The following is a 53,476-nucleotide window of genomic DNA, read 5'->3' as shown; positions in this document are numbered from 1 at the left end:
GGTCGGGCAGGGCGAGGCGCAGTTGGTCGTCGGCGCCAGATCCGCGCTGTATCTGCCGTTCCGCGATCTGGGGCTGATCATCGTGGACGAGGAACACGACAGTTCCTACAAGCAGGAAGATGGTGTGCTGTATTCCGCGCGGGATATGGCGGTGATGCGGGCGTCTATCTGTGACGCGCAGGTGGTGCTGGCCTCGGCCACGCCGTCCTTGGAAACATGGGCCAATTGCGAGGCGGGCAAGTATAAGCGGATTGAACTGACCAGCCGCTATGGCCCCGCCGTCATGCCGGAAATGCGCGCGATTGATATGCGGCAGGAAGACCTGCCCGCGCAAAGCTGGATCTCGCCCACGCTGAAGGCCGCCGTGCGGTTGCGCATCGCGCGCGGCGAGCAATCGCTTCTGTTCATCAACCGCCGTGGCTATGCGCCCGTCACCATTTGCCGCGCCTGCGGGCACCAAATCGGCTGCGATCATTGCGACGCGCGGATGGTCGAACACCGGTTCCAGAAACGTCTCGTCTGCCACCAATGCGGCGAGACGAAACCCATGCCAGACGCCTGCCCGGAATGCGAGGTCGAGGGCAAGCTGGCCCCGGTCGGCCCCGGTGTCGAACGGCTGGCTGAAGAGGTCACCGCCGCCTTCCCCGACGCCCGTATCGCAGTGCTATCCTCGGACCTATTCGGGTCCGCGCGGGCGCTGAAAGAACAGATCGAACTGATCGCCGAGGGCGGGGCCGACATCATCATCGGTACGCAACTGGTCGCCAAGGGGCATAACTTCCCGAAGCTGACGCTGGTGGGCGTGATCGACGCCGACCTTGGTTTGCAAGGCTCCGACCTGCGCGCCGCCGAGCGCACCTTCCAACTGATCCGACAAGTGGCGGGCCGGGCAGGGCGGGCGGAAACGCCGGGGGTCGCTTTGCTGCAAACCTTCCAGCCCGAACACCCGGTGATCCGCGCCATCTTGGCGGGCAAGGAAGAACAGTTCTGGAAAGCCGAGGCCAGCGAACGGCAAGCCGCTGGCGTGCCGCCTTATGGGCGTCTCGCCGGGATCGTCCTGTCCTCGCCCGATATCCAAGCGGTGTTTGATCTGGGTGCGGAAATGGCCCGACGTTCCGAACCGCTTCACCAAATTGGCGCGCAACTTTTTGGTCCCGCCCCCGCCCCCATCGCCCGCGTCCGAGGCCGCCACCGCGTGCGCCTGCTGGTCAAAGCCGAGAAAACCGCCCCCATCCAAGCCGCCCTAAAACGCTGGCTGGCGCAGTTTCAGATCAAGGGGGACATGCGGGTGTCGGTGGATATTGATCCGCAGAGTTTTTATTGAGGGCTCAAGCGTAAAGCTCGCCGGTAGGCGACAGTGTAATGGCGTGCCGAAGATCGTCGGTATCCAGAAAAACTCTTTCTCTTTTTGTGCCCTCAAATAAGGGGCGTCGACTTGCATCCGGGTGTATCAGTATCGAGGATCCGGTATCCAGTTGGATCGCCATCGAATGCTTCTGGACGTCGAAATCGACAATCGTTGACCCGGCAAGTTTTCCGGATATTTCATCCGCATCGTCCGTAACCCAAGGTTTTCCTCGGTCGTAGTCTTCATAGAAATAGTCTTCGATCATGCGGTTTTCGTACTCGACCCAGTTCCCAGCACCATCGAGGCATATGATCAACCATTGATCGTCCAGTTGAAGGCCAAGTATGCCGACGCCCCCCATGCCATAGCTGCCAAGGTGTGACGAAAACCCGTTGATTCTACTACCGACGAGTTCGGCCTTGCTTGGAAGCTCCATTCGGAGGGGCATTAGTTCGTGGTCGGAACCTAGACCTCCCTGCATCTCAGGCGGTAGAGGGCGGGATAGGTCGGGGATACAAATGTCGAGCCGTAAAGAGGAATGCGGGCCGGTTTCATTTAAGAACTTGTTTGATTGCCAGCGAAGGATCAATTTGCCGAACAGTCCGCCCCTTAGTGCATATAGCGTCAACCACCGATCAAATTTCTTACTTAAGTCCATCTTGAGCTACTTCTTTGAACCAATACTTTCTGCGAAGTTCTGGTCAGGTTTTCATGGGAAATCAAGATGTAGGCGGCGCCCGTTACACCCCCGCCAACCCAACTGCCCAGCGCTGATCTGCCAACGCGTCTGTCACCATCGCGCTGATCCACATGCACAGAAGCGTAAGCCATGCGGTGCCGACGAAGATGGAGCCGCCAGTGATGTCATCACCTATTGCGAAGTCGCCAGCCACCATCGCGCTCGAATCTCGGGAACTTAGGCACTAGGTCCAAACTGCGCGCGTCAGTCTAAACAAAGTGCTCGGCATACGTCATACCAAGCAGCGGGTCCGGGTGCGTTGGGGGAAATCAGCATTGAATAACGCGCTATGATCTGAAAATGATAGCGCTATCGCCTGTGGGCGTGCCTGTGCCACGGGCAAGGAAAAGGTCTGAGTATGAAAGCAGATACATCGCGATGGGCCGTTTTCCTGTGTATGGCCGTTTTCTTTTTACAGCCGGTTCAGCTTGGCATTTGGTTCTCGCGTGTGGCCGAGGTCCAATATGTGCTCGGGCTCAGCAAATCTCAGCTGGCCTTGGCGTTGCTTGGCATGCCGGTAGGGCTGCTGCCAACACTCTACTTCGCGGGAAAGCTGGTGGACGAGATGGGACCGCGTCACGCGCTTATGTGGTGCCTTCCGCCAATGCTGCTGGTCGGCGTGACCCCAGGATTGGCGGTTGGGCCGGTCAGTCTGTTTGTATCGCTTGTTGCCCTTGGGGCAGTGGTCGCCTTTGCCGAGGTTGGAATGAACGTGTATGCGGCGCGGGTCGAGAAGGCCCGCCGCAAAGCGATCATGAACCGCGCGCATGGGTTTTGGAGCCTCGGCGTCATGGTTGGCAGTCTGATCGGCGTACAGCTGGCCACGTTCGAGCTTTCGGCTTTCGCAGCGCTTGCGATCGGGGGCGTCATTTTGCTGCCGCTCTTGATTGCCGTTGCTGCTTTGCTGCCGTTTGTCGAGGCCCCAGAACATCACGAACCCGAGGCTCCCATGGGCCGCTCAATTCCCACCGCGCTTTACTTGATTATTGCGATCGTTTTCGGCGCAACACTTGTCGAGGGGGCGATGATCGACTGGGCTGCCGTTTATATGCGCGAGGTCGCGCAGTTCACGCCCGGACGCGAGGGGTTGGCGGTCACGGTCTTCTCGGGTTTTGTGACCATCGGGCGGTTCGTGGGCGACGCGATCAATACTCGTTTTGGGGCGACGGTTTTGGCGCGCGGATGTCTGGGGGCCGCACTTCTGGGGGTCATCGTGTTGGCGTCGAACCTTGGATCATATGCGTCTTTCGTCGGCTTTGCCTTGGTTGGGTTGGGCGTTTCGACGATCTTCCCACTTGGTGTGACGGCCAGCGCGGCCCTGAGCAAACGGGCCGAAGCGCGCAATGTATCGGTCATGACGTTTGGTGCGCTGAGCGGATTTCTGATCGGCCCACCGGCCATTGGATTTTTGGCGCAGGCGACGTCCTTGGACGTGGCTTTCCTGCTCCTTGTGCCGTGCCTCATGCTCAGTATCGCACTCGCGCATCGACTGTCTGTCAGGTAACGCCGCCGGGTTCGGTTTGGGCTAGGCAGTCACCAGAGACGCGCGCTGATCCACCAGCGCGTCTGTCACCATCGCGCCGATCCACATGCACAGAAGCGCAAGCCATGCGGTGCCGACGAAGATCGAGCCACCCGTGACGCCTGCGCCGATCGCGCAGCCGCCGGCCAGCATCGCGCCGAAGCCCATCAGGACCGCTCCGGTCATCGAGCGGCGCATGTTGGCTTCGCCCTCGAACCCTTGGAACTTGAACTCGCCGGTCAGCCAGCTGGCGACGAAAGCCCCGATGACGACGCCGGGGACAAGGCCCACGTCGAATTCCAGCACCGGGTCCGAGACGAGGAAGAACATCAGCGTGTTGGCGGACGGGCCCGAGAAGGTGGCCGAGGTGACCGACACGGGCTCGAACGCGGCAAGCGACAGTTGATAGGTCAGCACCCAGCCAAGGGCCACAGCAAACCCAACGCCCGAGCCGAAAATCAGGCGACGCGGGCCGAGGCCTGCTTTGCGGGCGATCACAATCGCCAGAACGGCGGTCATCAGTCCCAACGCAAGGCCGGACCAATCGGGCAGGCCTGCTAGGTTCAGAAGATTTACGTTCACGCCGCCCTCGGTCATCCACAGGCGGGCGAGGGTGTCGCGGGTTGGGGCGAGCCAGCCATGTAGGCTCATCTGTGCGACCACGGCGAAGATCAGGCCCGAGACGACAGAGCGCAGGTTGCCCGTCGCGGCCAAGACCAGCAAACGCCCGGAACAACCGCGCGCCAGCACCATGCCGACCCCGAACAACAGCCCGCCGATGATTGCGCCAGACCAACTGCCGGTGACGGCCATCATGCGGGCGTCCTCGGTCCGCATCAGGCCCAGAAGGTTTGCGCCCTGCACCCAGACCAGAGCAGTCGAGAAGGTCAGAAGCCACACCGCAACCGAGGCGTCCATCATGCGGCGGGCGAATTCGACCGCGGCGGCGCGCAGGCAAAAGCGCGAGCGCTGGGCCGACACGCCAAAGACGATGCCAGTGATCAGGCCGAACAGGGCGGCGGTCGGGTTCTCTCCGATACGGTCGATCAGGGGGACGATGTCCATAGGGGGCTCCTTCAAGTTGGCGCAGTTTTAACGTCGTGACCGCGCGCCACCTTGATCTGAGTCAGAAACGCATATGCATGCGTGAATGCGTTTAGCGCTCGCCAAACTGGGAATTCAGGCGTAAGGCAGGCGGATGAGACACCAGATCCTGACCCTTGATGACGCCCGCGCGCTGCCCTTCTGGCGCCGCCCCATCTTCCTGTTGATGCTGATGGCAGCCGGGATGCCGATTGCGTTCTTCACGTGGTCGGCGCTTCTAAATAACTTCGTGATCGAGGCCGCGGACTTCACCGGGGTCGAGATCGGCTGGCTGCACACCGTGCGCGAGATCCCGGGCTTTCTGGCCATTGGCGTCATCGCCCTGTTGATGCTGTTTCGCGAGCAGGTGCTGGGAGTCGTGTCGCTGGCGCTGCTGGGCGCAGCCACGGCGATCACCGCGTGGTTTCCCAGCTTTGGTGGGATCCTGACGGTCACCATGCTCAGCTCGATCGGGTTTCACTATTTTGAAACGGTGAACCAGTCGCTTCAGCTGCAGTGGATCGACAAGAAAAAGGCGCCGCAGATGTTGGGCTGGATCATGTCCATCGGGTCGGCGGCGGCGCTGGTCAGTTATGGCCTTTTGGTGCTGACTTGGAAGACCTTCGATCTGAGCTATAACCTTGTCTACATGATCGCGGGCGGCACCACGCTGGCCATCGCGATTTTTGCCTATTTCGCCTATCCGCAGTTCGAAAGCCCCGAGCCGCAGTTGAAGCAATTCGTGCTGCGCCGCCGGTATTGGCTCTATTATGCGCTGCAGTTCATGGCGGGCGCACGCCGTCAGATTTTCGTCGTGTTCGCGGCCTTCATGATGGTCGAGCGCTTCGGCTTCGAGGTGCACGAGGTCACGGCGCTGTTCCTGATCAACTATATCGCCAACATCTTCTTCGCGCCTTTGATGGGCAAAGCCGTGTCCATTTGGGGCGAACGCCGCGCGCTGGCGTTTGAGTATGTCGGCCTGATCGGCGTGTTCCTAGCCTATGGCGGGATCTACTATTTCGGTTGGGGTGTGGTTCTGGCGGCCGCGCTTTATGTGCTGGACCACCTGTTCTTTGCGCTGGCCTTCGCGCTGAAAACTTATTTCCAGAAGATCGCGGATCCGCAGGATATTGCCCCCACTGCAGCTGTCGCCTTTACCATCAACCACATCGCGGCGGTCTTTCTGCCCGCGCTGCTTGGGTATCTGTGGGTGGTGTCGCCGGGTGCCGTGTTCGGACTGGCAGCGGCCATGGCGGGTGTTTCGCTGGGCTTGGCCCTGCTGATTCCGCGCCATCCTGAGAAGGGCAATGAAACGATCCTGACCCATATGCGGGCGCGCGCCCTCGGATAAGCGGGAAGCTGCGTGACCTGACAGGGTCGGAAATTCCTTACTCGCCGGATCAACTACAATCTGACACACTGAGCGCGTTCGCCTTATGGTGGACGCCTGTTCTGTATTCTGTGTTTATTCAAGAGATCCGATTTGAGCACCAATCTAGAGTTCTATTCGCGCTTTGACGCGATCGACATCGACTATGCCCTGCGTGCTCTTTCCGCTGAACGGCGACGGCGCGCAGAGGGGTGGGGCAGGCAGGTCAGAGCAACCATCCTGATCTCCGCCTTCGTATGTGTTTCGGCCATCGTTGCGTTTGCCAGTGATGCCAGCATGTGGACCTTTCTGTCCTTCATGCTGCTGATGGGGGCAGGGCTGCTGGTTATCCGGCAAAGCCGGAACTCCCATATCAAGACACTCAGTCGGTCGCGGATGCGCGAAGGGGTGGCGCGGATCGTGCTGTCTCCGCTGGGGATGCGGATCACACATCCTGGATATGAGGTGTTGATTTCGTGGAGTCATATGGAGGGCGTGCTTGTGACCGAACACGGGTTGCTGTTGCTGATCGACGCCTACGACTATTGCCCGATCGAGAAATCCGCCTTCAGCAGTGATGCCCACATGAAAGAGGTCGCGGCCCAGATCGCAGCATGGCGTAGCGCCACAGACACCGACGCGCCCCTGCCAGACGCTTGACCCGCCCACAGCAGGGCGCTAGGGCACAGGGGCTTGTTGGAAAGGACACACCATGCCCACCTGGACCGCTTTGACCACCGTAAACGGACAAGATGATGCCGAAGCCCTTGGGGCTGCGATGGAAAACCTTGTGCCGGAACCCACGGGCGTCGGCGTGTTCGAGGTCGAAGATGACAGCGGCATCTGGGAAGTGGGTGGTTATTTCGTCGAAGAACCCGATGCGGCTGGGCTTGCGCTGCTGGCCTCGATGCATGGCGCCAAGGATTTTAGCGTATCGGAATTGCCCGAGGTCGACTGGGTCGCCCATGTGAAGCGCGAGCTCGCTCCGGTCGAAGCAGGCCGTTTCTTCGTCTATGGCAGCCATGATGCGGCCTCTCTTCCCGAGGACAAGATCGGGCTGCTGATCGATGCAGCCATGGCTTTTGGCACCGGGCACCATGGCACCACGCTGGGCTGCCTGCGGGCGCTGGACCATCTGGCTCAGGACGGCTTTGTGGGCGAAAATGTGGCAGATATCGGCTGTGGTACGGCTGTTCTGGCCATGGCCGCCGCCAAGATCTGGCCCAACCCCGTGATTGCCAGCGACATCGACGAGGTCGCGGTGGACGTCGCCCGCGCTAACGTCGCCGCCAATGCGCTTGAAAATCGTGTGCTGTGTGTTGAAGCCGCCGGGTTTGGTGCCGAGGAGATTGCCGCGAAGGCGCCGTTCGACCTTGTTTTTGCCAACATTTTGAAGGGTCCGTTGATTGGGTTGGCCCCGGAAATGGGCCGGAATATCGGCAAAGATGGCTATGCGATTCTATCGGGGATTCTTAACCCTCAAGCTGAAGATGTGTTGGAGAGCTACACCCAAAACGGGTTCAAGTTGACCCAACGTGAAGAGATCGGGGATTGGACCACATTGATTTTGCGTAAAAAATGATGAAATTGTGGCAGGAAACAAAGGGTTTCCTAGTAATTGCCACAAATTTGCTTTATTCTGACATCGTTGCCTAAAATTAATCTGGCTCTTCAGCTTGGGGAAGTTAACCATGGCCGATGCACAAATAAGAGATTTTGAAAAACGCGTACGGCAGATTGATCGCCGTCATAACAAATTGGCTCGGGGCTATGTCCACTTGGTGGAACGTGACGGGCTTTTGGTTCCAGAACAAGCAAGCTTCAGAAGTCGCGGTTTTCCGCTGCGAGCAATCCTGCTCGTCCTGATTGGATTTGTCTTGTTCAAAGGGATCATCGTCAGCCAGGTTGGGCTGTCCAGCTATTCCACACGGCTTGAAAGCCTCGCTGAAGGCGGTGTGATCGAACAAGCTGGCGCGTGGCTGATGCAGATTGATCCGCTCACGCTTGCCGTGGCCGAATTCATCGTGAGTCTGTTCTGAACAGCACCCGTTGTTCCGTCTATTTTGACAGAAAACCCATCCGGTTCGCTCTGGGTGGGTTTTCCTGATGTTCGCATCAATTCGCGTTTGTGAAGTCCATGCGACATTTTTCGCCGCTTTTAGGCTCGAAATAGCGCCTTATCGTTGCTATCTGGTCTGTCGAACGAAATGACCGTAGCCCGTGCGCCCCTCAAACCGCACGTGACACGCCAGAGAACGGAGAGGCCATATGGCGAAGATCACCTATATCGAGCACAACGGAACCGAGCATGTCGTGGACGTTGCCCCCGGCCTGACCGTGATGGAAGGCGCGCGCGACAACAACATCCCCGGCATCGAAGCCGATTGCGGTGGTGCCTGTGCGTGCTCGACCTGCCATGTCTATGTGGACAACGCTTGGATCGAAAAGATCCCCGCGAAGGACGCAATGGAAGAGGACATGCTGGACTTCGCGTTCGAACCCGACGCAGCCCGCTCGCGCCTGACCTGCCAGATCAAAGTGACCGAAGACCTGGACGGTCTGGTCGTACACATGCCCGAAAAACAGATCTGATGCGCGGCCTCACAGCCGCACTTCTATCCCTGTGTCTGGCCGCCCCCGCGGCGGCCGACATTTCCGCAGCGCGCTACGTCGAACCGACGGATCGCTATGGGCATGGCGCTGTCCCCGGCGGAGAATACGGCGCGCTTGAGGTCACGCTGCGCGACGGTAGCCGCCTTCTGGCGCGCGTGACCGGGGGTGTCTTCGAAGACACCGCCCCCCGCCTGCATGATTTCGACGGGGACGGCACGCCCGAGGTCGTCGCTGTCTTCAGCGGTGACACGACTGGCGCAATGATCCGCATCTTTGGGCTGCAGGACGGCACGCTGACTGCTCTGGGCAACAACGCCCCTATTGGCACCCGCCACCGCTGGCTGGCCGTGGCCGGGATTGCCGATTTCAACGGCGACGGGCTGGACGAGATCGCCTATGTCGACCGCCCGCACCTTGCCCGCCGTTTGCGGTTGGTGACAGTGGATGCGTCACAATCGTCTCTGACGTTCAAAGAAATCGCTTCGGTCGGCGGAGTGACCAACCACAAATATGGCAGTCCCGACATCGAAGGCGGCGTGCGTATCTGCAAAGACGAAGCGCCCGTGGTCGTCACAGCGAGCGCCAATTGGTCCCGCGTCATGGAAGCACGCCTGATCGATGGCGAGTTTCAGATCGCCCCGATCGGCAAATACACCGGTCCCAGCAGCCTGACCGCAGCCCTGAACTGCAACTGACCTCATTTTCTTGCCTGAAATATCCTGGGGGAATGCGTCCCCACTAGGGGGCGCATGGGGGCAAAGCCCCCGACAGGCTCACGCAGTGAGCTCCCGATGACGAAACTTATAGCGCGCGCCAGCCAATATCCGAGCGGTTGAAGCCCTCAGGCCAATCAATCCCCTCGATCATCGCATAGGCCCTGTCACGGGCTTCCTGCAGGCTCTCGCCACGCGCGGTGACGTTCAGAACCCGCCCGCCGGATGCGGTGATCTTGCCGTCCACTTCAGTCGTTCCTGCGTGGAACACCATGTTCTTCGAATCTTCCGGCAGCGCGTCCAATCCGTTGATGACCGAACCCTTCTGATACGACCCCGGATAGCCATTCGCCGCCATCACCACAGTGATCGCATGGTCATCCGCCCAATTCACCTGCGCCTCGTGCAGACGTTCCTCGGCGCAGGCCAGCATCAGATCCAGCGCCTGCGCGCCCAGACGCATCATCAGAACCTGACATTCCGGATCGCCAAACCGCACATTGTATTCCACCAGCCGTGCCTGACCGTCCTTGATCATGAAGCCCGCATAAAGCACCCCCTGATAGGGCGTGCCGCGCTTGGCCATCTCGTCCACGGTGGGCTGCACAATCTCGCGCATGGCGCGCGCGGCGATCTCGTCGGTCAGAACCGGGGCGGGCGAATAGGCGCCCATGCCACCCGTGTTCAAACCCGTGTCGCCATCGCCCACACGTTTGTGGTCCTGCGCGGTTCCGATGGGCAGGGCGGTCTTGCCGTCGCAGAGGATGAAATAGGACGCTTCCTCGCCTTCCATGAACTCTTCGATGACAACTTCGGCACCGGCGCCCCCAAAGGCGCCGCCGAACATGTCGTCAATCGCGTCCAACGCGGTCTCAACGTCCATCGCAACGATCACGCCCTTACCGGCGGCCAGACCGTCTGCCTTAACCACGATCGGCGCGCCTTGTTCGCGGATATAGGCCTTGGCGGCCTCGGCATCGGTGAAGTGACCGTAAGCTGCGGTCGGTGCGTTCGCGGCGTCGCAGATTTCCTTGGTAAAGCTTTTCGAGGCTTCCAGCTTCGCCGCCTCGGCCGAGGGGCCAAACACCTTGATTCCCGCCTCGCGCAGACGATCAGCAACACCTGCCGCCAACGGCGCTTCAGGGCCGACAATCACGAAGTCGATGGTGTTGTCTTGGGCAAACGTCGCCACCGCGCCGCCGTCCTCGATATCCAGTTTTGCGCACTCTGCGATCTGCGCCATACCGGCGTTGCCCGGTGCCACGATCAGACGATCGCATTTCGGGTTCTGCATCACTGCCCATGCCAGCGCATGTTCACGCCCGCCGCTGCCCAGAATAAGGATGTTCATGGATGCTCTCCCGCTTGGCCTTCCGTTACGGGCGTTCTAAGGTCGCAACACGCAATGCACAAGAACCGAGACCACATGTCCGACCTGATTGACGACCCAACCCCCGGCCAAAACACCCCTGAATTCACCGTTTCGGAAATTTCCGGCGCGGTTAAGAAAACCATCGAGGGCGCTTTTGGCCGCGTGCGCGTACGCGGAGAAGTCGGGCGCGTGATGTTGGCGCGCTCGGGTCACTTGTATTTCGACGTGAAAGACGACCGGTCCGTGATCGCGGCGGTCAGTTGGAAAGGGCAGGTCAGCCGTCTGTCGATCATGCCGGAAGAGGGGATGGAGGTCATCGTCTCGGGCAAGATCACCACTTTTGGCAGCCAGTCGAAATACCAGATCAACGTGGATGACGTCGTGGTCGCTGGCGAAGGCGCGCTGATGGCGATGTTGGAAAAGCGCAAGAAACAGCTGGCGGCCGAGGGGCTGTTCGCGCCTGAGCGGAAGAAAAAGATCCCTTTCCTGCCCGAGGTAATCGGGGTCGTGACCTCGCCCTCCGGCGCGGTGATCCGCGATATTCTGCACCGTCTGCGTGATCGCTTTCCCCGGAAGGTACTGATCTGGCCCGTCGCCGTGCAGGGGGATGCCTGTGCCCCGCAAGTGGCTGCGGCCATCGAGGGTTTCAATCGTCTGACGCCGGGCGGAGCTCTGCCACGTCCCGATTTGCTGATCGTGGCGCGTGGCGGCGGCTCGATCGAGGATTTGTGGGGCTTTAACGAGGAAATCGTCGCGCGGGCCGCTGCGGCCTCGGACATTCCGCTGATCTCGGCGGTGGGGCACGAGACCGATACCACCCTGATCGATTTCGTGTCTGACCTGCGGGCGCCGACACCCACGGCCGCAGCAGAGCACGCCGTGCCGGTACGGTTGGAACTGATGGCGTGGACCGAGGAGCAAGGCACCCGCCTGACCCGCGCGTTGGAGCAAGGCGTCACCCAACGCACCCAACGTCTACGCGACCTTTCGCGTGCGTTGCCGCGCGCCGATGCGCTACTGGATGGACCGCGTCAACGGTTGGATACGGCGTCTCTGAAACTGCCCGTGGCTCTAACGCAAATGACGCAAGCGCGACGCGTGAAGCTAAGCGAGGCTTCTGCAGGCCTGCGCCCACGCGCCTTGACCGCGCGTTTGGTGCCGCTGCGGGATCGGTTGACGATGGCGACCGCGCGCCTTGGTCCGGGCCTGTCGCGGGGCACAGCAGATCGCCGTCGGGAGTTTGACCGCTTGGCGGCGCGTCTGGATACCGGGCGGATCATGCTAGCTAATCAGCAGCGTGCGCAAGCCCTGCAAGATACGGCAGCCCGGCTGGACAATGCCTATCTATCTGCAGTCTCGCGTCAGAAAGATCGGCTGGCCGCACTGGAACGGATGCGCCAGACGCTTGGCTATACCGAGACGCTGAAACGCGGGTATGCGGTGGTGCGGGGCGATGGTGATGTGGTGACGACGCAGGAAGCTGCCAGCAAAGCCGCTGCGCTTGAGATCGAGTTTGCAGATGGGCGTTTGACGCTGGATGGGTCAGCGTCGGCCTCTGTCACTAAGTCTCCGACACCCAAACCTGCCCGAAAAGCGAAGCCTAAGAAAGACACCCCGGATCAAGGGTCACTTTTCTAAGCTCTCAGTCTTATTTCTTGCGTGATCCCGGTCGGCCTTGTGGTTTTCCACCCGCGTTTCGGTTGCGTGACCCGCTGCCACCAAAGCTTTTGCCTGTCGGACGTTGCCCGGGTTTCCCGCCGGATTTTTCCCCACGTTTCGGCGATGGTTTGGCCATCGTGCCGCGATTGCTTTTGACCGGGCCGGAGCGCTTTCGGGCAGGTGCCTTTGCAGGGGCTTCCATACCCAGCTGTTCACGCACCACGCGCTGGCGGATCTCTTCGACCTCGCCCGCTTTCAACTCGCCCAGTTGAAACGGGCCATAGCTGACGCGCAGCAGGCGGTTCACCGACAGGCCAATCGCCTCCATCGCGCGGCGGATTTCGCGGTTTTTGCCTTCGCGCAGGCTGATGGTCAGCCACGCATTCGCGCCCTGCTGCCGATCAAGTGAGATCGACATGGGCTGGAACCGCTCACCGTCGACGGTGATTCCCTTGCGCACAGGCGACAGCATGTCATCCGTCGGCTTGCCCTTCACGCGCACGCGGTATTTGCGGGTCCACCCGGTCGAGGGCAGTTCCAGCTTGCGCTTTACGCCGCCGTCATTGGTCAGCAGCAGCAACCCCTCCGAGTTCAAATCCAAACGCCCGACGCTCATCACGCGCGGCATGTCCTCGGGCAGCTTGTCGAAGACCGTCTCGCGGCCTTTTTCGTCCTTAGCCGTGGTCACCAGCCCAGTGGGCTTGTGATACAGCCAGATGCGCGGCGGCTCTGGCTCGGCCACGGGTTTGTCATCCACAAGGATCTTGTCCTTGGGGGTCACGTTCAGGGCGGGGCTGTCGATTACCGTGCCGTTGACGCTGACGCGCCCGGCTTCGATCATGCGTTCGGCCTCGCGGCGGCTGGCAATGCCTGCACGCGAGAGAACTTTGGCGATCCGGTCGCCAGCCGGTGTTTTGGCGGGGGTGGGTTTATCCGTCATACCCCCGCATAGCCTGCGCTGCGCGAAAGGGGAAGCCTTGGCAATCGCGGGCAGTGCAGGCATGAAGGGGCATGACCCGTTTCAAAAGCCATATGGACGCCGCCATGGCCGAGGCCCGCGCCGCCGCAGATCGCGGCGAGGTGCCGGTGGGCGCCGTGCTGGTCGCGCCGGATGGTAGCGTGGTGGCACAGGCCGGAAATCGGACCCGCGAGTTAAACGACCCCACCGCGCATGCCGAGATCCTTGTGATCCGCGAGGGCTGTGCGCAAGCGGGGTCCGAACGGCTGCCCGGCTATGACCTCTATGTGACGTTGGAACCGTGCCCAATGTGCGCGACCGCTCTTTCGGCTGCGCGGATTCGGCGCATTTATTACGGCGCTGCTGATCCCAAATCGGGCGGTGTGGCCCACGGCCCGCGCATCTTCACGCATCCCCAATGCCACCATGTCCCTGAGGTCTATGACGGCATTGGCGCGGACGAGGCCGAGGCGATCCTGAAAGAGTTCTTTGCTGCCCGGCGATGAGTTCTAGATCGCGATTGGCGACAGCACTTCCGGTTCGATCACGTTTACCTCGGGCAAGGCGTCGATCAATTCCTGCGCGGATTGGGCCAAGATCGGGAACGTCTTGTAGTGGCAGGGGATCACGGTCTTGAAGTCGAAATACCGCTTCGCCGCATAGGCCGCCCGTGCCATGTCCATTGTGTAATGGCCCCCGGCGCACAGAATGCCGATATCGGGTTTGTGCAGGTCGCCCATCCACTCCATATCCGCCATGATATCGGTGTCGCCGGACAGATAGATCACGTGGCCTTCGCCCGCGATCATGAAGCCGACCTCGGCCCCGGCGCAGAGCGGTCGATCCCCGCCCAGATAGTCGAAGCTGGCGGAATGCGAGGCGTTCACCATCGTGACTTTCGCCCCATTCAGATCGACGGTGCCACCCTTGCCGAAACCCAGCGTTTCAACGCCATCTTCCCCGCCCCAGAACGAAGCAAGCTCGTGTATGGCGGCAATCGGAATGCCCAGTTCTTTCGCGATCTCAAGGGTCGAGGACGCGTGATCCCCGTGCCCATGAGTGATCAGGATATGCGTTGCGCCTTCTAGTGCGTCCGCGCGCCGGTCTTCAGGGAACATCGGGTTTCCGTCCAGCCACGGGTCGATCAGCAGCACGGCGTCCTCGATCTCGATTCGAAAGCCGGCATGGCCAAGCCAGGTGATTTGCATGGGAAGCCTCCTATTTGGTCATTCAGGACCAGAGTAGCAGTGATTTCGCCCAAGTCACCCATGGGACAGCGTCGCACAACGTTCAGACGCCTTGCGGGTCGCGGTTCCGCGCGATAAATGACGAGGCAACGCGCCCACGCGCACACACATCCGGAGACACCTTCATGTCGATTGATATCGAAACCGCGCGCAAGGTTGCGCATCTGGCCCGCATCAAGGTCGAAGACGACCGCCTGCCGGAGCTGGCCGAGAATTTCAATGCGATCCTTGGGTTCATCGAACAGCTGAACGAAGTGGATGTGGACGGCGTCGAGCCGATGACCTCGGTCACGCCGATGCGCCTGAAGCGTCGTGAAGATGTGGTGACGGATGGCGGCATGCCGGAAAAAATCCTGTCCAACGCACCGGATGCGCGCGAAGGCTTCTTCGCCGTTCCGAAAGTTGTCGAATAAGGGGGCAGGGATATGACCGAGCTGAACAAACTGACGATTGCCGATGCCCGTGACGCGCTGCGTAAGGGTGATGTGACATCGGCCGAGATTACCGAAGCCTGCCTGACCGAAATCGAAGGCGCCGGTGCGCTGGGGGCTTTCGTGCACAACACCCCGGAACTGGCCCGCGAGCAGGCGAAAGCCGCCGACGCGCGCATTCAGGCGGGCGATGCGCCCGACATGTGCGGCATCCCGCTGGGCATCAAAGATCTGTTCTGCACCAAGGGTGTGCCCTCGCAGGCAGCATCGAAAATTCTCGACGGTTTCAAACCAGAATACGAATCGACCGTCAGCCAGAATCTGCTGGATGCAGGCACCGTGATGCTGGGCAAGCTGAACATGGACGAGTTCGCCATGGGCTCGTCGAACGAGACCTCGGTCTACGGCAACGCGGTGAACCCGTGGAAAGTGGACGACCGCGACCTGACGCCGGGTGGCTCGTCGGGTGGCTCGGCCTCGGCTGTCGCCGCTGACCTGTGTCTGGCCGCAACCGGCACCGACACTGGCGGTTCGATCCGCCAACCTGCCGCCTTCACCGGCATCACCGGCATCAAGCCCACCTACGGGCGTTGCTCGCGCTGGGGCATTGTGGCTTTCGCATCCTCGCTGGATCAAGCCGGCCCGATGACCAAATCTGTGCGCGATGCGGCGATTATGCTGGAAGCTATGTGCGGCCATGACATGAAGGATTCGACCAGCGCGGACATCCCGGTGCCGAATTTCGAAGCCATGCTGACCGGCGACATCAAAGGCAAGAAAATCGGGATCCCGAAGGAATACCACATGGAGGGTATCCCCGCTGAGATTGAAAAGCTCTGGGCCGATGGCGCCGACATGCTGCGCGACGCAGGGGCCGAGATCGTGGACATCTCGCTGCCGCACACCAAATACGCACTGCCAGCATATTATGTGATTGCCCCCGCCGAGGCCTCGTCGAACCTTGCCCGGTATGACGGCGTGAAATATGGCCACCGCGCCAAGCTGGAAGCTGGCGACGGCATTGACGAGATGTACGCCAAAACCCGCGCCGAAGGCTTCGGGGCCGAGGTGCAGCGCCGCGTGATGGTGGGTACCTATGTGCTGTCGGCTGGTTTCTACGACGCTTACTATAACCGCGCCCGTCGTGTGCGCGCGCTGATCAAGAAAGACTTCGACGATGTCTTTGCTGCCGGTGTCGACGCAATCCTGACCCCGGCCACCCCGTCGGCTGCATTTGGACTGGGCGAAATGAAGGACGCCGATCCCGTGAAGATGTACCTGAACGACGTCTTCACCGTGACCGTGAACCTTGCCGGTCTGCCGGGCATTTCGATCCCTGCCGGTCTGGATGCGCAGGGCCTGCCACTGGGTCTGCAACTGATTGGCCGCCCGTGGGAAGAAGGCGACCTGCTGAATATCGCCCACGAAGTTGAAGCCCGCGCAGGTTTTGTGGCTAAGCCTTCGAAATGGTGGTAAAACGCGCCCAATTGGTGTGACTGTACTGTAAGGAGCCCGCGATGCGCATCACCCTCGGACTAGCCTTTCTTGGCCTGATGGCCGGATGTGTTGCGCCGCTGCCTGACAGCCGGGCTCCTGAAAACCTGTCTGGCCAGCCCCTGTCGGCGCTGGGCGCAGACAGTTCGGTCGATGCAGCTCCCACCGCTGCGTCCGAGGCCGCGACCATTTCCGATGAACAGGACTTCGCTGCCGTGTCGTCGCGTGAAAGCATCGAAAGCGATGCGGCGCGCCTAGAAGGCTATCGCGCGAATTACCAGCAGGTGCAGCCCGAGGCCGTGCCAGATCGCCCCTCGGGCAATACGACGTCGATTGTGCAGTATGCCCTGTCCACGACCAACTCGGTTGGGCAGCCCCTGTATCAGCGGTCCTCGCTCTCGGGTGAGGCGCGCGCGCGTCGCAACTGCGCCCGTTATACCTCGGCCGATTTTGCCCAGATCGCGTTCCTTGAAAGCGGTGGCCCGAAGCGTGATCTCTATGGCATCGACCCGGATGGCGACGGCTTTGCCTGCGCCTGGGATCCGGCCCCGTTCCGCGCTGCACGCGGTGTGGAAGTGCCCGCTGCGACAACCGAAGCCGTAAGCTCGGAAGAACTTGAAGCGATCGGCATCGAAACCGAACCAACTGCGCCCGCCACGCCGGCCCCCGCGCAACCGGTTCCTCTGCCCGGTGAAACGCTGAACATCTCGACCGAGTAATGCAGCCCATTTCGCACCCATCCCCGAATTTCGGCCCGCGCCGGAATAGGTCGGTGCCGTCGCTGATCGTTCTGCACTACACGGCCATGCCAGATCCGGATGAAGCGCTCGAGCGTCTGTGCAGCCCCGAATACGAGGTCTCTGCCCACTATCTGATCCACCGCGATGGACGGCTGTTTCAGTTGGTCGACGAAGAGATGCGCGCGTGGCATGCCGGCGCAGGGTCTTGGGCTGGGATGGACGACATCAATTCCTGCTCAATTGGGATCGAGCTGGACAACGATGGCGCCTCACCCTTTTCCGAGCCTCAGATGGCAACACTCGAAGCCCTAATGCCTGAGATCATGCAGCGTTGGAACATCGAACCCGCAGGCGTGATTGGCCATAGTGATATGGCTCCTGGACGCAAATCCGACCCCGGCCCGCGCTTTGATTGGGCACGATTGGGACGGCAGGGACTTGCCGCGCCTTCAGGAACTCTGGGCGAAACAACAGATATTTCGGTCGATGCCTTCCGAGGCTATGCAAGCAGCCTTGGCTACCCAAGCGATGTTGATGATGCCACCCTTCTGGCCGCCGTGCGCTTGCGCCACCGCCCGTGGGCCGAGGGCCCCCTGTCAGAAGATGATGTCGCGGCCCTTCCCGGTGTTTCTCATTTCTTTGCTGGAAGTATCCCGGGGTGAGCCTCGAAGAGGCGAGGGGCAGTGCCCCTTTCGCCCTCGCCCTTGACGCCATGGCCCAGCCTATCTAAGTCCAGCTTTGCGCGGATGGCTGGATGACCGCGGGTGACTGTTGGGGCGTGCCCCTTCGTGACGCGAGGAAAGTCCGGACTCCACAAGGCAACGGTGCCGGGTAACGCCCGGCCGGGGAAACCCGAGGGAAAGCGCCACAGAGAACAGACAGCCTGCGCATGCGCGGGTTATGGTGAAACGGTGGGGTAAGAGCCCACCGCGCTTCTGGCAACAGCGGCGGCACGGCAAGCCCCACCGGGAGCAATGCCTAATAGGGATCGCGCGGGGGCAACCCCAGGGGTGTCTTGCCCCGAGCAGATCCGGGTTGGCAGCTTGAACCTGTTGGCAACAACAGGTCTAGAAGAATGGTCATCCATGGTGGCAACACCGGGACAGAATCCGGCTTACAGGCCATCCGCGCGTATGATTCCCCAAGGTCTTGAAGATTTTAGGCCTCCGGCGGGGGTATTTGTGACAAGAAAAAGCGGTAGGGCGGGGGAATCCTCTGCTTTGCGGTTGACTCGGGTCGGAATGGCGCTAAAAGGCGGGTTCCAGAGATTTACCCCGGGCGGCATGCGCCCGCCCGATGAGGAGCTGACGATATGGCGAAGCCGACCACGATCAAAATCCGCCTGAACTCGACCGCGGATACCGGCCACTTCTATGTGACCAAGAAGAACGCACGCACCATGACCGAGAAAATGGTTGTCAAAAAGTACGACCCGGTTGTGCGCAAGCACGTTGAATACAAAGAAGGCAAGATCAAGTAAGATCGCCGTTCTTTGGGTAAAGAGCCGTCCCTTTGGGGCGGCTTTTTTCGTTTGGGCCTAGCGGTGGAGGATTTGCGATGCCACCTTGCGTCCCAGCAGGTAATAGGCGTTTGGGCCGGGGTGAAATCCATCCTCGGCCATCATCTCGGGCGTCAGGGGGACGTCGAAGGGCATATAGTCCACGCCCATGGACGCGGCTTGCTCGGCCAGCGCGCGATCAAAGCGGCGGGCCTGGACGCCAAGGAACCAGCGCAGTGGATTGGGCAGCAGTGGAAAGCAATCAATCGGGGGAATGCCGGTGGCGATGACGCGCTTTGCCCCCCATTTCTCGAATAAGAGCGTATAGAGCTCGGCCCGGCAGGCCAGCAGGCGATAGAGCGGCATTTGGCTGGTCACGTCGTTCACCCCCAGCACCACCAGCACGATGTCTGTCTGCTCGGGTGCCTGAGATTTCAGCAGGGGCAGGGTGGTGCGGGTGGTCGATCCAGTTCGAGCCAGAAGCCGCCAGTTGACGTGATAGGACGTGCCAAGCGCGCTGACGAGCTGCCCTGACAAGGCCTCGGTCTGGTGCGGTGCACCCACCCCCGAGGCCGAGCTGTCGCCCACGATCATCAAGGATAGGTTGGGACCGGTGCCTTGTGCGCCGAACCGATGGCCGGGGGGCTCGGGCAGCAGTCTAGCGGTCTTGCGCACCTTTAGCGCCTGCGCCGTCAGAAGCGGGCTGAGGATGAGCTTGGCGATGTTTTCGAACAGCCGATTCATAGGTTTACTCTAGCGCAACAAAAAAGGGCCGGTCACGAGGACCGGCCCTGATCACACGTCAACGTGTCATGATCACTCGCGGTTGCCCAGGAACTGCAGCAGGAACATGAACAGGTTGATGAAGTCCAGATACAGGCTCAGCGCGCCCATGATCGCGGATTTCGCCAGCCATTCGCTGTCCATAGCATGGGCATGTGCGATGTAGTCGGTCTTGATTTTCTGGGTGTCATAGGCGGTCAGGCCAGCAAAGATCAGAACACCGATCACCGAGATGGCGAAGTGGATCATCGACGAGCCGATGAAGATGTTCACGATCGATGCGACGATGATGCCGATCAGACCCATGATCAGGAAAGCACCCATCGGCCCAAGGTCGCGCTTGGTCGTGTAGCCGTAGAGGCTGAGACCCGCGAAGGCGATGGCGGTGATCAGGAAGGTCTGCGCGATGGATACGCCGGTGAAGATCACGAAGATATAGGCCAGCGAGACGCCCATCACAGCCGAGAAGGAGTAGAAGAACAGCTGTGCGCCAGCGGCGGACAGGCGGTTGATGGCGGCACCAAAGGCAAAGACCATGATCAGCGGGGCAAACATCACGATGTAACGGGTGAAGCCGGTGAACAGCGTTTCCATCATCGCGGCGTTGTTGCCCACGGCCCAAGCAGCGGCGAAGGTCAGAAGCAGACCCACCGACATGGTGCCGTATACTTTGTTCATGTGGGCGCGCAGCCCTTCGTCGATCGCGGCGCGCGTGCCGGCACCTGCGCGAATCGTGTCAAACTCAGCCATTGAGACCTCCAAGCAAACTTATTGATGCGGGTTCCCAAAAGAAAACCGCCCTTGACCGGTATATTGGCAAGGGCGGCGCAATTTTCAAGAGCTTAACAGCGTGAATTGGTCACTGTTGCCAGTGCGAGGGCACGTCCCAGATCGGGCGGCTGGCTTCGCGCTGTGCTTCATCAGCGGTCAGGCCCAGATCGGTCAACAGGTGGGCGTCCAGTTGGGACAGGGCCACACGCTCGCGGCGGGTTTGGATCACGGTCGCAACCCAAGCCAGCAGCGAGAAGCTGCGTTTCGCGGCGGGGGCATTGGTGCAGGTTACAGCGGTCATCTCGTCTCTCCTTCGTGTTTGCGATGAATGAAGCGTGTTGCATCAAATTTCGTGATTGTTATGCTTGAATGAGTGAAATAAGTAAAATGAATGATTTTGTATTGAGTCATCACGGAGGTTGATATGCCGCGTAATCTTGATCTGACCGCTTTGCGCAGTTTTGCCACCGTCGCGGATGCGGGTGGGGTGACCCGTGCTGCTGGACTTCTGCATCTCACGCAGTCTGCCGTGTCCATGCAGTTGAAACGGCTTGAGGAAAGCCTGGGCCGCCCGTTGTTGGACCGGTCGGGGCGGGGCGTGTCATTGACCGCAGATGGCGAGCAACTGCTGGGCTATGCGCGTCGTATTCTGCGTTTGAACGACGAGGTGTATTCGCGCCTGACCGATCAGGCGTTCGAGGGCGAGGTGGTGTTGGGTGTGCCTGCAGACGTGGTCTATCCGGCGATTCCCAAGGTGCTGCGCCAGTTCCATGCGGCGTATCCGCGGATGCGGGTTCAGTTGATCTCGTCCTATACCAGCCGGTTGAAAGCGATGTTCGCACGCGGCGAGTGCGACGCCATCCTGACCACGGAAGAGGAGATGGACGCCGGCGGCGAGACCTTGACCGCGTTGCCTCTGGTCTGGGTCGGTGCGCCGGGCGGGCAGGCATGGCGGCAACGCCCCCTGCGCTTGGCGTTCGAGCATAACTGCATCTTCCGCAAAGAGGTGCAGCAAGCGTTGGACGAGGCTGGCATCGCGTGGGAAATGGCCGTCGAAAGCGATTCGACCCGCACCATCGAGGCGTCCTTATCTGCGGATCTTGCCGTTCATGCGGTGATCGAAGGCACAGTGCGCAGCGATCTGGACGTGGTGGATCACGGCGGCGCGCTTCCCGACCTCGCCGTGACGCAAGTGAATATGTACGCCGCCAAAAGCAGCAATCAGGCGATGGATGACCTTCTGGACATGATCCGGCGCGCGTTTGGCGAGCTGTAAGGCCGGGATGGGGTCTAGCCGTTCGGCCCCATCGTGACCACGACCTTGCCGGTGGACTTGCGGCTGCGCAGAAGCTCCAGCGCATCCTCGGCTTGGTCCAGCGGCAGGGTGTGGCTGACATGCGGTTGGATCTTGCCGTCCGCATACCAGCCAAGAAGCTGGCGCAGACTGTCGGTCAGAACCTCGGGTTTGAATTTCAGATAGCCACCCCAGTAGAGCCCAATGGCCGTGATGTTCTTCACCAGCATGTGGTTCGGCTTCAGGTTCGGCATGTCACCCGAGGCAAAGCCGATATACAGGAACCGCCCGTCCGGGTTGGTGGCGCGGAAGGCGGCCTCGCCCTGTTCGCCACCTACGGCGTCATAGACCACATCTGCCCCGCCAAGCGCTTTCACGACCTCGCGGATGTCTTCAGAGGTGCTGTCGATCACATGGTCTGCGCCCGCACGTTTGCAGATCTCGAGCTTATCTGCCCCGCGCGCACAGGCGATGACGCGTGCGCCCATCACCTTGCCGATTTCGACAGCCGTCAGGCCAACGCCGCCTGCCGCGCCAAGTACCAAAAGGGTCTCGCCAGGTTGAAGCTGGGCCTTGTAATCCAGCGCGACATGGCTGGTGCCATAGGCAATCTGGAAGGCGGCCGCGTCTTCAAAGCTCATGCTGTCAGGCAGGGGCAGACAGCGATCGGCGGGAAACACGCCCTCATCGGCCAGTCCGTCCTTGCCGGAAAACACCACCACGCGCGTGCCGACGGCGGGGCCATCCGTGTCGGGTCCAAGCTCGGTCACAATGCCCGCAGGCTCCATCCCAAGCGAAAACGGGACCGCTGGCGTGTCCTGATAGCTACCTTTGGTCATCAGAAGATCGGCAAAATTCAAGCCACAGGCGCGGATATCCACGCGGGCTTGACCCGGTGCGATGGGCAAGGGCTGTTGGTCGGTCAATGCTGGGCGTTTGCCAAGTTCTGTCACGCGAAATGTCTTCATGGGGCCTCCTGCCGGTGATGTAGCGCGGTGATAAGAAAAAATCGAGAGCGACGCAGCCCCCTTCTGCGGCTCAGGTTGATTAACAGGTTAAATTGCAATGTTTTCTTGAATATGTTAGACAGCCATTGCGTGCTGGTTGTGCGGGGTTTATCTCGCCATGGTGGTGAAGGGAATCATCCGTTCGCCGGTCCATCGGGCGATGTGAGCTTGATTGTGTTATGTCATGCGCTGGTACAGCGTCTGATGCGTAAGAAGTAGGTAAGGCTGCCAAGCAGCTTGGTAACGAGGAGTGATTGGATGAAGCATCCTGTGGATATCCATGTAGGCAAACGCGTACGCCATCGGCGTTGGATGGTGGGAATGACCCAGCATCAACTGGCCGAGAAAGTCGGCATCAAGTTCCAGCAAATTCAGAAATACGAGACCGGCATGAACCGCGTGTCTGCGTCTCGGCTTTGGGATATGGCGTCAGCGTTGAACGTCCCTGTCAGCTTTTTCTTTGAAGGATTGGAAAACCACGCAGATGACGTGAATGGCAATGCGATGCCCGGTGATATCCTTGCAGACAAGGAAGCGCTGGAGCTGGTGCGCAGCTATTACGCCATTCCGGAAAACCAACGCCGCCGCTTGTTCGAACTGGCGCGTGTTCTGTCGGACGTCGCCTGACGCTTGACGTGACTTGGGCATCGCTGCTACCGCGCTTGGTAAGCACAAGGGGATCGGCGATGCAGACGTTGGACGCAAACACTCAGACTGACCTTATTCGTGTCGCGAACGCGTTGGCGGACGCGGCGCGCGAAGCTGTGCTTCCGTATTTTCGATCCACGGACCTGACCGCGGACAATAAGCTGTCCGAGGGGTTTGACCCCGTGACGGAAGGAGATCGCGCGGCCGAGAAAGCCATGCGTGCCCTTCTTGCGGAGTTGCGCCCCGAGGACGGGATCTTCGGTGAAGAATTCGGTGCGAAAGACGGCACCAGCGGACTGACATGGGTGCTGGATCCCATCGACGGGACACGCGGGTTCCTGTCTGGCACACCCACTTGGGGTGTGTTGATTGCCGTTGGACCCGAAGCTGGCCCGGTTCTAGGTGTAATCGACCAGCCCTATATCAAAGAACGTTTTCTGGGTGGATTTGGTGAAGCATGGGTCGACGGACCAATGGGGCGACGTGATTTGAAGACGCGGGCGACCCGTGACCTATCAGATGCAATCCTGTTCACCACGTTCCCCGAGGTCGGCACCACTGAAGAAGCCGAGGCGTTTCACGCTGTGGCGCGTCAGGCCAAGCTGACGCGGTATGGCACGGATTGTTACGCCTACGGATTGCTGGCTGCTGGTCAGATCGATCTTGTGATCGAAGCGGGTCTGCAATCCTACGATGTTCAGGCCCCAATCGCGGTGATCGAGGCGGCGGGCGGGATCGTCACGGACTGGCAAGGCAATCCGGTCCATCAGGGTGGCCGTGTTGTGGCCGCCGCGAACGCAGACCTCCACGCACAAGCGCTGGAAATTCTGTCGAAGGTCTGACCTTTACCTAATCTTCCGGCCCCCGGCCCAAACCGCCGAAATTGCCCGATCATCCCCCATCATGATGGTGGGGAAGATGGCTTCCCAAATACTCTCGGCTCGTGCGGCGCGCTGGGCGATGGCGGGGGTTGATGCCAGATCAACTGCGATGATGTCGGCCTCGTACCCCGGGGCCAGACGCCCGATTTTGTCGTCCAGATGGATCGACGCAGCGGAGCCTGCGGTCGCCAGCCACCACAGCTGCGCCGGGTGCAGCGCGGTGCCCGAGAGCTGCCCAACCTCATAGGCCGCCGCCATCGTCCGTAGCATCGAGAAACTGGACCCGCCGCCCGTGTCGGATGCCAACCCGATCCGGTGGCCCTGTTCCATCAAGCCTTTCATGTCGAACAGGCCTGACCCGATGAACATGTTTGACGTCGGGCAGTGAATGACGCTGGCGCCCAGCTCGGCGATCCGGTCGCGTTCGCGTTCGGTCAGGTGGATCGCGTGGCCCAGCAGGGCACCTTTGCCCACCAGCCCGAAGCGCTCGTACACATCCAGATAGTCGCGCGCGTCGGGGAAGAGGTCCGCGACCCATGCGATTTCCTCGTGCTGTTCGCTGATGTGGGTTTGCATCAACAGGTCCGGGTGCTCGGCCCAGAGCGAGCCCAAGGCTTCCAGCTGTTCGGGGGTTGAAGTAGGCGCGAAGCGCGGCGTGATGACATAGGACAGCCGGTCCTGCCCATGCCAGCGTTCAAGCAACATCTTGCTGTCGTCATAAGCCGATTGCGCCGTGTCCTGCAGAGTGTCGGGCGCGTTGCGATCCATACAGGTCTTGCCACCAAGCGCCCGAAGCCCACGCGTTTGCGCCGCCGTGAAATAGGCGTCCACGCTTTCCGGGTGAATGGTGCAATAGCTGACGGTCGTGGTAGTGCCCGCTGCCGTCACGAGGTCAAAATAAGTCTCGGCGATCTCGGTGGCGTGCCCCGCGTCGCCAAACCGGCTTTCCTCGGGGAATGTATAGCTGTTCAGCCAGTCGATCAGCCGTTTGCCCCACGACGCAATGATCGCGGTCTGCGGGTAGTGCACATGGGTGTCGACGAAGCCCGGCGACAGTAGCGCATCGCCCATGTCGGTCACGTTGGCCTCGGGGTGCTGGGCGCGCAGGGCATCTGCCTCGCCCACTTCCGCAATTACGCCACCCTTCACCAGAACCGCGCCGCGCCGGATATGGGTGGCCGCGTCCTCGGGACGCCCCTCGAACGGGTTGGTGTTGAATTGCAGAACCTGTCCCAGAAGCAGTTCCATTGGCCTCTCCTTTTTGCCGTCGTTCACGGTAGGCTGCGAAATTCACCTGTTCAATGTCTTTCTGCCGGTTCACTTGCCCGCCTGTCTGCCCTATGGTCGGGCCAAACAGCGGACGGAGGGCGCGCGATGCTGGATGATCAACATATCGACGATACGCCCGAAGAAGGTGACTACGAGCTAGACCGCGAAACCTTTGGCCCCGTGCGCGATGCGCTGGAAGCCGAGGATGCGCTTGCGCTTCAGGCCCTTCTGGAACCACTGCACGCCGCTGACATCGCCGACCTTGTAGAACAGCTACCTGACGATGATCGCGACACGTTCGTGCGCCTGTACGGGACCGAGTTCGACGGCGAGGTCCTGTCCGAACTGGACGAAGGCCTGCGCGAAGACGTGGTGGGCGCGATGGAGCCCGCCGTTCTGGCCGAGGCCGTGCGCGATCTGGAAACCGACGACGTTGTCGACCTGATCGAAGACCTCGATGATCCGCAGACCGAGGCCGTTCTGGACGCGTTGGACGACGATGACCGGGTCGTGGTCGAGCAGTCGCTGTCCTACCCCGAGGAATCCGCCGGTCGTCTGATGCAGCGCGAGCTTGTCGTGGCACCAGATCACTGGAATGTCGGGCAGACGATTGATTTCCTGCGGTCTCAGGATGATCTGCCCGAGCAGTTCTATCACGTTATTCTGGTTGATCCGCGGATGCGCCCGACCGGCTATGTCACCTTGGGCCGTCTGATGGGCAGTGCGCGCGAGGTGCTTATGACCTCGCTGACTGAAGACAGCTTCCGCACCATTCCAGTGATGCAGGACGAGGGCGAGGTCGCCTATGCGTTCAACCAGTACCACCTGATTTCGGCCCCTGTCGTGGATGCGGATGACCGTTTGGTCGGTGTGATTACCATCGACGACGCGATGGTCATTCTGGATGAAGAACACGAAGAAGACATCCTGCGTCTGGCCGGTGTGGGCGAAGAAAGCTCGCTGTCCGACAAGATCGTGGAAACCACCAAGCGCCGCTTCCCGTGGCTTGCCGTGAACCTTGTGACGTCGATCCTGGCGTCGCTGGTCATCGCGCAGTTCGATGCAGTGATTGCCCAGTTCGTGGCGCTAGCCGTGTTGATGCCCATCGTTGCCTCGATGGGCGGCAACGCAGGTACGCAGTCGCTGACCGTTGCCGTGCGTGCGATTGCCACGAAAGACCTCACCTCGGCCAACTTGTGGCGCGTGATCTGGCGTGAGGCGGCTGTGGGGCTGGTCAACGGGGTCATCTTTGCAGTGGTCATGGGGATCGTTGGCGTCATCTGGTTTGGCACACCGCTTCTGGGTGTCGTGATCGGTGTGGCGATGGTCGTGAACCTTGTGATCGCAGGGCTTGCAGGCGTTATCATCCCGGTGGTGCTGGAGCGAATGGACATCGACCCGGCACTGGCCTCGGGCGCGTTCGTGACCACAGTGACGGACGTCGTGGGCTTCTTCGCCTTCCTTGGCCTTGCCGCTGTAATGCTGATCTGACGACCCTGACTGGACTTCGACATGACTGACCTGACCGCCGTGAAAGCGGCTGCCCGTAAAGCTGCCTTTGCCCGCCGCAAGGACGCGCATTCCGAAGCGCGCTCGGCGCTGGGCGTGGCGCATCTGATTTCGGTTTTGAATGACCACAAGGGCAAGGCGATGGCGGGCTATATGCCGATCCGGACCGAGATCAATCCGCTGCCCGCAATGGCGGCGATGGCCGCATGGTCGACCATTGGCGTGCCCTATATCACCGGCGAAGGTCAGCCCCTGAAGTTCGCAAACTGGCGCCCGGACAGTGACATGGTGGACGGGCCTTTTGGGGCGCAAGTCCCGGCCGAACTTGAGTTCATCACGCCCGAGGTGGTTGTGGTCCCGTTGGTGGCCTTCGACCGCAAAGGCGGACGTCTGGGCTATGGCGGCGGCTTCTATGACCGCACGTTGGAAGGTCTGCGGGCCGAACGCCCGACTTTGGCCATCGGCTATGCCTATAGCGCGCAAGAGGCCGAGGGGTTGCCGCTGGAACCCACGGATCAGCCGCTTGATGCGATTGTGACTGAGGAGGGCATCATCTGGTTCTAGGGCTCACTTCGTGAGCCTTTAGGGGCTTTGCCCCCGTGCGAAAGCCAGGGCTTTCACACTCCCCCAGGATATTTTCAGCAAGAAAATGAGAGGGTGGCGTGTTGTGGGGCGGCGTAGTGCGTGGATTGGCATGCGTGCTCTTGCCCTTGGGATGAAAGCCGCCTAGGGCTTATCTCATGAAAATACTCTTTCTTGGCGACATCATGGGGCGTGCCGGACGGCGCGCGGTAACTGAGCGGCTGAAGACGCTGCGGAACGACTGGAAGCTCGACTTCGTCGTGGCGAATGGCGAAAACGCCACCAGCGGGCATGGGCTGAATGCGGGCCACGCGAAAACGCTGCTGGATGCGGGCGTGGACGTGATCACTCTTGGTGATCACGCGTTTGACCAGCGCGACATGCTGAGCTTTTGCGAACAGGAAAAGCGCATCATCCGCCCGTTGAACTATGCCAAGGAATGCCCCGGTGTGGGCGCGCGGGTTTTCGCGGATGCGCGTGGGCGCAAGATCTTGGTCACGCAGGTGCTGGGTCAGGTCTTTATGAAGCGGGCCTATGATGATCCGTTCTCGGCCGTGGATCTGGTTCTGAAGCGGCACACGCTTTGCGGTGCTGTGCAGGCGTCTTTGGTCGACATCCATTGCGAAGCCACGTCCGAAAAGATGGCCATCGGCCATTGGTGCGACGGGCGCGCCAGTGTGGCGGTGGGGACGCATACACATGTCCCGACCGGTGACGCACAAATCCTGACCAAAGGCACTGCGTTCATGGCAGATGCCGGGATGTGTGGCGACTATAACAGCGTGATCGGTATGCAGAAGGAAGAGCCCATGCGCCGTTTTGTGACGGGCATGGCCAAGGGGCGTTTCACCCCGGCCGAGGGCGAAGCCACGCTGTCGGGTCTTTATATCGAGACCGATGACCGTACCGGCAAGGCCACGAAGGTTCAGATGGTACGGAACGGGGGGCGGCTTGCGCAATCCTCGCCCTTGGATGCGGTCTGACACGCGGCCTAATTCCACCCGACCGCAAAACCGTGCTTGCCCATGACCCATGTGCAGGGCAAAACTGGTCCAAGCGTTTAAACGGGGACATTGCATGGGTTTATTCGAGTTCAGCGCCACCACGCAGGCGGTGATTGCCCTGATGACAGTGGGCGGAATGTTCATTCTGTTCCTGCGCGAAAGCTTCCCGACTGAAGTCGTCGCCATCGGCGGTGTCTCGTTCATGCTATTTATGGGCATTCTGGATTACAACAGCGCGCTCGAGGTGCTGTCGAATCCCGCCCCATGGACCATTGGGGCCATGTTCATCGTGATGGGCGCGCTGGTGCGGACCGGTGCGCTGCAATGGTTCACCCAGATCGCCGAGAAGAAGGCCGAGCGCAGCCCGATGATGGCTTTGGCCGCGCTAATGGGCTTTGTCGTGATCTCGTCCGCGGTGGTGTCGAACACGCCGGTGGTGGTCGTGATGATCCCGGTCTTTATCCAGTTGGCAAAGAAGATTGGGCAATCGGCGTCGAAACTGCTGATCCCGCTGAGCTATGGCGCCATTCTGGGCGGCACGCTGACGCTGATCGGCACCTCGACCAACTTGCTGGTCGATGGTGTGGCGCGCGATGGCGGGCTAGAGCCGTTTACGATTTTCGAAGTCACCCCGCTTGGCATTGTTCTTGTGGCCTGGGGCATGATTTACCTGCGCTTCATCGCACCAAGGATCCTGCCGGATCGTGACAGCATGGCCACGCTGTTGACGGACAGATCCCGCAAGAAATTCTTTTCCGAGGCCGTGATCCCGCCGGAATCCAACCTGATCGGACGCGAGGTGAACGGGGTGCAGCTGTTCAAGCGCCAAGGTGTGCGGCTGGTGGACGTTGTGCGCGGCGATACTTCGTTGCGTCGTGACCTGTCTGGCGTGACGCTTCAGGTCGGTGACCGCGTGGTGCTGCGGACTGCAATGACCGAGCTTCTTAGCCTTCAGCGCGATAAAAGTCTGAAGCGCGTGGATCAGGTCTCGGCGGTGGAAACGACCACGGTTGAAGTGCTGATCTCTCCGGATTGTAAGATGGTGGGCAAACAGCTGGGCAAGATGCGCCTGCGTCGCCGCTATGGTGTCTATCCGCTGGCGGTGCACCGCAAGAACCAAAACATTGGCCGCCAATTGGACGATCTGGTGGTGCGCGTGGGGGATACGCTGCTGTTGGAGGGGGCACCCGAAGACATCCAGCGTCTGGCGCAGGACATGGATCTTGTCGACGTCTCGGCCCCGTCAGATCGCGAGTATCGTCGGGGCCATGCGCCCGTCGCCGTGGCCGCGCTGATCGGGCTTGTGGCTTTGGCGGGCTTCGGCGTTGCGCCGATTTTCCTGTTGGCCGTCTTGGCGGTGGCCGTCGTTCTTCTGACCCGCTGCATCGACGCGGACGAGGCCTTCGGGGCGGTGGATGGCCGCCTTTTGGTACTGATCTTCTCGATGCTGGGCATCGGGGCTGCGTTGGAAAACTCGGGCGCGGTGGCGCTGATTGCGGAAGGCATCGCGCCGCTTTTGGGCAAGCTGCCGCCTTTCCTGATCGTCTGGGCGATTTACCTGCTGACCTCGGTTTTGACCGAGCTTGTGTCGAACAACGCTGTGGCCGTGGTGGTGACCCCGATCGCCATCGGCTTGGCAACCGCGTTGGGCTTGGACCCGCGACCGCTGGTGGTGGCGGTGATGGTCGCAGCCTCGGCCAGCTTTGCGACGCCGATTGGCTATCAGACCAACACGCTGGTCTATGGTCCGGGGGGCTACAAGTTCTCGGACTTCCTGAAGGTGGGGATCCCGCTGAACCTGTCGGTAGGCATTCTGGCTTCGGCACTGATCCCGTTCATTTGGCCGCTGTAAGTGGCGGCTGCCTTTCCAGAACGCGCGACCCTGCTGTTGCTGGGGCGGTGGGCGTTGAATTTCGACGTGGATGGTGCGGCGCAAGACTGGGCCGATCAGGTTTTGTCATGGGCGGCGGGTGTCGAGGCAGATGACCAGCATCACAATGTCGCCGCACGTGCCATCGAAAGCGGTGCGCTTTACACGCTCGCAGACCTGCCCAGCCCGGCCCATTGGGGCGAAGTGTCCGACCTGATCCGGGATGCCGTGCGGGATGTGCACCTGTCCACACCCGACAATCAAGACAACGCCACGCGCTGGCTGGCGCGGGTACATCTGGAGGATATCCTTGCCGCGAAGGGCGATGACTTCGACGCGCTAAAGAAGGTCTCGCGCCTATGGTTTGACCACCAGACGCCGGATCTGCACCAATTCTACCTGTTCAAACACGCGATCCGAGACGTGATGCGGGATGGGCAGCAGCCGCATATTCCGGGCCTGACCCGCGAAAGTTGGCGCGATGATTTGGTTGCGGCGATCCACAAGTGGATGGACGAGGTGCCCGCGCCTAAGCTGCTATAGCGGCCAGAAGACCAGAATGGCCGGGATCGACACGGCGACAACAAGGATTTCTAGCGGCAGGCCCATGCGCCAGTAATCTCCGAACTTATAGCCGCCGGGTCCAAGGATCAGCGTGTTGTTCTTGTGCCCGATGGGCGTCAGAAACGCGCAGGAGGCAGCAATCGCCACGGCCATCAGGAACGGGTCGGGGTTCTTGTCCAACGCATGGGCCATCTGGATGCCTACGGGCGCGGCGACGATGGTGGTGGCGGTATTGTTCAGCACGTCTGACAGCGTCATGGTCACAACCATCAAGACGGTCAGAACCGCCCACGCGGGCAGGCCTTCTGTGATCCCAACCAGCGCGCCCGCGATCAACTCGGTCCCGCCCGAGTTTTCCAGCGCAGCGCCCAAGGGGATCATGGACCCAAGCAGCACCACCACCGGCCACTCGATATGTGTATAGAGCTCGGACAGGGGAATGATCTTGGACAGGACATAGCCTACGACGACCAGCCCAAGCGCGACTGGCAGATAGATCAGGCCAAAACTGGCGGCGGCCACGGCGGCGGCAAACATGCCGATGGCCAGCCAGACTTTCTCGTCCCGCGTCACGGTCAATCCGCGCTCCGCCAGCGGCAGGCAGCCCAACCATTCGGTCACAATTGCTTCCCGCCCTTGCGGCACCAGAAGTAACAGGATGTCGCCCGCGTGGATCTCGGTCTTACGCATCTGCTTGGTGATCTTCTTACCAGCGCGCGAAATCCCCATCAGGACCGAGCTTTGGCGCCAGTTCAAGCCAATCGATTGCGCGGTCCGGCCGGCGATCCGGGCGTTTTCCGGGACAACGACCTCGATCTTCGAGAGGCCCTCGCCCTCGGCTTTCAGCTTCTCTTCGCGGTGATCCTCGGCAAAGGCCAGCCCAAGGGCCGCGCGAAACTCGTCGAGCGCCTCGGGCGTGGCTTCCAGCACCAGCGCGTCATGTGCTTTTAGCTGCGTGCCGCGCTGGGTGCCGTAACGGCGGGTGCCATCGCGCACCAAGCCCAGAATGGCGACGTCGTTCTTCTCGGCGTCTTCCAGCAATTCCTTCAGGCGCTTGCCGATGTGTTTGGAGCCTTCGGGTACGGTCAGCTCGGCCACATATTGGCTGAACTCGTCCATAGGGTTGGAGCCGTTTTCAGCCGCGTCCGGTTGCGGGATCAGCCGCCAGCCGATCAGGGCGACGAAAATCAGGCCCGCGATGGCCGTCACTCCACCTACGGGGGCGAAGTCGAACATCTTGAACGGCTCGCCCAAGGCATCCTCACGGATCGAAGCGATGATGATGTTGGGCGGCGTGCCGATCAGCGTGACCATGCCGCCAAGGATGGTGGCGAAGGACAGGGGCATCAGGCTAAGGCCCACCGGGCGCGCGGCCTTGCGGGCGGTTTGAATGTCGACGGGCATCAGAAGGGCCAACGCAGCGACGTTGTTCATAAAGGCCGACAACACGCCGCCAATCGCGCCCATCAACGCGATATGCGCGCCCAAGGAGCGTGACGCGTCGACCAGCGTGCGGGTGATCAGGAACACCGCGCCGGACCGCACCAGCCCGGCGGACACGACCAGCACCAGCGCAACGACCAGTGTTGCGGGGTGGCCAAAGCCGGAAAATGCCTCTTTTGTGGGGACGACGCCAAGAATGACTCCCAGCATGAGGGCGGAAAACGCTACGATATCATAGCGAAAGCGGCCCCAAAGCAGCAGGCCGAACACGGTGCCAAATAGCGAAAAGAGAATGATCTGATCTGTCGTCATGCCCAAGAAGTAGCGCGTGGGCGGGGCCGCGTCACCCGTAGATTACGGGGAAAAGTGTCGCGACAAGAAGCAGGGCCATGGTGATGTTGAAGGCGCGCAGGCGGGCGGGGTTGGTCAGGATCACGCGGATTTTCTGACCCAGAACGGTCCAGGTGGACACAGACGGCAAGTTCACCGCGCCAAAGATCACAGCCACCAGCAATACGGCCCCCATGTCGCGCGAAGGCGCATAGGCGCTGATCGCGGTCAGGGCCATTGCCCATGCCTTCGGGTTCACCCATTGGAAGGCCGAGGCTTGTAAGAAGGTCATCGGCGTGCCGCCCGCCGTGCCCGTGCCGGGCTCGGATGCGCGGGCGATTTTCCATGCGAGCCACAGCAGGTAGACCACGCTGCCGGCTTTCAGCACCGTGTAGCTGACCGGGTAGAGGTCGAAGAGCTGCATCAGCCCCGCGCCCACCAGCACCACCATCAGCGTGAACCCCAGCGCCACGCCCAGCATATGTGGGATCGTGCGGGCGAAGCCGAAGTTCGCGCCCGAGGCCATCAGCATCAGGTTGTTCGGCCCCGGCGTGATGGACGAGACGAAAGCAAAGGCGACAAGCGCAAAGAGGAGGTCGTAAGTCATGTAGGTGATTATTGTGCACAAGTAGCGCTGTGAGATTGCAAAGTTGTGCAGTAATCCGATAAAACTGCAACTAATGGCGAAGCTAGATCAAATAAACCAACGAATATTGCGTGAGTTGTCGAAAGATGGTCGCTTGCCCAATACGGAACTTGCCGATCGCGTAGGGCTGTCGCCCTCGGCCTGTTTGCGGCGTGTGCAGGAGCTTGAGCGCAGCGGCGTGATCTCCGGCTATCGGGCCGTACTTGATCCGGTCGCGATGGGCGTGGGCTTTGTGGCCTATGTCACAGTTGGGCTGAACGATCACACCAAGGAAGCGCAGGAAGGGTTCGAACGGGCCGTGGCGCTGTATGACGAGGTGCGCGAGTGTCACAACATCACCGGCACTGTCGAATACCTGCTGCGGGTCGAGGCCGAAGATCTGATCGCCTACAAGCGCTTTCACACCGATAAGCTGGGCACGCTGCCGCAGGTGCATCAGTTGGTGACCCATGTGGTGATGGGCTCGCCCAAGGATGAACGGGCGTAGTCCGGCGAACGGCTAGCGCTGTTCGGGGCGATGGGATATATATTCCAAGACGCGAATGCCTGTTGGAGCGACCATGACCCGCCTCTTTGCCCTGACCCTGTCTGCAGTTCTGGCCCTGATGACCGTACCTGCACGTGCCAATGACGCCGCCATCGAGGGCATGCAGGAATACATGATGTTCACGGAATACGAGGCCGGGATCATCCTGCCCGAACAGATCGACGAGGACGTGTTCAACGCGGTCCTGTTCATCGATGTCCGCGACGCAGAGCAATTTGCCGAGGCCCACATCCCCAGCGCGATCAACATCGAATGGCGCGAGGTGCTGGACCGGATCGACGAGATTCCAACCGACCGTAAGGTGATCGTCTATTGCAACACCGGCACCATTTCCTCCCAGGCGATGTTCGCGCTTCGGGTGGCGGGACGCGAAAACGTGTCGGTTCTGCAGACCGGACACCGGGGCTGGCGGGAAAACGCGGCCTTCAAACCCTAGCCCCCCCTTGCCCCTTGTCCGCCCCATAGGCTATTGAACCTCGAACGAAGAATTTAGTCGGAGGTCGCCATGGCTGGCCACTCAAAATGGGCAAACATCCAGCACCGTAAAGGTCGCCAGGACAAGCTGCGCTCGAAGCTGTTTTCGAAACTCGCCAAAGAGATCACTGTGGCCGCCAAAATGGGCGATCCGGACCCGGACAAGAACCCGCGTCTGCGTCTGGCTGTGAAAGAGGCGAAGTCGCAATCGGTTCCGAAGGACGTGATCGAACGCGCGATCAAGAAGTCGCAGGGTGGCGACGCCGAAAACTATGACGAGATCCGCTACGAGGGCTATGGCCCCAACGGTGTCGCTGTCATCGTCGAGACTATGACCGACAACAAGAACCGCACCGCCTCGACCGTGCGTTCGACCTTCACCAAGAACGGTGGCAACCTGGGTGAAACCGGATCGGTGGGCTTTATGTTCGACCGCAAGGGCGAAGTGATCTACCCGGCGGATGCAGGCGACGCAGACACCGTGATGGAAGCCGCCATCGAAGCCGGTGCCGAGGATTGCGAAAGCGACGAGAACGGCCACCGCATCGTCTGTGCCGATACTGACCTGAACGAAGTGTCGACCGCGCTGGAAGCCGCGCTGGGCGAGTCGGAATCGACCAAGCTGATCTGGCAGCCGAACATCACGACCGAGCTGGACCTTGAAAACATGCAAAAGCTGATGAAGCTGGTGGATGCGCTTGAGGATGATGACGACGTGCAGCGTGTCACCACCAATTTCGAAGCCTCGGACGAGGTGATGGCGCAGCTGTAAGCTGACCATCAGAAAGAATTCAGACCCCGGCGCGGTTTCTCTGCGTCGGGGTCTCTTGTTTTTGGATCCAATTCGGTGTCATGTCGCCAGATGAGCGTCACCGACATATCAGAACACCGCCCCGCGCACGGGATTGCATGGATGCTGGCCGCAGGGTTCCTGTTTGTCGGCCTGAACGTGCTGGTGAAATATGTCGGGCAGACGATGCCCTCGTCCCAAGCGGCGTTTCTGCGGTTCCTGTTTGGGCTGCTGTTCGTCCTGCCCGCCCTTGTGAAACTGCCGCAGGCGCGGTTTTCGCCGCTGGTTTGGCGGCTGTTTGTGGTGCGTGGCGTGGTGCATTCCGGGGCCGTCATGTGCTGGTTCTATGCCATGACCCAGATCACCATCGCCGAGGTCACGGCGATGAACTACCTGAACCCAATCTATGTCATGTTGGGGGCAGCCCTGTTTCTGGGCGAGACATTCTCGACCCGTCGCATGATGGCCGTCGGCGTCGCGTTTCTGGGCGTGCTGGTGGTCCTACGCCCCGGCGTGCGCGAGCTGGGCGACGGGCATCTGGCGATGGTGTTCACGGCGATCTTTCTTGGCGCGTCTTATCTGATCGCGAAACGTCTGTCGCAAGATGTCTCGGCGGCGCAGATCGTGGCAATGATGTCGGTGACCGTCACCATCGGGCTGTTGCCCGTGGCGTGGTATGTGTGGGAGCCGGTCACTCTGGTGCAGGCTGGCTGGCTGGTGGTGGTGGCGTTCTTCGCGACGGCTGGCCACTACTCGATGACCCGAGCCTTTGCCGAGGCGCCTGTGTCCGTCACCCAACCCGTGACCTTCCTTCAGATTATCTGGGCGTCGATGGTCGGCGTCTTCCTGTTCAACGAACCCATCGACATGTGGGTCGTCGTGGGAGCAGGGATGATCATGGCCGCCGTGACCTATATCACCTGGCGAGAGGCCGTTCTGAAACGCCGCGTGACGCCCAATCCGAATGCGACGAAAACATAAAGGGCGCCCGCTGGGGACGCCCTTTGATGTGGTGTTTGGGATGATCAGTCCGACCAGCTGACCCCCGTCAGGTCATTGGCCTGTGTGGGAGCGTTTTCCCACAGCCCGTTGATCTTGGCATTCGCCACGCCGGTTTTCGCCAGCTGGAACAGATAGCCGTTCACATAGTCATCCGCGATGATCTGTTGGGCTTCCTTGTTCAGCTCGGCACGCATGGCCGGGTCCGAGGTGACCGACAGTTTCTCGATCAGCGCTTGGAAGCCCGCGTTGTCATACTGGAAATAGTATTCCGGGCGGGCGTAGATGTTGATGTCTGCGGGCTCGGTATGGCTGACGATGGTCAGGTCATAATCCTTGCCTTTGAACACCTGTTCGATCCACTGGGCCCATTCCAGATTGCTGATCTCGGTGTTGATGCCGACATTGCGCAGCTGGGCGGCGATGATCTCGCCCCCGCGGCGGGCGTAGGCGGGGGGTGGAAGCATCAGGCGCAGGGTGAGGTTTTCGGCACCAGCCTCTGCCAGCAGCGATTTCGACATCTCAGGGTCAAACGCGGATTGGCCGGTCAGGTCCACATAGTCCGGGTTGTGCGGGGCAAAATGGGTGCCGATGGGCGTGCCAAAGCCATGCATCGCGCCGTCGATGATGTCCTGCCGGTTGATCGCGTGGGCGATGGCCTTGCGGACGCGCACATCGGCCAGCGGGCCGGACTTGTTGTTGGTGGACAGAATGGTCTCACCCTCGGTCGAGCCGACGATTACGGTGAACCGTGGATCAGCCTCGAACTGGGCCAGCGTTTCGGGTGCGGGGAAGTTCGGGAAGGCGTCGACGTCGCCAGCCATCATCGCCGCAAAGGCCGCGTTCGGGTCCGAGATGAACTTGAACGTGGCTTTGGCCAGCGCGGGCGCGTCACCCCAATAAGCGTCATTGCGTGCGATGGTCACATGGTCGCCTTTAGCCCACTCGACAAAGGTGAACGGACCGGTGCCCACGGGGGCGGTCGCTGCATCACCGACGCTTTCGGGCGCAACGATCACAGCGTCGCCCCAGGCCATGTTGAAGGCGAAGTTGCCATTGGGGGCAGACAGCTTCACCGCGACCGAGGTCGGGCTGACCGCCGTCACGCTTTCGATGTCTTTGAACAGCGCTTTCTGTGCGTTGGTCGACTCCTCGGCCCGTGCACGATCCAGCGAGAACACGACGTCATCGGCGTCCATCGTGGTGCCATCATGGAAACTCACGCCCTCGCGAAGGGTGAAGGTATAGGTCATGCCGTCCTCGCTGACCTCCCACGCGCTGGCCAGTCCGGGCAGCACGGCACCATCGGGGCCGAAACGGGTCAAACCCTCGTAAATGTTGGCATAGACAACCTCGTCAATCGCGGCAGCGGCGCCTGCGGTAGGGTCCAGATTTGGCGGCTCAAGCACCATGCCCAATGTGATCGCATCAGTGCCCGCCAAAGCGGTCGTTGCCATCAGCGCCCATGCGCCTGCTGTCAGTTTCAGGTTGGTCATCTTGATCCTCCTTACCCGTTCTGCGGGATATACCCTATGAAACGCGGGATTTTGGACCAAGGCAAGGGAAAGACGCCCCGTCATTCCCCTTTGAATTTCTGCGCCGCAGCATTATAGTCCCTGCCACCGAAGAGGATCAGGGAGGAGAACCATGAGCGCCTCGGCCAAGATTAAAGCACCGACCCCGTCGGACATCCGTGCCCGTAAAGGGGACACGCCGCTGGTCGTGCTGACCGCCTATGCGACACCAACGGCCCAGATGATGGACGCGCATTGCGACATGGTTCTGGTGGGCGACAGCGTTGGCATGGTGATCCACGGACTTCCCGATACGCTGGGCGTCACGATGGAGATGATGTGCATGCACGGTGCCGCCGTGAAACGCGGTCTGTCGCAGGCGATGATGGTCGTCGACATGCCATTCGGCTCCTACGAGGAAAGCCCGCAGCAAGCCTTCCGCAATGCCGCCCGCCTGATGCGTGAAACTGGTGCTGCGGCGGTCAAACTGGAAGGTGGTGTCTCGATGGAGGAAACCATCCGCTTCCTGACCAGCCGCTCGATCCCCGTGATGGCCCATGTTGGCCTGACTCCGCAGGCGATCAACACGCTGGGCGGTTACGCCGTACAAGGCCGGGGCGAGGACCGCGACCGAGTCATGGCTGACGCCAAGGCTGTGGAAGCGGCGGGGGCGTTCTCGGTCGTGTTGGAGAAAGTGCCGGAAAGTCTGGCCAATGAAATCACCGAAGTCGTATCGATCCCGACCATCGGCATCGGCGCCTCGGCGCAATGCGACGGGCAGGTTCTGGTTGTCGACGACATGCTGGGCCTATTCACAGCTTTCAAACCGAAATTCGCCAAACGCTATGCGACTTTGGGTGAGGACGGCGAGAAAGCCATTGCCAAATATGCCCAAGAGGTGCGAGACCGCAGTTTCCCGGCGCCCGAGCACGTCTTTGCAGATGAGGTCAAAAAGAAATGAAGATCATCCGGTCCAAGGACGAGCTGCGCACCCTGCGTCGTAGCTGGATTTTCAAAGGTGAACGTGTGGCCGTTGTGCCTACGATGGGGGCGCTGCATGCAGGTCACCTGTCCTTGGTGGACGAGGCAAAGAAACACGCAGACCGCGTGATCGTCACGATCTTTGTGAATCCCAAACAGTTCAACAATCCGGACGATCTGGACAAGTATCCCCGCACGGAAGAGGACGACGCCGCAAAGCTGGCGCCCTATGGGATCGATGCGCTGTATGTGCCGACGCCAGATCAGATCTATCCCGACGGCTTTGCCACCAATGTGCATGTGTCGGGCCTGACCGAGGACCTTGAGGGCGCGCATCGTCCCGGCCATTTCGATGGTGTGGCAACCGTAGTGGCAAAGCTGTTCCTGCAATCACGCGCAGATGTGGCCTGTTTTGGGCAGAAAGACTATCAGCAGATGCTTCTGGTGCGTCGCCTGTCCGAAGATCTGGACATTGAAACCGAAGTGATCGGCTGCCCCACGGTGCGCGAAGAGGATGGCCTTGCGATGTCCTCGCGCAACGTCCGTCTGACGCCCGAAGAGCGCGCCATCGCGCCCGCCCTGAAAGCCGAGATGGACCGCGCTGCCGAAGCGATCCGTCGTGGTGCCGATGTGCGTGTGGTTCTGGACAGCGCCAAAGCTCAAATCGAACGCGCAGGCTATCGCACGGTCGAGTATCTGGAACTGCGCGACGCCGAGACTTTGCAGCCGGTCAAAGACCTGTCCCGCCCCACGCGCCTGCTGGCGGCGGCGATGCTGGGCGATGTGCGGCTGATCGACAATATCGCGGTCTAAAAAGCCTCGGCCACAGTTCTACTGTCACGCCTTGTGCATGCGCGCTTGCCAGCAATTGTTGGTTGCGGATCTTAGGTCGACAAACGCGATATCCGAGCGATCCAATAACCTATCCGCATAGCTGGCGATCTGATCTTTGGGGACGACCCGGCCAGTTCCGTACAAAAGGCGCTCGTCCGCTGAATAGCCCTTCAATAAATAGTTGGGCGAGACAACGACCGGTGGAATGTCTGGTGACGCAGCCACGGCATCGCAGTGATCTGCGCATAGAAACACGGGCCCCGTCTCGGCGTAAGGTTGCGGCGCGATGAACGGGCGGTGGGCAAATACAAGCATATCCCGTCCCTCGTCAATAAGTGCCAGACAACACCGGCACGGGGCGGTTCCGTCGCTTGTCTGACGGTCTGGTGTGTTGCCATAGGCATCTGATGCCCCGGCGCGTAACGCGTCGGCGTGATCTTGGGTGATTCCTGAAAAAAGAGGCATGATGATCTCCTGTGTTTCAGAGACCATTACAGAGCGGACGCATCCGGGCGATCCGGACCCTGCTGATTGGCGTACGGCAGTGGGCTATCCATGCGCTGCGCGGTGTTCCTTGCGGATGACCAGTTTTAAGCCCGACCAAATCTCGTCCACGGCGCACACTTTCACGTCCACGAGCGTCGTTCTAAGGGCTGCGTTACGAATGACATCCTCGGTCATATCGGTCGGAACTTTTGACGCCTTCTTCGGCCAAGACACCCAGATCATGCCATCGCGATGCAGTGCGGCAAGAAGTTGGGGCAGGGCAGTTTCGAACGTGGCGCGGTCATCCGTGAATAGGTGGATCACGTCATACGGGCCAGAGAGCTGATCCGCCGAGCAATCCTCGACCGAAATGAAGGCCCGGCTTGTCGCCAGATGGTCCTGCGCGGCGGGACGCCCGATCCACGCCACGCGTTGCCCATCCTTCAGGCCAAGCTTCTTTTCCAAAGGTGTTCCAGAATAACCCGACATCTAACCCTCAAACGAAAATGGGCGACCAATTGGCCGCCCATTTTGCATGTATTTTGAAAAGATCAAAGCTGGCGCTCGACCATCATTTTCTTGATCGACGCGATTGCCTTGGCCGGGTTCAGGCCCTTGGGGCAAGTCTTCGAGCAGTTCATGATCGTGTGGCAGCGATACAGCTTGAAGGGGTCTTCCAGCTGGTCCAGACGCTCGCCTGTGGCTTCATCGCGCGAGTCGATGATCCAGCGATACGCATGCAGCAGCGCGGCCGGCCCAAGATAGCGGTCACCGTTCCACCAATAGCTCGGGCACGAGGTCGAGCAGCTGGCGCACATGACGCATTCATACAGACCATCCAGCTTCTTGCGGTCCTCAATGGACTGCTTCCACTCTTTCGCAGGGCGGTTGGTCTTGGTTTCCAGCCACGGCATGATCGACGCGTGCTGCGCATAGAAATGCGTCAGGTCCGGGATCAGGTCTTTCACCACCGGCATATGCGGCAGCGGATAGATCTTCACGTCGCCCTTGATCTCGTCCATCCCGTAAATACAGGCCAGCGTGTTGATCCCGTCGATGTTCATCGCGCAGGACCCACAGATGCCTTCACGGCACGAGCGGCGGAAGGTCAGGGTCGGATCAATCTCGTTCTTGATCTTGATCAGCGCGTCCAGAACCATCGGACCACATTTGTCCATGTCCAGGAAATAGGTGTCCACACGGGGGTTCTCGCCATCATCCGGGTTCCAGCGATAGATCTGGAACTTGCGGACATTGCTGGCACCCTCGGGCTTGGGCCATGTCTTACCGACGCGAACGGTCGAGTTCTTGGGGAGCTTGAATTGTACCATCTGGCGTCCTCCTTAGAACGTACGCGCTTTGGGCGCGATTTTCTTCAGTTCGATGCCGCCTTCGGCTTCGGTGGTCAGCGGATCAACGACGACCGGACGATAGGACAGGTCAACCTTGTTGCCATCCACGCGGCTAACAGTGTGGACGCGCCACTTCTTGTCGTCGCGTTCCGGGAAGTCCTCGTGCGCGTGGGCGCCGCGGCTTTCTTCGCGGGCTTCTGCGCCGTGGATCGTCGCCAGAGCGTTCGGCATCAGGTTCGCCAGTTCCAGCGTTTCCATCAGGTCCGAGTTCCAGATCAGCGAGCGATCGGTCACGGCCAGGTCGTCCATCTTGGCGGCCACGGCGGTCATCTTCTCGACGCCTTCTTTCATGGTCTTGGCGGTACGGAACACGGCTGCGTCAGCTTGCATCGTCTTCTGCATTTCCAGACGCAGATCGGCGGTCGGGATCGCGCCGCTTGCATTGCGCAGACCGTCGAAGCGGTCGAATGCCGCGTCAACCGAAGCTTGGTTCAGAACCGGGTTCGGTGCCTCGGCATCGACAACCTTGCCAGCGCGGATCGCGGCGGCGCGGCCGAAGACCACAAGGTCGATCAGCGAGTTCGAACCCAGACGGTTTGCACCGTGGACCGACGCACAACCTGCTTCACCCACGGCCATCAGGCCGGGAACGACAGCGGTCGGATCGTCTTTGGTCGGGTTCAGAACCTCACCCCAATAGTTGGTCGGGATGCCGCCCATGTTGTAGTGAACCGTCGGCAGAACCGGGATCGGTTCTTTGGTTACGTCAACACCGGCAAAGATCTTGGCGCTTTCCGAGATGCCGGGCAGGCGTTCGGCGAGCGCGTCGGCGGGCAGGTGATCCAGATGCAGGAAGATGTGGTCGCCTTCGGCACCCACACCGCGGCCTTCGCGGATCTCCATCGTCATCGAGCGGGATACATAGTCGCGCGGGGCAAGGTCTTTATACTGGGGCGCATAACGCTCCATGAAACGCTCGCCTTCCGAGTTGACCAGATAGCCACCCTCGCCACGTGCACCTTCGGTGATCAAGCAGCCCGAGCCGTAGATGCCGGTCGGGTGGAACTGAACGAATTCCATATCCTGCAGGGCCAGACCCGCACGGGCCACCATGCCGCCACCGTCGCCGGTGCAGGTGTGGGCCGAGGTGGCCGAGAAATAGGCGCGGCCATAGCCGCCCGTCGCCAGCACAACCATCTTCGCGTTGAAGACGTGGAACGTACCGTCATCCAGCTTCCAGCAGACAACACCCTGACACTGACCGTCTTCCGACATGATCAGGTCTACTGCGAAGTACTCGATGTAGAACTCAGCGTTGTTCTTGACCGATTGGCCGTAAAGCGTGTGCAGGATCGCGTGGCCGGTCCGGTCAGCGGCGGCACAGGTACGCTGTACTGCGGGGCCTTCACCGAATTCGGTGGTGTGGCCGCCGAAGGGGCGCTGATAGATCTTGCCTTCTTCGGTGCGCGAGAAGGGAACGCCATAGTGCTCCAGCTCGTACACCGCTTTGGGTGCCTCGCGGGCCAGGTATTCCATCGCGTCCGTGTCGCCCAGCCAGTCCGAGCCCTTCACGGTGTCGTACATGTGCCACTGCCAGTTGTCCGGGCCCATGTTGGACAGGGACGCGGCGATGCCGCCCTGTGCCGCAACGGTGTGCGAGCGGGTCGGGAAAACTTTGGTCACACAAGCGGTGCGCAAGCCCTGTTCGGCCATGCCAAGCGTGGCCCGCAGACCAGCGCCACCGGCGCCGACCACGACCACGTCATATTCGTGTGTTTCGTATTCGTAAGCTGCCATTTTGGGTGCTCTCCGGTCTTAAAAGGCGATGCGGCCAAGGCCATAAAGGCCAATTGCCAGAACGGTGTAGGCCACTGCGGTGCAAGCAACGACCAAGACTTTCTTGGTCACGCCGCGCGAATAATCCTCGATCACGACCTGAATGCCGTGACGGAAGTGAACCATCGACACAACAAGCGTCATTGCGGCGACAATTGCGGGGAAGGGGCGCTGATAATAAGCGATTGCTTCTTCATAGGGCAGGCCAAGGGCACAACCGAATGTCAGAGCGAACAGCGGCATCAGGATCAGAAGGCCAACAGCCGAGATAGCCTGTCCCCAGAAATGTTCCGTACCCGAACCCGAAGAGCCTTTGCCCACGGCGCGTTTGCGGTCAGTCATATATTGCATAACGGGCTCCTTACACGATCAGGGCGACGATGATCGCCAGAACGACGGACCCGACGATGACGCCGATGCCCATTTTCTCGGCGGTTTCGACCTCAAGGCCGATGCCGATGTCCCAGATCAGGTGACGCAGGCCGGACAGTGCGTGGTAGCACAGCGCCCAGAGCGCCAGGAACATGATCACGTCCCCAACGAACGAGGTCATCAGACCGTTCACAACATCATAATATCCTGCACCCAGCGACGCGGCGAAGAACCACCATGCGACCAAGATCGCAGCGCCCAGCAGGGCGACCCCGGTGATCCGGGCGAAGATCGAGGTGATGGAGGTCAGCTGCGGGCGGTATACTTGCAGATGCGGAGAAAGAGGACGGTTGCCTCTGTTCACGTCGGCCATGGCGGCCTCCTTCTGTCTGTTTCGACTTTGCGACAGGAATAGCGCCTTTTGCGGCACTGAGTCACGCAAGAAGCGACCCGAAAGTCGGGAATTTTGCGCTAACGGGGGTGTTTTTGGGGGCTTGTGATCACAGTTTTTGGATATGTGATCACAGATTTGTATGCCATTGTATCCCGACGTTTATAGTCGGGAAAGGGGCGGCGCGCGCAAGATTCCTGCTGATATTTGACCCTAGGGCATGTGTTTGGGAAGTAGCGGGGCGTCTCAAAGACGTCCCGCCGCCAGACATCTTACTTCGGCATAAGCGCCCAATAGTCGAGATCCAGCATGACCTCGGGCAGGTATTTGCCGTCGTCGCCTTTCAGGGCAAATTCGGGCGCGCCGTGTTTGACGGCAACCAGACGCAGGCGCACAGCACCCACGCCCGGGGCGTCGGTGTCGGCCTTGTCCAGCACCTCGGACCATGCACGGATCGTGTCGCCCGAGAAACAGGGGTTGGCATGTGCGCCACCATTGAGACCCACGATCATCTGCGCGTTGGCCAAGCCGTTGAACGACAGCGCGCGTGCCATCGAAATCACGTGGCCGCCATAGATCAGGCGCTGACCATCGGGACGGAAGGTGGCGTCAAAATGCACCTTCGCGGTGTTCTGCCACAGGCGGGTCGCCATCATGTGCTCGGCTTCTTCGACCGTCACGCCGTCCACGTGGTCGATCTTTTCGCCGACCTCGTAATCGCCCCAGCGATGGGGCTCGCCGGCCAGCGTGAAGTCGTAGTCCTCGAAGGACAGACCTTCGGGGATCGACAGGTCGGACGCGTCCAGTACGCCCTTCAGTTCGGGGATCACGGTGCCCGGCGCGGGGGCGTCCAGATCGCCTTTGCGCACCATCACCCAGCGCACATATTCCATCACCGGCTCGCCCATCTGGTTGAACCCGCGGGTGCGAACCCACACAACGCCCGACTTCCCGTTCGAGTTCTGCTTCAGTCCGATCACCTCGGATTGCGAGCGCAGCGTGTCGCCGGGATAAACGGGTTTCAGCCAGCGGCCTTCGGCATAGCCAAGGTTCGCGACGGCATTCAGCGAGATATCCGGCACGGTCTTGCCGAACACCACATGGAAGGCGATCAGGTCGTCGATAGGCGAGCCTTCCAATCCGCAGGCACCTGCGAATTCGTCCGAGGAATAGAGCGCGTGGCGGGCGGGATAGAGCGCGTGATACAGCGCGCGTTCGCCTTCGGCCACGGTGCGCGGCACGGCATGGTCGATCACGTCGCCCAGCTTGTAGTCTTCAAAGAAACGTCCGGGATTGGTCTTGGCCATCAAAGCTCTCCAAATGTCGGGGCGGGCGCAGGTGATGGCCCACCGGTGTTAGTGTGCGCGCAGGTCAGGCTACGCGCCGAACGGGGTCGGGCCGATCAGCCCGTGAATATATCCGATGATCGCCAGCAGGATGATCGAGGCGACAAAGAACATGGCGTCCTTGGCGATGGTGCCTTTCGGGTTGGGTTGCCAGTCGGGTTCCGCGCGGTTGATCACGATGATTTCTAGAACCGCCCAGACCGTCAGCGCGCCGAACAGCACCATCGAGGCCAGATCCGGGTTCACGATGATATGCGCCACGGCCCACAGAATGAACCCGGTCAGCATCGGGTGCCGCATCTTGTAAAAAAGCGCGCCTTTCGACGGGCCGGGGCTGGTGAAATAGAGCGCGAACAGCACCATCAGGTTGTTCACATGCCGCAACGCGGGCGGATAGGTGTGCACGTCGAAACTTTCCGTCGCACGGTACCCGATCACCATGAAGACCACGCCGATCAGGATCACAAGTGCGGATATTCCCTTGGCCCGCGGTCCCATGTTGTCATGGGCGCGGGGCAGGGCGCGTTTCCAGAAATGTCCGACATACCACAGGGCAAGTCCGGCGATCAGCAATGTCATGGCGAGGTTCCTTTAGAGGGGCCTTAGCCCTCCATCGCGGCGATGGCGTCGGCTTTGGCCAGAATGGATTTTGCCGTCACAACATGCAGGTTTTCGACGATCTTGCCATCCACAACCGCAACACCTTGGCCGGAGGCTTCGGCTTCCTCGAAGGCTGCGATCTGACGTTGGGCCAGGTCGATCTCGGCCTCGGACGGGGCGAAGGCGGCGTTTGCGATCTCGAGCTGGGCCGGGTGGATCAGCGTTTTGCCGTCCATGCCCATGTCGCGGCCCTGATCACATTCGGCTTTCAAACCTTCTTCGTCTTTGAACGCGTTATAGACGCCATCGACGATCACAACGTCATGGGCCTTGGCTGCGATTAGGCACATATGCAGCCCGCCCATCATCGGCAGGCGATCAGCGCGGAAGCGGGTATTCAGCTCTTTCGCCAGATCGTTGGTGCCCATGACAAAGCCTTTTAAGCGTGGATGGGCCGCAATTTCAGCAGCATTCAGCATGCCGATTGGGGTCTCCATCATCGCCCAGAGGTCAACGTTGGGGATCAGCGCGGCCAATTCATCCAGCTGTGCGGCCGAGCCGACCTTCGGCATCAAGATCGCGTCGATGTCTGCACCCACAAAGGCCGCCACATCGTCTTTGCCCCATTCGGTGTCGAACCCGTTGATGCGGACGATCTTGGCGCGGTTGCCATAACCGCCCTTGTCCAGCTCGGCTTTCAGGATGGCGCGGGCCTCGACCTTGGCGTCGGGGGCAACGGCATCTTCAAGGTCGAAAATGATCGCATCAGCGGCAAGGCCGCGGGCTTTCTCTAGCGCACGCTCTTTCGAGCCGGGGATGTAGAGGACGGAACGATAGGGGCGTGTGGTCATGATTCTGTGTCTCCGCAATATTGTTGCGCAAGGGACCACATTTGCGCACCAATTCGCAAGGCAAACTTTGCCGCAATGCAGAAATTTTACGTTGGGTTCATGGTTGCGCCGACCTATGCGCGGCGCGTTAACCAGTTCTTTGGCCCATGGGCGCAGGCTTTTCACAGAGATGCCGAATGACGGGAGGGCCCACGGTTGGCCACTGATGCAATGGGATGCAGATCGGCACCAGAGTGAACACGGCCCTGATGCCGCCGGTGCGCCGGTTGGCCAGGCAGAGCGGCCCAACTGAAAGGACAGATCCATGAAACAGGACATTCTGGCCCTTGGACTTGGTGTCGGCGCAATCCTTCTGTCAGCCGGACAATTGCAGGCGCAGGGCGCCGCCAAATGCGCCGAGCGCGCACAAGTGATGCAACGCTTGGCCGAAAGTTATGGCGAAACGCGGCAATCCATCGGACTTGCTGGCGACCGGCAGGTGGTCGAGGTCTTCGCCTCGGATGAAACCGGCACATGGACGATCACTGTGACGATGCCCAATGGCATGACCTGTCTGGTTGCTGCGGGGCAGGGATACGAGCAGCTGGATGAGGAACTGACGCCGGCACGGCTGGGTGACCCGGTTTAGGTCAGACCTTCCCAGATCAGTTTCGTTCCGGTCAGGATCAGGAACAGATAGGTGAAGCCGAAGAACAGGCGTTCGGACATCTTGTGGTGCAGATGCACCCCGATCCAGACGCCCAATACGGCAAAGGGGATCAGCATGAGATCGGCCTTTGCCGTTTGCCATGTGAAGATCCCCAAGACGAAATAGGGGACGAACTTCAGAAGGTTGATGGCCCAGAAGACGATGACGGTCGTGGCTTGGAACGTGGTTTTGTCTAGCTTGCGGGACAATAGGTAGACCGCAGCAGGCGGGCCGCCCGCATGGCTAATGAAGCTGGTAAAGCCGGCGATTGTCCCCCAAAACGCGCCCAGTTTGCCCGACATCGGGCGCGGAGCAGGCGGGATCAACCCGTTCGCACGCGCCAGTTGGAAGGCCACGAACCCAACCGCGATCAAACCGATCAGCAGCCGAAACACGTCTGGATTTGCGACCGAGTAAAGCGCCGCCCCCAGCGCCACGCCCGGCACCGCCCCCAACACCAAGGCCCAGGCCGACGGCGTATCCCATTTGCGCCAATAGGGTTTCAGCGCCGTCACATCCATCAGCATCAAAAGCGGCAGCATCAGGCCAATCGCGGCGCCCGGGTCCAGAATCAGCGCAAGCAAAGGGGTCGCCGCAAACGCCGCCCCTGACCCGAAGCCACCCTTGGAAATCCCTGCAAAAATCACTGCTGGGATGGCAAAGGTAAAGAAAGTGAGGTCCAGAACCTCGGGCATGTGACATCCTTCAAAAGTCTGGAAAATGGGCGCTTTAGCGCTATCGCGTGTCGCATTCGGTTGCAAGTCATCCCTGACGCCGCGGTGCAGCGCTCTTGCGCGAAAGGCACTTTCCGACTACGCATGCGCCCGAAAACAACTGATCGGAGATCATACTCATGGCCAGACCCAAGATTGCGCTTATCGGTAGCGGCATGATCGGTGGCACCCTTGCTCACCTCGCTGCACTGAAAGAAATGGGCGACGTTGTCCTCTTTGATATTGCGGACGGTATCCCCCAGGGTAAAGCACTCGACATCGCAGAAAGCGGCCCCGTTGAAGGGTTCGACGCAGCACTGTCGGGCACCACGTCCTACGAAGATATTGCTGGCGCCGACGTCTGCATCGTCACCGCCGGTGTACCGCGCAAGCCGGGCATGAGCCGCGATGACCTGCTGGGCATCAACCTGAAAGTCATGAAATCGGTCGGCGAAGGCATCAAAGAGCACGCCCCGAACGCATTCGTGATCTGCATCACCAACCCGCTGGACGCCATGGTTTGGGCTCTGCGCGAGTTCTCGGGCCTGCCGCACAACAAAGTTGTTGGCATGGCTGGCGTTCTGGACTCGGCTCGCTTCCGTCACTTCCTGTCGGTCGAATTCGACGTGTCCATGCGCGACGTCACCGCCTTCGTTCTGGGCGGCCACGGCGACACCATGGTCCCGCTGACCCGTTACTCGACAGTTGGCGGCATCCCGCTGCCGGATCTGGTGAAAATGGGCTGGACCAGCCAAGAGAAACTGGACGCCATCGTTCAGCGCACCCGTGACGGTGGCGCCGAGATCGTTGGCCTGCTGAAAACCGGTTCGGCTTACTATGCCCCGGCTGCTTCGGCGATCGAAATGGCTCAGGCTTACCTGAACGACCAGAAGCGTCTGCTGCCTTGTGCCGCTTACGTTGATGGCGCTTATGGTCTGGACGGTTTCTATGTTGGCGTTCCGACCATCATCGGTGCCAACGGCATCGAAAAAGTCATCGACATCGAGCTGAACAAAGAAGAGCAAGCCATGTTCGACAAATCGGTCGACGCGGTGAAGGGTCTGGTTGAAGCCTGTAAGGGCATTGACAGCTCGCTGGCATAAGTTCAAAAACTTATCCGTTCGTTTACAAGTTGCGCCGCTCAGTTTGAGCGGCGCAATTTTTTTTGAAAGAGGCGCATTATGTCAGATCCCAGCGGAAACGGTTTTATCTTCGCCGCGACCGGCGAGAAATATGTCAACCTTGCCCGGCGTGCCGTCCGCAGCTTGCGGCAGGTCATGCCAGATGCCCAAGTGGATCTGTTCACCGATGCCGATCTGAAGGATCCGGCCTTTGATCGCATTCACAAGCTGTCCGATAGCTATTTCCGCCCGAAAATGGAGGCACTACGCCGCACGCGCTTTGCGCGGACGGTGTATCTGGATTGCGACATCATCGTCCTGATGGACGTATCCGAGCTGTTTCATTTGCTGGATCGCTTCGACGTAGCGTCGTCCTACGCCTTCTCGCGCGATGGTCAGAGGCTCGTACAGGACGGGACAATGCCGCGCAGCTATGGCCTGTTGAACGCGGGTGTGATTGCCATTCGAAAGACCGAAACGACGACGGGTTTTGTTTCAGATTGGGATCGTCTCGTCCGAGAGCGCGACGCGGATATGGACCAACCCACCTATCGTGAGCTGCTTTGGAAATCAGACCTGTCGGTTTTCGTGTTGCCCCCAGAGTATAATCTGATCGCGACTTGGACGCTGGACAGTTGGAAGCCCAAACAAGGTGCGCCGCGCATTCTGCACAGTCAGAGACTTCACAGGATCGCGCCCGGGGACGCGGAAACACCCTTCACATTGGATGAGGCCTTCAGATTTGAACGGCATCGCAAGCATCTTGAGCTTTTGTTGGACTGCGATAGTGGCGTCGGAACCCGCGAAGTGGGCCGCTTGCCAACCCCGGCCGAGGCAATGGCCGACGAAATCCAAGAGTTGAAAGCCAAGCTGCGCAAGGCCCAGTGGATGTCGAGAGGATTGCGCAAGCTGACCTCCCCACTGCGTGGGCTGTTCACTGGGCGCTGAAACTAGCCAGTCTTGGCCGTTGAGCCGCGGATGTCGTGAACGAGCGCATCAAGTGCGTCGGTCAGGTCTGCATCAAATTCACCCGCCGAGAACTCAACGGCCACATCCGGCGCATATGTGGCTACGCTGTGATCGAGGTTCAGCGGGCAGGTCAGAAGCGCACCCTCTGCCTGCAGCATCTCTTGCTGTTCGTCGGAAAGGTGAAAGATCTCGTGGTGCAGCGACAGTCCTTCGGCCAGCGGATCATCCGCGCGCATCACGCGTTCGATCCCGGCCCTGCGTCGGCTGTGCAGCGATTGCAGCAGCGCTTTGCCTTGCACCGCATAGCGCAGTGACTTCAGCAGCCAGTGGCGTGCCGTCATTCCATCAAAGTGCAGGATACACGCATTTGCTGTCGTTCGGCCGGGCGATACCTCGCCTCTGAATTTATCTTTGACGGCGTGGATGGCGATGAATTTGCGATCCGCAAGTCGCGCCATCGCCTTGCCCGAGGTATGGCCCGACAATCCGTTTTGCAGATAGGTGCGCGCTGGGCCATAAATCTGTTCGACTGACGGGTTCGACAAACCCGGCGCGCGAAATTGTCCGTCGAATATCCCCGCCTCGGGCGCGATCCAGACACGTTCCAGATTTGGGATGTGCAGCCAACCGTCAGCACGGGCGAGATCACTTTCGATCCCCTCGGGCGCCCACAGAAATTCGTCTGCATCAGCGTGCAATAGCCAATCTGCGCGCTGGTCTTGCGCCACGAGATTGGCGTTCAGCGTCTGCCGACGTGTCTGCCACGCGGGGCGCGTTTCGCGACCCAGAGCCTGCCAATGGGCGGCATCACACAGGGTCACGTCGACACCGGGGATCTTGGCCATGACCGCGGCTGCCGGGTCGTTGGGGTCGTCAAAAAATAGGTGAACCGTCTTGGCGCCCAGACTCAGGTGATGACAGGCAAATGCCAGAACAAGCGAAAGCGGTTCGCGTACGGTTGAAACAACGGACCAGCTGTGTTCGGGCATTCGACCTCGCTTGGGGCAATGGGTAATCCTGTCCTATCATTGCGGCCAAGACGCCAGCAATGGGAAAGCGTTGGGGGACAGTGATTGCCGCGGACATGTGATTGGACTAAAGCGATGGCAATGCAGTCAAAGCTTTCATCAGGAGCCTTCCGCGACCCTACTTTTCCCAATGACCACCGATGACGGATTTGTCTTTGCTGCGACCGGTGCACAGTATCGCGGGTTGGCGCAGCGGGCGGCGCGGTCATTGCGGGCCGTGATGGGGGATGACATCCAGATTGATCTGTTTGCTGATGCTCCCGTGGATGATCCGGTGTTCAATCAGGTTCATATCCTGAATTATGTCGGCACCCGCCCCAAGATGGAGGCGTTGCGCGAAAGCCGATTTACGCAAACGGTTTATCTGGATTGCGACGTGGTTGCGGTGGCGGATTGCTCGGACATGTTCGCGTTGCTTCGGCAGTTCGATTGCATCGGAGCGCATGACCAATACGGCAACGGCACTGTGCCGATGCACCAGCCGACGCAGGATTTGCCCACCGGGTTTCGCCAGATCAACAGTGGCGTCATGGGGATCCGCAAGTCCGACAAGACGCAGGATTTTCTGCGCAGCTGGGAACAGCGCATGACCAGCGAAGGCGAGCGTTGGGATCAGCCCGTCCTGCGGGAACTTCTGTGGGACAGCGATCTGCGTGTCTGGATTTTGCCGCCGGAATACAACCTGATGCACACGGGATATTTGCCTGCGATGGGCAAGCGTATGGCTGCTCCGCGCCTTCTGCATATCACCACTCTGCACGAGATTATTGGCATTGATGAGAAGACAGATCAGCCCTTTGACCTGACGGAATTGCTAGGGGAGCGCGCACTGACGGCGCTGCACGATCTGTTGGGGCGAGATCGCACTTTGGGGGCTGCACCATCCGCCCGCGATCGGATCGGAGACTTGTTGCGGCGCTATCCAAAGGTCGAGAAACGCGCGCGCTCGATCTGGCGTCGCTTGCGATGAAATAAGATTCGCAATCGGACTGATTTGCAGAAATTTAATGATTTGTGATCACACATTTTAAGGTGTGATCACAAAAAACACGACTTCGCCGGAAATTCGCCCGAAATTGCAAAAAACGTTTCGGCCTTCTGCTTCACCTGTGCATCTTGTCCAAGACCCAATGGACCAACTGGATAGGATGATTTCATGAACATTCATGAATACCAGGCGAAGGCCCTTCTGAAATCCTACGGCGCACCCGTTTCGGACGGCCGCGTTGTACTGAAAGCAGAAGATGCCAAAACCGCCGCAGGTGAACTCGACGGACCGCTTTGGGTGGTCAAAGCACAAATCCACGCAGGTGGCCGCGGCAAAGGTTCCTTCAAGGAAGCTGACGCTGGCGAAAAGGGCGGTGTCCGCCTGACCAAGTCGGTGGAAGAAGCCGCTGAAGAAGCCAAGAAGATGCTGGGCCGCACCCTTGTGACCCACCAGACCGGCCCGGCCGGCAAGCAGGTAAACCGCATCTACATCGAAGCCGGCTCCGGCATCGAGCGTGAGCTGTACCTGGCGCTGCTGGTTGACCGCCAGACCTCGCGTATTTCGTTCGTATGCTCGACCGAAGGCGGCATGGACATCGAGGAAGTGGCAGCCGCCACCCCCGAAAAGATCCTGAGCTTCTCGGTTGATCCGGCGACGGGCTACCAAGCCTACCACGGCCGCCGCATTGCATTCTCGCTGGGCCTTGAAGGCGCTCAGGTCAAGCAGTGTGTGGCACTGATGGGCAAGCTCTACCAAGCTTTCGTCGAGAAAGACATGGAGATGCTGGAAATCAACCCGCTGATCATCACCGATGGCGGCGATCTTAAAGTTCTGGACGCCAAGGTTGGCTTCGACGGCAACGCTGTTTACCGCCACCAGGACATCGCCGAGCTGCGCGACGTTACCGAAGAAGATCCGAAAGAGCTGGAAGCGTCGAAATACGACCTGAACTACATCGCTCTGGACGGTGAAATTGGCTGCATGGTGAACGGTGCTGGTCTGGCAATGGCCACCATGGACATCATCAAGCTGTACGGTGCTGAGCCGGCCAACTTCTTGGACGTAGGCGGCGGCGCCACCAAAGAGAAAGTGACCGAAGCCTTCAAGATCATCACCTCGGACCCGAACGTAAAGGGCATCCTTGTGAACATCTTCGGCGGCATCATGCGCTGTGACGTCATCGCCGAGGGCGTGGTTGCAGCCGTGAAA

General features: G+C 60.4%; 59 protein-coding genes and 1 other RNA gene (2 of these 60 only partly in view). 35 read left to right on the top strand and 25 right to left on the bottom strand.

Annotated elements, in window-relative coordinates; translation table 11 throughout:
- Positions 1–1,324, top strand: partial view of a primosomal protein N' gene (locus EOL43_RS00565; RefSeq protein ID WP_133484852.1) — the 3' portion only. The gene continues 872 nt to the left of window position 1, outside the view; the window shows 1,324 of its 2,196 coding nt (coding positions 873–2,196); its start codon lies off the left edge, out of view; it ends in the stop codon at positions 1,322–1,324.
- Between the two features lie 4 nt (positions 1,325–1,328).
- On the opposite strand, the gene EOL43_RS00560 is transcribed toward EOL43_RS00565, so the two are convergent.
- A complete protein-coding gene (locus EOL43_RS00560; protein WP_133484851.1) occupies positions 1,329–1,784 on the bottom strand; it encodes a hypothetical protein in 456 nt (151 codons plus the stop codon).
- Between the two features lie 304 nt (positions 1,785–2,088).
- Complete coding sequence (locus tag EOL43_RS15305; protein ID WP_166636175.1) at positions 2,089–2,244, bottom strand: hypothetical protein; 156 nt, start codon at positions 2,242–2,244, stop codon at positions 2,089–2,091.
- Between the two features lie 201 nt (positions 2,245–2,445).
- Between EOL43_RS15305 and EOL43_RS00555 the strand changes: the two genes are divergently transcribed.
- Positions 2,446–3,591: an MFS transporter gene (locus tag EOL43_RS00555; protein ID WP_133484850.1), complete on the top strand. Its 1,146-nt coding sequence runs from the start codon at positions 2,446–2,448 to the stop codon at positions 3,589–3,591.
- Between the two features lie 21 nt (positions 3,592–3,612).
- Here EOL43_RS00555 and EOL43_RS00550 read toward each other — a convergent pair whose 3' ends face one another.
- Complete coding sequence (locus EOL43_RS00550) at positions 3,613–4,674, bottom strand: YeeE/YedE family protein (RefSeq protein WP_133484849.1); 1,062 nt, start codon at positions 4,672–4,674, stop codon at positions 3,613–3,615.
- Between the two features lie 133 nt (positions 4,675–4,807).
- On the opposite strand from EOL43_RS00550, the gene EOL43_RS00545 reads away from it, so the two are divergent.
- The 6 genes from EOL43_RS00545 to EOL43_RS00520 all read left to right on the top strand — a co-directional run bounded on the left by EOL43_RS00545 (position 4,808) and on the right by EOL43_RS00520 (position 9,369).
- Positions 4,808–6,043, top strand: a complete 1,236-nt coding sequence (locus EOL43_RS00545) for an MFS transporter (RefSeq protein ID WP_133484848.1) — start codon at positions 4,808–4,810, stop codon at positions 6,041–6,043.
- Between the two features lie 132 nt (positions 6,044–6,175).
- Positions 6,176–6,721 carry a YcxB family protein gene (locus tag EOL43_RS00540; RefSeq protein WP_133484847.1) on the top strand — a complete coding sequence of 182 codons (546 nt, stop codon included), beginning with the start codon at positions 6,176–6,178 and terminating at the stop codon, positions 6,719–6,721.
- Between the two features lie 52 nt (positions 6,722–6,773).
- The gene (locus tag EOL43_RS00535; RefSeq protein WP_133484846.1) at positions 6,774–7,643 is read left to right on the top strand and encodes a 50S ribosomal protein L11 methyltransferase; all 870 of its coding nucleotides are present in this window, start codon (positions 6,774–6,776) and stop codon (positions 7,641–7,643) included.
- Positions 7,644–7,752: 109 nt separating this feature from the next.
- Positions 7,753–8,100 (top strand): hypothetical protein, encoded by a 348-nt coding sequence (locus EOL43_RS00530; protein ID WP_133484845.1) that lies wholly within the window; start codon positions 7,753–7,755, stop codon positions 8,098–8,100.
- 229 nt (positions 8,101–8,329) lie between these two features.
- The gene (locus EOL43_RS00525) at positions 8,330–8,653 is read left to right on the top strand and encodes a 2Fe-2S iron-sulfur cluster-binding protein (protein WP_133484844.1); all 324 of its coding nucleotides are present in this window, start codon (positions 8,330–8,332) and stop codon (positions 8,651–8,653) included.
- Positions 8,653–9,369, top strand: a complete 717-nt coding sequence (locus EOL43_RS00520) for an FG-GAP repeat domain-containing protein (protein WP_133484843.1) — start codon at positions 8,653–8,655, stop codon at positions 9,367–9,369. The genes EOL43_RS00525 and EOL43_RS00520 overlap by 1 nt, the downstream gene beginning before the upstream one ends.
- A 106-nt stretch (positions 9,370–9,475) precedes the next feature.
- On the opposite strand, the gene purD is transcribed toward EOL43_RS00520, so the two are convergent.
- The gene (purD, locus tag EOL43_RS00515; RefSeq protein WP_133484842.1) at positions 9,476–10,738 is read right to left on the bottom strand and encodes a phosphoribosylamine--glycine ligase; all 1,263 of its coding nucleotides are present in this window, start codon (positions 10,736–10,738) and stop codon (positions 9,476–9,478) included.
- 75 nt (positions 10,739–10,813) lie between these two features.
- Here purD and xseA point away from each other — a divergent pair, with 75 nt between their 5' ends.
- Positions 10,814–12,397 carry an exodeoxyribonuclease VII large subunit gene (xseA, locus tag EOL43_RS00510; RefSeq protein WP_133484841.1) on the top strand — a complete coding sequence of 528 codons (1,584 nt, stop codon included), beginning with the start codon at positions 10,814–10,816 and terminating at the stop codon, positions 12,395–12,397.
- Between the two features lie 10 nt (positions 12,398–12,407).
- On the opposite strand, the gene EOL43_RS00505 is transcribed toward xseA, so the two are convergent.
- Positions 12,408–13,358 carry a pseudouridine synthase gene (locus tag EOL43_RS00505; RefSeq protein ID WP_133484840.1) on the bottom strand — a complete coding sequence of 317 codons (951 nt, stop codon included), beginning with the start codon at positions 13,356–13,358 and terminating at the stop codon, positions 12,408–12,410.
- A gap of 71 nt (positions 13,359–13,429) precedes the next feature.
- Between EOL43_RS00505 and EOL43_RS00500 the strand changes: the two genes are divergently transcribed.
- Entirely contained in the window at positions 13,430–13,882 is a 453-nt protein-coding gene (locus tag EOL43_RS00500; protein WP_133484839.1) for a nucleoside deaminase, read from the top strand.
- 3 nt (positions 13,883–13,885) lie between these two features.
- Here the strand turns inward: EOL43_RS00500 and EOL43_RS00495 are convergent, their stop codons facing one another.
- The gene (locus EOL43_RS00495; protein WP_133484838.1) at positions 13,886–14,584 is read right to left on the bottom strand and encodes a metal-dependent hydrolase; all 699 of its coding nucleotides are present in this window, start codon (positions 14,582–14,584) and stop codon (positions 13,886–13,888) included.
- A gap of 164 nt (positions 14,585–14,748) precedes the next feature.
- Here EOL43_RS00495 and gatC point away from each other — a divergent pair, with 164 nt between their 5' ends.
- The 6 genes from gatC (at position 14,749) to rpmG (ending at position 18,768) form a co-directional block, all read left to right on the top strand.
- Complete coding sequence (gatC, locus tag EOL43_RS00490) at positions 14,749–15,036, top strand: Asp-tRNA(Asn)/Glu-tRNA(Gln) amidotransferase subunit GatC (protein WP_133484837.1); 288 nt, start codon at positions 14,749–14,751, stop codon at positions 15,034–15,036.
- A 12-nt stretch (positions 15,037–15,048) separates the two neighbouring features.
- Entirely contained in the window at positions 15,049–16,530 is a 1,482-nt protein-coding gene (gatA, locus tag EOL43_RS00485; protein ID WP_133484836.1) for an Asp-tRNA(Asn)/Glu-tRNA(Gln) amidotransferase subunit GatA, read from the top strand.
- A gap of 41 nt (positions 16,531–16,571) precedes the next feature.
- Positions 16,572–17,267, top strand: coding sequence for a hypothetical protein (locus EOL43_RS00480; RefSeq protein ID WP_205669504.1), 696 nt, complete (start codon positions 16,572–16,574; stop codon positions 17,265–17,267).
- Positions 17,267–17,950 carry an N-acetylmuramoyl-L-alanine amidase gene (locus EOL43_RS00475; RefSeq protein ID WP_133484835.1) on the top strand — a complete coding sequence of 228 codons (684 nt, stop codon included), beginning with the start codon at positions 17,267–17,269 and terminating at the stop codon, positions 17,948–17,950. Before EOL43_RS00480 ends, EOL43_RS00475 begins: the two co-directional genes overlap by 1 nt.
- Before the next feature lie 80 nt (positions 17,951–18,030).
- Positions 18,031–18,421, top strand: an RNA gene (gene rnpB / locus EOL43_RS00470) — RNase P RNA component class A.
- Between the two features lie 179 nt (positions 18,422–18,600).
- Complete coding sequence (rpmG, locus tag EOL43_RS00465) at positions 18,601–18,768, top strand: 50S ribosomal protein L33 (RefSeq protein ID WP_008034579.1); 168 nt, start codon at positions 18,601–18,603, stop codon at positions 18,766–18,768.
- A 57-nt stretch (positions 18,769–18,825) separates the two neighbouring features.
- On the opposite strand, the gene EOL43_RS00460 is transcribed toward rpmG, so the two are convergent.
- The 3 genes from EOL43_RS00460 to EOL43_RS00450 form a co-directional block, all read right to left on the bottom strand.
- Complete coding sequence (locus EOL43_RS00460; protein WP_133484834.1) at positions 18,826–19,530, bottom strand: SGNH/GDSL hydrolase family protein; 705 nt, start codon at positions 19,528–19,530, stop codon at positions 18,826–18,828.
- Positions 19,531–19,602: 72 nt separating this feature from the next.
- Entirely contained in the window at positions 19,603–20,319 is a 717-nt protein-coding gene (locus EOL43_RS00455; protein WP_133484833.1) for a Bax inhibitor-1/YccA family protein, read from the bottom strand.
- Positions 20,320–20,428: 109 nt separating this feature from the next.
- Positions 20,429–20,641: a DUF1127 domain-containing protein gene (locus tag EOL43_RS00450; protein WP_133484832.1), complete on the bottom strand. Its 213-nt coding sequence runs from the start codon at positions 20,639–20,641 to the stop codon at positions 20,429–20,431.
- A 123-nt stretch (positions 20,642–20,764) separates the two neighbouring features.
- Between EOL43_RS00450 and EOL43_RS00445 the strand changes: the two genes are divergently transcribed.
- Entirely contained in the window at positions 20,765–21,616 is an 852-nt protein-coding gene (locus EOL43_RS00445) for a LysR family transcriptional regulator (protein ID WP_133484831.1), read from the top strand.
- A gap of 14 nt (positions 21,617–21,630) precedes the next feature.
- Here EOL43_RS00445 and EOL43_RS00440 read toward each other — a convergent pair whose 3' ends face one another.
- Positions 21,631–22,602, bottom strand: a complete 972-nt coding sequence (locus EOL43_RS00440; RefSeq protein WP_133484830.1) for an NADPH:quinone oxidoreductase family protein — start codon at positions 22,600–22,602, stop codon at positions 21,631–21,633.
- 297 nt (positions 22,603–22,899) lie between these two features.
- Here EOL43_RS00440 and EOL43_RS00435 point away from each other — a divergent pair, with 297 nt between their 5' ends.
- Positions 22,900–23,268, top strand: coding sequence for a helix-turn-helix domain-containing protein (locus tag EOL43_RS00435; RefSeq protein WP_133484829.1), 369 nt, complete (start codon positions 22,900–22,902; stop codon positions 23,266–23,268).
- A gap of 59 nt (positions 23,269–23,327) precedes the next feature.
- Positions 23,328–24,131: a histidinol-phosphatase gene (hisN, locus tag EOL43_RS00430; protein ID WP_133484828.1), complete on the top strand. Its 804-nt coding sequence runs from the start codon at positions 23,328–23,330 to the stop codon at positions 24,129–24,131.
- A 3-nt stretch (positions 24,132–24,134) separates the two neighbouring features.
- On the opposite strand, the gene guaD is transcribed toward hisN, so the two are convergent.
- Entirely contained in the window at positions 24,135–25,418 is a 1,284-nt protein-coding gene (guaD, locus tag EOL43_RS00425) for a guanine deaminase (protein WP_133484827.1), read from the bottom strand.
- Positions 25,419–25,544: 126 nt separating this feature from the next.
- Here guaD and mgtE point away from each other — a divergent pair, with 126 nt between their 5' ends.
- The 5 genes from mgtE to EOL43_RS00400 all read left to right on the top strand — a co-directional run bounded on the left by mgtE (position 25,545) and on the right by EOL43_RS00400 (position 30,947).
- The gene (gene mgtE, locus EOL43_RS00420) at positions 25,545–26,930 is read left to right on the top strand and encodes a magnesium transporter (RefSeq protein WP_133484826.1); all 1,386 of its coding nucleotides are present in this window, start codon (positions 25,545–25,547) and stop codon (positions 26,928–26,930) included.
- A gap of 21 nt (positions 26,931–26,951) precedes the next feature.
- Positions 26,952–27,512: a 5-formyltetrahydrofolate cyclo-ligase gene (locus tag EOL43_RS00415; protein ID WP_133484825.1), complete on the top strand. Its 561-nt coding sequence runs from the start codon at positions 26,952–26,954 to the stop codon at positions 27,510–27,512.
- Between the two features lie 176 nt (positions 27,513–27,688).
- Positions 27,689–28,513: a TIGR00282 family metallophosphoesterase gene (locus tag EOL43_RS00410; RefSeq protein WP_133484824.1), complete on the top strand. Its 825-nt coding sequence runs from the start codon at positions 27,689–27,691 to the stop codon at positions 28,511–28,513.
- Between the two features lie 94 nt (positions 28,514–28,607).
- A complete protein-coding gene (locus EOL43_RS00405) occupies positions 28,608–30,386 on the top strand; it encodes an SLC13 family permease (RefSeq protein ID WP_133484823.1) in 1,779 nt (592 codons plus the stop codon).
- Positions 30,387–30,947, top strand: a complete 561-nt coding sequence (locus tag EOL43_RS00400) for a hypothetical protein (RefSeq protein ID WP_133484822.1) — start codon at positions 30,387–30,389, stop codon at positions 30,945–30,947.
- Here EOL43_RS00400 and EOL43_RS00395 read toward each other — a convergent pair.
- Together EOL43_RS00395 and EOL43_RS00390 are read right to left on the bottom strand one after the other, a co-directional pair.
- On the bottom strand, positions 30,942–32,723 hold the full coding sequence (locus tag EOL43_RS00395) for an SLC13 family permease (RefSeq protein WP_133484821.1): 1,782 nt from the start codon (positions 32,721–32,723) through the stop codon (positions 30,942–30,944). The genes EOL43_RS00400 and EOL43_RS00395 overlap by 6 nt on opposite strands.
- A 31-nt stretch (positions 32,724–32,754) precedes the next feature.
- Entirely contained in the window at positions 32,755–33,348 is a 594-nt protein-coding gene (locus EOL43_RS00390; protein WP_133484820.1) for a LysE family translocator, read from the bottom strand.
- Positions 33,349–33,421: 73 nt separating this feature from the next.
- Here EOL43_RS00390 and EOL43_RS00385 point away from each other — a divergent pair, with 73 nt between their 5' ends.
- From EOL43_RS00385 to EOL43_RS00370, 4 genes are all read left to right on the top strand, one after another.
- Positions 33,422–33,874 carry an Lrp/AsnC family transcriptional regulator gene (locus tag EOL43_RS00385; protein ID WP_133484819.1) on the top strand — a complete coding sequence of 151 codons (453 nt, stop codon included), beginning with the start codon at positions 33,422–33,424 and terminating at the stop codon, positions 33,872–33,874.
- 73 nt (positions 33,875–33,947) lie between these two features.
- On the top strand, positions 33,948–34,370 hold the full coding sequence (locus EOL43_RS00380) for a rhodanese-like domain-containing protein (protein ID WP_133484818.1): 423 nt from the start codon (positions 33,948–33,950) through the stop codon (positions 34,368–34,370).
- Positions 34,371–34,439: 69 nt separating this feature from the next.
- Positions 34,440–35,180, top strand: a complete 741-nt coding sequence (locus EOL43_RS00375) for a YebC/PmpR family DNA-binding transcriptional regulator (RefSeq protein ID WP_133484817.1) — start codon at positions 34,440–34,442, stop codon at positions 35,178–35,180.
- Positions 35,181–35,270: 90 nt separating this feature from the next.
- Positions 35,271–36,179, top strand: a complete 909-nt coding sequence (locus tag EOL43_RS00370) for a DMT family transporter (protein WP_205669503.1) — start codon at positions 35,271–35,273, stop codon at positions 36,177–36,179.
- 44 nt (positions 36,180–36,223) lie between these two features.
- Here the strand turns inward: EOL43_RS00370 and EOL43_RS00365 are convergent, their stop codons facing one another.
- A complete protein-coding gene (locus EOL43_RS00365) occupies positions 36,224–37,693 on the bottom strand; it encodes an ABC transporter substrate-binding protein (protein ID WP_133484815.1) in 1,470 nt (489 codons plus the stop codon).
- A 151-nt stretch (positions 37,694–37,844) separates the two neighbouring features.
- On the opposite strand from EOL43_RS00365, the gene panB reads away from it, so the two are divergent.
- Entirely contained in the window at positions 37,845–38,672 is an 828-nt protein-coding gene (panB, locus tag EOL43_RS00360) for a 3-methyl-2-oxobutanoate hydroxymethyltransferase (RefSeq protein WP_133484814.1), read from the top strand.
- Positions 38,669–39,505, top strand: a complete 837-nt coding sequence (panC, locus tag EOL43_RS00355) for a pantoate--beta-alanine ligase (protein WP_133484813.1) — start codon at positions 38,669–38,671, stop codon at positions 39,503–39,505. The genes panB and panC overlap by 4 nt, the downstream gene beginning before the upstream one ends.
- A gap of 24 nt (positions 39,506–39,529) precedes the next feature.
- Here the strand turns inward: panC and EOL43_RS00350 are convergent, their stop codons facing one another.
- From EOL43_RS00350 to EOL43_RS00310, 9 genes are all read right to left on the bottom strand, one after another.
- Positions 39,530–39,991 (bottom strand): DUF1203 domain-containing protein, encoded by a 462-nt coding sequence (locus EOL43_RS00350; RefSeq protein ID WP_133484812.1) that lies wholly within the window; start codon positions 39,989–39,991, stop codon positions 39,530–39,532.
- Positions 39,992–40,075: 84 nt separating this feature from the next.
- Positions 40,076–40,501 carry a DUF3052 family protein gene (locus EOL43_RS00345; RefSeq protein ID WP_133484811.1) on the bottom strand — a complete coding sequence of 142 codons (426 nt, stop codon included), beginning with the start codon at positions 40,499–40,501 and terminating at the stop codon, positions 40,076–40,078.
- Between the two features lie 62 nt (positions 40,502–40,563).
- A complete protein-coding gene (locus EOL43_RS00340; RefSeq protein ID WP_108857227.1) occupies positions 40,564–41,343 on the bottom strand; it encodes a succinate dehydrogenase iron-sulfur subunit in 780 nt (259 codons plus the stop codon).
- Positions 41,344–41,355: 12 nt separating this feature from the next.
- Entirely contained in the window at positions 41,356–43,161 is a 1,806-nt protein-coding gene (gene sdhA / locus EOL43_RS00335) for a succinate dehydrogenase flavoprotein subunit (protein ID WP_133484810.1), read from the bottom strand.
- A gap of 18 nt (positions 43,162–43,179) precedes the next feature.
- Entirely contained in the window at positions 43,180–43,551 is a 372-nt protein-coding gene (gene sdhD, locus EOL43_RS00330; protein WP_133484809.1) for a succinate dehydrogenase, hydrophobic membrane anchor protein, read from the bottom strand.
- Between the two features lie 10 nt (positions 43,552–43,561).
- A complete protein-coding gene (sdhC, locus tag EOL43_RS00325; RefSeq protein WP_133484808.1) occupies positions 43,562–43,945 on the bottom strand; it encodes a succinate dehydrogenase, cytochrome b556 subunit in 384 nt (127 codons plus the stop codon).
- Positions 43,946–44,235: 290 nt separating this feature from the next.
- Positions 44,236–45,270: a MaoC family dehydratase gene (locus EOL43_RS00320; RefSeq protein ID WP_133484807.1), complete on the bottom strand. Its 1,035-nt coding sequence runs from the start codon at positions 45,268–45,270 to the stop codon at positions 44,236–44,238.
- Between the two features lie 69 nt (positions 45,271–45,339).
- Positions 45,340–45,888 carry an NnrU family protein gene (locus tag EOL43_RS00315; RefSeq protein ID WP_133484806.1) on the bottom strand — a complete coding sequence of 183 codons (549 nt, stop codon included), beginning with the start codon at positions 45,886–45,888 and terminating at the stop codon, positions 45,340–45,342.
- A 23-nt stretch (positions 45,889–45,911) separates the two neighbouring features.
- A complete protein-coding gene (locus EOL43_RS00310; RefSeq protein WP_133484805.1) occupies positions 45,912–46,760 on the bottom strand; it encodes an HpcH/HpaI aldolase/citrate lyase family protein in 849 nt (282 codons plus the stop codon).
- Between the two features lie 304 nt (positions 46,761–47,064).
- Here EOL43_RS00310 and EOL43_RS00305 point away from each other — a divergent pair, with 304 nt between their 5' ends.
- On the top strand, positions 47,065–47,388 hold the full coding sequence (locus EOL43_RS00305) for a hypothetical protein (RefSeq protein WP_133484804.1): 324 nt from the start codon (positions 47,065–47,067) through the stop codon (positions 47,386–47,388).
- Here the strand turns inward: EOL43_RS00305 and EOL43_RS00300 are convergent.
- Complete coding sequence (locus EOL43_RS00300) at positions 47,385–48,143, bottom strand: sulfite exporter TauE/SafE family protein (RefSeq protein WP_133484803.1); 759 nt, start codon at positions 48,141–48,143, stop codon at positions 47,385–47,387. The two genes, EOL43_RS00305 and EOL43_RS00300, sit on opposite strands and share 4 nt — an antisense overlap.
- A gap of 158 nt (positions 48,144–48,301) precedes the next feature.
- Here EOL43_RS00300 and mdh point away from each other — a divergent pair, with 158 nt between their 5' ends.
- Both mdh and EOL43_RS00290 read left to right on the top strand, forming a co-directional pair.
- Positions 48,302–49,264, top strand: a complete 963-nt coding sequence (gene mdh, locus EOL43_RS00295) for a malate dehydrogenase (protein WP_133484802.1) — start codon at positions 48,302–48,304, stop codon at positions 49,262–49,264.
- Positions 49,265–49,342: 78 nt separating this feature from the next.
- Positions 49,343–50,230, top strand: coding sequence for a putative nucleotide-diphospho-sugar transferase (locus EOL43_RS00290; protein WP_133484801.1), 888 nt, complete (start codon positions 49,343–49,345; stop codon positions 50,228–50,230).
- 2 nt (positions 50,231–50,232) lie between these two features.
- Here the strand turns inward: EOL43_RS00290 and EOL43_RS00285 are convergent, their stop codons facing one another.
- Complete coding sequence (locus tag EOL43_RS00285; protein ID WP_133484800.1) at positions 50,233–51,240, bottom strand: glycosyltransferase family 2 protein; 1,008 nt, start codon at positions 51,238–51,240, stop codon at positions 50,233–50,235.
- Positions 51,241–51,409: 169 nt separating this feature from the next.
- Between EOL43_RS00285 and EOL43_RS00280 the strand changes: the two genes are divergently transcribed.
- Positions 51,410–52,249: a putative nucleotide-diphospho-sugar transferase gene (locus EOL43_RS00280; RefSeq protein ID WP_133484799.1), complete on the top strand. Its 840-nt coding sequence runs from the start codon at positions 51,410–51,412 to the stop codon at positions 52,247–52,249.
- A 186-nt stretch (positions 52,250–52,435) separates the two neighbouring features.
- Positions 52,436–53,476, top strand: the 5' portion of a protein-coding gene (gene sucC / locus EOL43_RS00275; protein WP_133484798.1) for an ADP-forming succinate--CoA ligase subunit beta. The gene runs 153 nt beyond the window's last position; only the first 1,041 of its 1,194 coding nucleotides appear in the window; it begins with the start codon at positions 52,436–52,438; the stop codon falls past the right edge of the window.

This window comes from Aliiroseovarius marinus (assembly GCF_004360145.1).
In the GTDB taxonomy this organism is placed as follows: Bacteria; Pseudomonadota; Alphaproteobacteria; order Rhodobacterales; family Rhodobacteraceae; genus Aliiroseovarius; species Aliiroseovarius marinus.
Note: the sequence above shows the minus strand (reverse complement) of the source record. Positions and strands in the feature narration are given on the sequence as shown.

What these genes read in the sequence shown, in the direction of transcription:
- EOL43_RS15305 (WP_166636175.1), bottom strand. Translation starts at nt 2,244, where the DNA reads ATGGTGGCTGGCGACTTCGCAATAGGTGATGACATCACTGGCGGCTCC.
- EOL43_RS00435 (WP_133484829.1), top strand. Translation starts at nt 22,900, where the DNA reads ATGAAGCATCCTGTGGATATCCATGTAGGCAAACGCGTACGCCATCGG.
- EOL43_RS00280 (WP_133484799.1), top strand. Translation starts at nt 51,410, where the DNA reads ATGACCACCGATGACGGATTTGTCTTTGCTGCGACCGGTGCACAGTAT.
- gatC (WP_133484837.1), top strand. Translation starts at nt 14,749, where the DNA reads ATGTCGATTGATATCGAAACCGCGCGCAAGGTTGCGCATCTGGCCCGC.
- EOL43_RS00475 (WP_133484835.1), top strand. Translation starts at nt 17,267, where the DNA reads ATGCAGCCCATTTCGCACCCATCCCCGAATTTCGGCCCGCGCCGGAAT.
- EOL43_RS00340 (WP_108857227.1), bottom strand. Translation starts at nt 41,343, where the DNA reads ATGGTACAATTCAAGCTCCCCAAGAACTCGACCGTTCGCGTCGGTAAG.
- sdhC (WP_133484808.1), bottom strand. Translation starts at nt 43,945, where the DNA reads ATGGCCGACGTGAACAGAGGCAACCGTCCTCTTTCTCCGCATCTGCAA.
- mdh (WP_133484802.1), top strand. Translation starts at nt 48,302, where the DNA reads ATGGCCAGACCCAAGATTGCGCTTATCGGTAGCGGCATGATCGGTGGC.
- panB (WP_133484814.1), top strand. Translation starts at nt 37,845, where the DNA reads ATGAGCGCCTCGGCCAAGATTAAAGCACCGACCCCGTCGGACATCCGT.
- EOL43_RS00410 (WP_133484824.1), top strand. Translation starts at nt 27,689, where the DNA reads ATGAAAATACTCTTTCTTGGCGACATCATGGGGCGTGCCGGACGGCGC.
- panC (WP_133484813.1), top strand. Translation starts at nt 38,669, where the DNA reads ATGAAGATCATCCGGTCCAAGGACGAGCTGCGCACCCTGCGTCGTAGC.
- EOL43_RS00405 (WP_133484823.1), top strand. Translation starts at nt 28,608, where the DNA reads ATGGGTTTATTCGAGTTCAGCGCCACCACGCAGGCGGTGATTGCCCTG.
- gatA (WP_133484836.1), top strand. Translation starts at nt 15,049, where the DNA reads ATGACCGAGCTGAACAAACTGACGATTGCCGATGCCCGTGACGCGCTG.
- EOL43_RS00300 (WP_133484803.1), bottom strand. Translation starts at nt 48,143, where the DNA reads ATGCCCGAGGTTCTGGACCTCACTTTCTTTACCTTTGCCATCCCAGCA.
- EOL43_RS00495 (WP_133484838.1), bottom strand. Translation starts at nt 14,584, where the DNA reads ATGCAAATCACCTGGCTTGGCCATGCCGGCTTTCGAATCGAGATCGAG.
- EOL43_RS00560 (WP_133484851.1), bottom strand. Translation starts at nt 1,784, where the DNA reads ATGGAGCTTCCAAGCAAGGCCGAACTCGTCGGTAGTAGAATCAACGGG.
- EOL43_RS00310 (WP_133484805.1), bottom strand. Translation starts at nt 46,760, where the DNA reads ATGACCACACGCCCCTATCGTTCCGTCCTCTACATCCCCGGCTCGAAA.
- EOL43_RS00350 (WP_133484812.1), bottom strand. Translation starts at nt 39,991, where the DNA reads ATGCCTCTTTTTTCAGGAATCACCCAAGATCACGCCGACGCGTTACGC.
- EOL43_RS00315 (WP_133484806.1), bottom strand. Translation starts at nt 45,888, where the DNA reads ATGACATTGCTGATCGCCGGACTTGCCCTGTGGTATGTCGGACATTTC.
- EOL43_RS00320 (WP_133484807.1), bottom strand. Translation starts at nt 45,270, where the DNA reads ATGGCCAAGACCAATCCCGGACGTTTCTTTGAAGACTACAAGCTGGGC.
- EOL43_RS00440 (WP_133484830.1), bottom strand. Translation starts at nt 22,602, where the DNA reads ATGAAGACATTTCGCGTGACAGAACTTGGCAAACGCCCAGCATTGACC.
- hisN (WP_133484828.1), top strand. Translation starts at nt 23,328, where the DNA reads ATGCAGACGTTGGACGCAAACACTCAGACTGACCTTATTCGTGTCGCG.
- EOL43_RS00365 (WP_133484815.1), bottom strand. Translation starts at nt 37,693, where the DNA reads ATGACCAACCTGAAACTGACAGCAGGCGCATGGGCGCTGATGGCAACG.
- EOL43_RS00445 (WP_133484831.1), top strand. Translation starts at nt 20,765, where the DNA reads ATGCCGCGTAATCTTGATCTGACCGCTTTGCGCAGTTTTGCCACCGTC.
- EOL43_RS00415 (WP_133484825.1), top strand. Translation starts at nt 26,952, where the DNA reads ATGACTGACCTGACCGCCGTGAAAGCGGCTGCCCGTAAAGCTGCCTTT.
- EOL43_RS00375 (WP_133484817.1), top strand. Translation starts at nt 34,440, where the DNA reads ATGGCTGGCCACTCAAAATGGGCAAACATCCAGCACCGTAAAGGTCGC.
- EOL43_RS00450 (WP_133484832.1), bottom strand. Translation starts at nt 20,641, where the DNA reads ATGACCGCTGTAACCTGCACCAATGCCCCCGCCGCGAAACGCAGCTTC.
- EOL43_RS00480 (WP_205669504.1), top strand. Translation starts at nt 16,572, where the DNA reads ATGCGCATCACCCTCGGACTAGCCTTTCTTGGCCTGATGGCCGGATGT.
- EOL43_RS00530 (WP_133484845.1), top strand. Translation starts at nt 7,753, where the DNA reads ATGGCCGATGCACAAATAAGAGATTTTGAAAAACGCGTACGGCAGATT.
- EOL43_RS00290 (WP_133484801.1), top strand. Translation starts at nt 49,343, where the DNA reads ATGTCAGATCCCAGCGGAAACGGTTTTATCTTCGCCGCGACCGGCGAG.
- sdhA (WP_133484810.1), bottom strand. Translation starts at nt 43,161, where the DNA reads ATGGCAGCTTACGAATACGAAACACACGAATATGACGTGGTCGTGGTC.
- EOL43_RS00555 (WP_133484850.1), top strand. Translation starts at nt 2,446, where the DNA reads ATGAAAGCAGATACATCGCGATGGGCCGTTTTCCTGTGTATGGCCGTT.
- sdhD (WP_133484809.1), bottom strand. Translation starts at nt 43,551, where the DNA reads ATGCAATATATGACTGACCGCAAACGCGCCGTGGGCAAAGGCTCTTCG.
- mgtE (WP_133484826.1), top strand. Translation starts at nt 25,545, where the DNA reads ATGCTGGATGATCAACATATCGACGATACGCCCGAAGAAGGTGACTAC.
- EOL43_RS00505 (WP_133484840.1), bottom strand. Translation starts at nt 13,358, where the DNA reads ATGACGGATAAACCCACCCCCGCCAAAACACCGGCTGGCGACCGGATC.
- purD (WP_133484842.1), bottom strand. Translation starts at nt 10,738, where the DNA reads ATGAACATCCTTATTCTGGGCAGCGGCGGGCGTGAACATGCGCTGGCA.
- EOL43_RS00285 (WP_133484800.1), bottom strand. Translation starts at nt 51,240, where the DNA reads ATGCCCGAACACAGCTGGTCCGTTGTTTCAACCGTACGCGAACCGCTT.
- guaD (WP_133484827.1), bottom strand. Translation starts at nt 25,418, where the DNA reads ATGGAACTGCTTCTGGGACAGGTTCTGCAATTCAACACCAACCCGTTC.
- EOL43_RS00305 (WP_133484804.1), top strand. Translation starts at nt 47,065, where the DNA reads ATGAAACAGGACATTCTGGCCCTTGGACTTGGTGTCGGCGCAATCCTT.
- EOL43_RS00545 (WP_133484848.1), top strand. Translation starts at nt 4,808, where the DNA reads ATGAGACACCAGATCCTGACCCTTGATGACGCCCGCGCGCTGCCCTTC.
- EOL43_RS00500 (WP_133484839.1), top strand. Translation starts at nt 13,430, where the DNA reads ATGACCCGTTTCAAAAGCCATATGGACGCCGCCATGGCCGAGGCCCGC.
- EOL43_RS00345 (WP_133484811.1), bottom strand. Translation starts at nt 40,501, where the DNA reads ATGTCGGGTTATTCTGGAACACCTTTGGAAAAGAAGCTTGGCCTGAAG.
- EOL43_RS00550 (WP_133484849.1), bottom strand. Translation starts at nt 4,674, where the DNA reads ATGGACATCGTCCCCCTGATCGACCGTATCGGAGAGAACCCGACCGCC.
- EOL43_RS00460 (WP_133484834.1), bottom strand. Translation starts at nt 19,530, where the DNA reads ATGAATCGGCTGTTCGAAAACATCGCCAAGCTCATCCTCAGCCCGCTT.
- EOL43_RS00395 (WP_133484821.1), bottom strand. Translation starts at nt 32,723, where the DNA reads ATGACGACAGATCAGATCATTCTCTTTTCGCTATTTGGCACCGTGTTC.
- EOL43_RS00370 (WP_205669503.1), top strand. Translation starts at nt 35,271, where the DNA reads ATGAGCGTCACCGACATATCAGAACACCGCCCCGCGCACGGGATTGCA.
- xseA (WP_133484841.1), top strand. Translation starts at nt 10,814, where the DNA reads ATGTCCGACCTGATTGACGACCCAACCCCCGGCCAAAACACCCCTGAA.
- EOL43_RS00535 (WP_133484846.1), top strand. Translation starts at nt 6,774, where the DNA reads ATGCCCACCTGGACCGCTTTGACCACCGTAAACGGACAAGATGATGCC.
- rpmG (WP_008034579.1), top strand. Translation starts at nt 18,601, where the DNA reads ATGGCGAAGCCGACCACGATCAAAATCCGCCTGAACTCGACCGCGGAT.
- EOL43_RS00385 (WP_133484819.1), top strand. Translation starts at nt 33,422, where the DNA reads ATGGCGAAGCTAGATCAAATAAACCAACGAATATTGCGTGAGTTGTCG.
- EOL43_RS00380 (WP_133484818.1), top strand. Translation starts at nt 33,948, where the DNA reads ATGACCCGCCTCTTTGCCCTGACCCTGTCTGCAGTTCTGGCCCTGATG.
- EOL43_RS00390 (WP_133484820.1), bottom strand. Translation starts at nt 33,348, where the DNA reads ATGACTTACGACCTCCTCTTTGCGCTTGTCGCCTTTGCTTTCGTCTCG.
- EOL43_RS00525 (WP_133484844.1), top strand. Translation starts at nt 8,330, where the DNA reads ATGGCGAAGATCACCTATATCGAGCACAACGGAACCGAGCATGTCGTG.
- EOL43_RS00520 (WP_133484843.1), top strand. Translation starts at nt 8,653, where the DNA reads ATGCGCGGCCTCACAGCCGCACTTCTATCCCTGTGTCTGGCCGCCCCC.
- EOL43_RS00455 (WP_133484833.1), bottom strand. Translation starts at nt 20,319, where the DNA reads ATGGCTGAGTTTGACACGATTCGCGCAGGTGCCGGCACGCGCGCCGCG.